This window comes from Kitasatospora sp. NPDC058965, assembly GCF_042741245.1.
Classification (GTDB): domain Bacteria; phylum Actinomycetota; class Actinomycetes; order Streptomycetales; family Streptomycetaceae; genus Kitasatospora.
This window is the reverse complement of the sequence record NZ_JBHYKG010000005.1, coordinates 1-56,261: the sequence shown is the minus strand read 5'-3', so window position 1 is coordinate 56,261 and position 56,261 is coordinate 1. Positions and strand designations below refer to the sequence as shown.

The window sequence follows — 56,261 nt, the reverse complement described above, 5'->3', positions numbered from 1 at the left end:
ACCGACCGCTGGTGGCTGCCCCAGCTCGGCACCGCGGTCGGCCTGCTGCTCTTCATCGGCTACTCCACCTGGCGCGCCTTCGAGGGCGCCCACTACTACGCCCCGCCGTACGTCTCGCCCTTCTACTCGCCCTGCCTGGCCGCGGACTGCATGCCGATGCGCGGCGGGGCGGACTGGGCGCTGGTCGGCGACTGGTGGCGGCTCTCCCCGGCCCTGTTGGTGCTGGTCTTCCCGCTGGGCTTCCGGCTGACCTGCTACTACTACCGCAAGGCCTACTACCGGGCGTTCTGGTCCTCGCCGCCGGCCTGCGCGGTGGCCGAGCCGCACGCCCGGTACACCGGCGAGACCCGGCTCCCGCTGGTGCTGCAGAACCTGCACCGCTACTTCTTCTACCTGGCCGTCCCGGTCGCCGGGGTGCTCAGCTACGACGCCGCGCTGGGCTTCCGCGACGCCGCCGGGCACTGGGGCCACGCCGGGCTGGGCACCCTGGTGCTGGTCGCCAACGTGGCGCTGATCTGGGCCTACACCCTCTCCTGCCACTCCTGCCGGCACGTGCTGGGCGGGCGGCTGCGGCACTTCTCCAAGCACCCGGTGCGCTACCGCGCCTGGCTGCTGGTCGGCCGGCTGAACGCCCGCCACATGCAGCTGGCCTGGGCCTCGCTGCTCTCGGTGGGACTGGCCGACCTGTACGTCTACCTGGTCGCGTCGGGCGCCTTCGCCGACCCGAAGTTCTTCTAGGACACCCCGGACACGGAAAGGCGGTCGAGTGGACGAGTACGACGTCGTGGTGGTCGGTGCCGGCGGGGCCGGGCTGCGGGCCGCGATCGAGGCGCGCGAGCGCGGGCTGCGGGTCGCGGTGATCTGCAAGTCGCTCTTCGGCAAGGCGCACACCGTGATGGCCGAGGGCGGCATCGCGGCCTCGATGGGCAATGTGAACGACGGCGACAACTGGCAGGTGCACTTCCGCGACACCATGCGCGGCGGGAAGTTCCTCAACAACTGGCGGATGGCCGAACTGCACGCCAAGGAGGCGCCGGAGCGGGTCTGGGAGCTGGAGTCGTGGGGCGCGCTGTTCGACCGCACCCCGGACGGCCGGATTTCCCAGCGCAACTTCGGCGGCCACCAGTATCCGCGGCTGGCCCACGTCGGCGACCGCACCGGGCTGGAGCTGATTCGCACCCTGCAGCAGCGGGTGGTGGCGCTGCAGCAGGCCGATTTCCGGCGGACCGGCGATTACGAATCGGACCTGAAAATATTTCAGGAATACACGGTGACGCGGATATTGCTGGAGGGTGCCGGGCCGCTGGACGCCGAGGGCCGGCACGGCGGTCGGGTCGCCGGAATCTTCGGGTACGTCCGGGAGTCCGGCCAGTTCTTCAGCATCGCCGCGCCCGCCGTGGTGCTGGCCACCGGCGGGATCGGCAAGAGCTTCAAGGTGACCTCCAACTCCTGGGAGTACACCGGCGACGGCCACGCACTGGCGCTGCTGGCCGGGGCCCGGCTGCTCAACATGGAATTCGTCCAGTTCCACCCGACCGGCATGGTCTGGCCGCCCTCGGTGAAGGGGATCCTGGTCACCGAGTCGGTGCGCGGCGACGGCGGGGTGCTGCGCAACAGCGACGGCCGCCGGTTCATGTTCGACTACGTGCCCGAGGTGTTCCGCGGCCAGTACGCGCAGACCGAGGCGGAGGCCGACGGCTGGTACGCCGACCCGGAGGCCAACCGCCGCCCGCCCGAGCTGCTGCCCCGCGACGAGGTGGCCCGGGCGATCAACGCCGAGGTCAAGGCCGGCCGCGGCACCCCGCACGGCGGGGTCTTCCTGGACGTCTCCACCCGGCTGCCGGCCGAGCAGATCGTCCGCCGGCTGCCCTCCATGCACCACCAGTTCAAGGAGCTGGCGGACGTGGACATCACCCGCGAGCCGATGGAGGTCGGCCCGACCTGCCACTACGTGATGGGCGGCATCGAGGTGGACCCGGACACCGCCGCCAGCCCCCAGGTGCCCGGGCTGTTCGCGGCCGGCGAGGTGGCCGGCGGGATGCACGGCTCCAACCGGCTGGGCGGCAACTCGCTCTCCGACCTGCTGGTCTTCGGCCGCCGGGCCGGGCGGGCCGCCGCCCAGTACGCGGCCGGCCTGACCGGGCGCCCGGCGGTGGACCCGGCCCAGCTGGAGTCCGCCGCGGCCGAGGCGCTGGCCCCCTTCGACGGCACCGGCGAGCACCCGTACGCGCTGCACCAGGAGCTGCAGCAGACCATGAACGACCTGGTCGGCATCATCCGGCGGGCCGGCGAGATGAAGCAGGCGCTGGACCGGCTGTCGGCGCTGCGGCGGCGGGCCGCCGCGATGGCGGTGGCGGGCCACCGCCAGTTCAACCCCGGCTGGCACCTGGCCCTGGACCTGCGCAACATGCTGCTGGTCTCCGAGTGCGTGGCCCGGGCCGCGCTGCTGCGCCGGGAGAGCCGCGGCGGGCACACCCGGGAGGACTGGCCGGCGATGGACCGGGACTGGCGGCGCTCCACCCTCGTCTGCGGGCTGGACGGGGACGCGGTCACGGTGGACCGGCAGCCCGCCGAGCCCGTCCGGGCCGACCTGCTGGCCCTGTTCGACCGCACCGAGCTGGCGAAGTACTTCACCCCCGAGGAGTTGGCCGACGATGACCGAGAGGCGTGAACTGCGGATCTGGCGCGGCGAGGGCGGCGAGGGCGGCTTCGCCTCGTACCTGGTCGAGGCCGAGGAGGGCGAGGTGGTGCTGGACCTGGTGCACCGGCTGCAGGCCACCCAGGCGCCGGACCTGGCGGTGCGGTGGAACTGCAAGGCGGGCAAGTGCGGCTCGTGCAGCGCGGAGGTCAACGGGCGGCCGCGGCTGCTCTGCATGACCCGGCTCTCCGCGCTGCCCGCCGACCGGCCGGTGGTGCTGACCCCGCTGCGGGCCTTCCCCTCGGTCCGCGACCTGGTCACCGACGTGGGCTTCAACTACGCCAAGGCGCGCGAGGTGCCGGCCTTCGTGCCGCCGCCGGACCTGGCCCCGGGCGAGTACCGGATGCAGCAGCAGGACGTGGCCCGCTCCCAGGAGTTCCGCAAGTGCATCGAGTGCTTCCTGTGCCAGGACACCTGCCACGCGGTGCGCGACCACGAGGAGAACCTGGCCGCCTTCGCCGGGCCGCGGTTCCTGATGCGGATCGCCGAGCTGGACCTGCACCCCCTGGACTCGGCCGCCGGGACCGGGCTGGACCGGGCCCGCTCCGCCCAGGAGGCGCACGGCCTGGGCTACTGCAACATCACCAAGTGCTGCACCGAGGTCTGCCCGGAGCACATCCGGATCACCGACAACGCGCTGATCCCGCTCAAGGAGCGCGCGGCCGACCGCAAGTACGACCCGCTGGTCTGGCTCGGCAGCAGGATCGGCCTGCGGCCCGGGAAGGACTAGGGCCGGGCGGGGCAGCGGTTCGGCGGGCCGGACAGCGGTTCAGACGGTCAGCTCGAACCAGACGATCTTGCCGTGCGGGGTGCGCCTGCTCCCCCAGCGCTCGGCCAGCAGCGAGACGAGTTGGAGGCCGCGGCCGCCCTCGTCCGTCTCCTGGGCCCGGCGCTGGCGGGGCTGGGCGTACCCGTCGTCCCAGACCTCGCAGACCACCGTGGTGTCGCGCAGCAGCCGCAGCCGGATCTCGCCCTTGCCGTGCCGCAGCGCGTTCGTCACCAGCTCGCTGACCAGCAGCTCGGTGGTGTCCACCAGCTCCTCCAGGCCGCGCACCAGCAGCCAGCCGCAGGCCAGCTCGCGGGCCTTGGCCACCGAGGTGGGCTCCGCCGGCAGCCGCCAGTCGCCGACCGCGTCCTCCGGGAAGCCGCGCACCCGGGCCATCAGCAGCGCGATGTCGTCCTCGCCGTGGTGCGGGTCCAGCTCGTTGAGCACCTGGTCGCAGAGCGTCTCCAGCACCGGGCCGCCGTTCTGCAGTGCGGTGCGGAAGGCCCGCAGACCCTCGTCCAACTGGTGCTTGCGGGACTCCACCAGGCCGTCGGTGTACAGGCCCAGCAGCGCGCCGTCCGGCAGCGTCAGCTCGACCTCCTCGAACGGCTCGCCGCCCACGCCCAGCGGCAGGCCCGGCGGCACGTCCAGCATCCGGGCCGGCTCGCCCGGGCTGAGCAGCACCGGGGGCAGGTGGCCGGCGTTGGCGAAGATGCAACGCCTGGTCACCGCGTCGTAGACCGCGTACACGCAGGTGGCGAGGTAGACCTCGACCGCCTCCTGGTCCACCCGCGGTTTGGCCCCGTACCCGGGCCCCGGGTACGGACCGGGGTCGCCGAGCCCGCGCGCGATGTCGTCCAGCGCGCCGAGCACCTCGGCCGGCTCCAGGTCGAGCATCGCCAGGGTGCGCACCGCGGTGCGCAGTTGGCCCATCGCCACCGCGGCGCGCAGGCCGCGCCCCATCACGTCGCCGATCACCAGCGCGGTGCGGTGGCCGGGCAGCGGGATGACGTCGAACCAGTCGCCGCCGACCTCGGTGTTGTTGCTGCTCGGGCGGTACCGGCAGGCGATCTCGAGTCCGCTGGCCTCCGGGTTGCCCGGGGGCAGCAGGCTGCGCTGCAGGATCAGCGCGCGCTCGTGCTCGCGCCGGTAGAGCCGGGCGTTGTCCACGCAGACCGCGGCGCGCGCCGCGATCTCCTCGGCGATCGCCACGTCCCGCGCGTCGAAGGGCTCGCTGCCGATCGCCCGGGAGAGCTGCACCAGCCCGAGCACGGTGTCCCGGGCCACCAGCGGCACCACCAGGGTGGAGCGCAGCAGCGGGTTCGGGCCCGGGTCGGGGATCGCGCTGCGCCCGGTGCGCAGCGCGCGGGCGTGCGGGGAGCGCGGCGGGTAGCAGAGCGTGCCGCCGGCCTCGGCGGCGGCCAGCGGCGCCCCGTAGGCGTGCTCGCCGGTCCCGCCCGGGTCGCCGCCCAGCACCGAGGCGGCGCCGCCGACCACGCTGGAGACGGCCACCCGGCGCAGCTCGCCGCTGCCGTCGTAGGCGGTGCCGGCCAGTGACGGGCCGCTCTCGCCGGAGAGCAGCGCGGAGTACAGGTCGACCGTGGCCAGGTCGCAGAACTGCGGGACCACCACGTCCAGCAGTTCCTTGGCGGTGGTCTCCAGGTCCAGCGTGGAGCCGATGTGCGCGCTGGCCTCGTTCACCAGGGCGAGGTTGCGCCGCACCCCGGCGGCCTCGCGCTCGGCCACGTGCCGGCTGGTCACGTCGTTGACCTGGCCGGCCACGCCGATCGGGCGCTCGCCGGGGCCGCTCAGCCGGTAGAGCGAGATCGCCCAGCGGCGCTCGCCGGGACGGCCCGGCAGCGGGCTGTTGAACCGCAGGTCGACCACCGGGTCGCCGCTGTCCAGCACCTGGCGCAGCGCGGCCCGCAGCCGGTCGGCCTCGGCGGCGGCGAACAGCTCGGCCGGGCCGGCCCCGATCAGCTCGGGCTGGGGCAGCCCGACCGCCTCGGCGAAGGCCTGGTTGACCCGCTGCAGCCGCAGCTCCGGGTCGAAGAGGAAGAACCCGCTCGGGGTCTGCCCGAAGACCGCCTCGGAGGCGGCCAGGTCGGTCTCGATCCGGCGCAGCTTGCCCAGGTCGACGGCCAGGCACAGGGCGCCCGGGGCGCCGTCGCCCGCACCGGTCGGGCCGGCCGGTCCGGTGGCGGGCATCAGGTAGATCTCGGCCAGGCCCTCGCCGCCGTCGCGGTCGCGGTACGGGGCGGTGCCCACCCACTCCTCGCCGGCCAGGGTGCGCTCGACCCGGGCCCGGCCGCGCTGCCAGTGCTCGCGCGGCACGAAGGTGGTCACCGGGTCGGCGCCGACCGCCTCGGCGGCCGGCAGCGCGAAGAAGTCGGCGGCCCGCTCGCTCCACTGGCTGATCCGCCCGTCCGGGCCGATCGCGAAGGTGGCGACCCGGATGAAGGCGTAGATCGACCCGGGGTCGGCGTCACCCCAGCGGTCCGGCCGGGGCACGGGCACGGACGGCGGCCGGATCTCCCGCACCGCAGCCGGTGCACCGGGCTGTCCGGGCACGGCGGCGTGACCGCTGCCAGTCAGCGCTTCCCGCGCCGGCATGCTGTTCAAGGACCGACCCCTCCAACCCGCGACCATCCGGATGTCGAGAAGACCGAGTATTCATCATCCAGGGGCACCCGCACACGCCCCTGACATCACAACATCAAATCGAGCGAAGGTTTTTGTTCCCGGTCCCGCGCCACCAGCCTGCCACGCTCGCGCCCCTGGTCCACTCCCGTGCGCCTGATCGACCCATTGTCATGGAGCAGACATGATCGGACGTGAGCGCGGCTCAAAGAATCAGCGTCCCGCCCGATCAATCCGCCCGGTTCATTCCTGATTCGCTTCCTTCCCCGGCAATTCCTGCTCGAACCAGACCACCTTGCCCATTCCCTCGGCACGCGCCCCCCAGCGCAGTGCCAGCCGGCGGACCAGCTCCAGGCCGCGGCCGCCCTCGTCCGCCGCGGCCGCGTGCCGCTCCCGGGGCGGGTCCGGCAGCGGGTCGGAGATCTCCACCAGCAGGGTCTCGCCGAGGGTCAGCCGGACCCCGATCGGGGCGCTGGCGTACCGCACCGAGTTGGTCACCAGCTCGCTCACCAGCAGCTCGGCGGTGTCGCTGAGCTCCTCCAGCAGCCACTCGGCGAGCGCGCCGCGGACCAGCCGGCGGGCCCGGGAGACGGCGGTGGGCTCGGCCGGCAGCGTCCAGCCCACCGCGCGGGCGCCCTCCTCGCCGCGCCCCAGCCGGGCCAGCAGCAGCGCCACGTCGTCCGGCTCGCGGCCCTGCTCCAGGGTGTCCAGCACCGCCTCGCAGGCGTGCTGGAGGGAGAGGTACGGCTTCTCCAGCACCGCCTGCAGCCGGCCCAGGCCCACGTCCAGGTCCTTGTCCCGGGACTCCACCAGCCCGTCGGTGCACAGCGCCAGCACGCTGCCCTCCGGGACGTCCAGCTCCACCGCCTCGAACGGCACCCCGCCCACCCCGAGCGGGGCGCCCGAGGGCAGCTCCAGCACCCGGCCCGAGCCGCCGGGCAGCGGGCTGCCGGTCCTGGCCGGCCCGGGGGTCGGCGGGTGGACCAGCACCGGCGGGATGTGGCCCGCCTTGGCCATCGTCAGCCGGGCGGTGGCCGGGTCGTAGACGGCGTACACGCAGGTGGCGAAGAGCGCCTCGTCCGGTCCCTGGGCCAGGTCGTCGGCCAGCTCGTGGACGTGCCGCAGCAGCACCCCGGGCGGCAGGTCGAGCGCGGCCAGCACCCGCACCGCGGTGCGCAGCCGGCCCATGGTGGCGGCCGCCCGCAGGCCGTGGCCCATCACGTCGCCCACCACCAGCGCGGTGCGGTCGCCGGGCAGCGGGATCACGTCGAACCAGTCGCCGCCCACCTCGGTGCCGATGCTGCCGGGCACGTAGCGGTAGGCCACCTCCACCCCGGTGGGCTGCGGCACCTGCTGCGGCAGCAGGGTGCGCTGCAGGGTCAGCGCGGCGGTGCGCTCGCGCACGTAGAGCCGCGCGTTGTCCAGCGAGCTGCCGGCCCGGTCGGCGAGCTCCACCGAGAAGGCCAGGTCGTCCCGGTCGAAGGCCTCGCGCCGCCCGGCCCGGCTGAGCACCAGCAGCCCGATGACGATCCCGCGGGCCCGCAGCGGCACCACCAGCATGGAGTGCGTGCCGAGCGCCAGGGCGGCCTGCACCTTGGGGTCGCCCGGGTACGTCGCCTCCTCCAACTCCTCTGCTCCGGAGAGCAGTTCCGGCACACCCGTGCGCAGCACCCGGCCGTAGCAGGACTCCTCGGCGAAGCTGATCCGGGCACCGCGGCGCAGCATGGTCTCCACCTCGTCGCCGTCCTGCACCGCCGCCACCCCGAGTTGGAGCAGCGAGGTGCGCCGGTCGTGCGCGTGCCGGGGCAGGTCGTCGCCGTGCGCCACCGCCTGCAGCAGCACCGCGGCGGCGAAGTCGGCCAGCCTGGGCACCACCGCGCTGGCCAGCTCCTGGGCGATCCGGGAGGCGTCCAGCAGGTCGCCGACCCGGGAGCCGAACTCGTTGAGCAGCGCGAGCCGGCGGCGGGCGTGCTCCACCTTGGCCACCGCCCGGTACCGCTCGGTCACGTCCATCACGGTGCCGGAGATGCCCAGCACCCGGCCGGCCCGGTCGGTGAGCCGGCTGTAGGAGATGGAGCGGTAGCCGGAGCGGGCGCTGGGCGGCGAGGCCAGGGTCACGTCGATCACCGGCTCGCCGGTGGCCAGCACCTGACGCTGGATCACGGTGATCTCGTCGGCCGCCCGGTCGGGCAGCGTCTCGCCGGTGGTGCGGCCGACGTGCTCCTGGGTCTCGACCCCGTTCATGTCGGCCAGGGTCTGGTTGACGGCGGTGTAGCGCAGCTCGGTGTCCAGCACCGCGATGCCCAGCGGCGACTGCTCGAAGAGCGCGTCGCGCACCGCGAGGTCGCGCTCCACCGCCTGCAGGGTGCGCGCCTCGGCCAGCGCGACCAGCAGGAACGGGGTGCCGTCGCCGTCCACCAGCGGCGAGATCCGGGCCTCCACCGGGACCTTGGGGCCGTCCCGGTGGTGCAGCTCGGTCAGGCCCTTCCAGCTGCCGGTGCGCAGCGCCGTCGCGAAGGCCTCCCGGGTGTCGGCCGCCAGGTGCCGGTCGACCACCAGCTCGTCGATCCGCCGGCCCACCAGCACCTCGCTGGGCCAGCCGAGCAGTTCCTCGGCGGCCGGGCTCCACAGCACCACCCGGCCGACCGTGTCCAGCATCGCGATGGCCACCTTGACCACGTCGAAGAGGCTGCCCCGGGCGTGCTCGCCGAGCGGGGCGGCGGCCGGCCCGGCCCCGCTCGGGAACGGCTCGGCGGGGGTGCCCCGCACGGTGCCCCGGGGCACCCCGGCGGCGGGCGGCAGCAGGTCGGGCCCGGGCCCCGGCGGCTCGGCGGTGCGCCCTGCGGCCCGGGGGCGCAGCCGGGCCCGGGCGGCGGCCCCGCCCGCACGGGTGCCCCGGCGCCGTGTGCTGCCGCCACTGCCCGTGTTCGCCACCGACTGGGCCTCCCGTGTCCGCGCCGCCGCCACCTACCGAGCGTGACGGTTCATGCCGAACTGTGACATACCCAGACCAAACCAGCGGTACCCAGGCGTTCGGGTCATCTTTTCCGACCGGCCGACGGGCCGTCAGCTCCCCGCGGCGCCGTCGAGCAGCGCGGCGACGGCCGGCAGCACCTCGCGGTCGTGCTCCAGCCAGTCCACCTCCGAGAGCTCCCCGGGCCCGAGCCAGCGCAGCTCGGAGTGCTCCGCCAGCGGCTGCGGTTCGCCCTCGACCAGCTCGGCGGCCCAGATCCGCAGCACCAGCCCGGGGCGGACCGGCCACTCCCCCGGCAACCGGCTCAGGGCCCGCGCGCGGATCCCGAGCTCCTCGTGCAACTCGCGCTCCAGGGCCTGCTGCTGGGTCTCGCCCGGTTCGGCCTTGCCGCCCGGGAACTCCCACCGCCCGGCCACCTCGGCCGGCGTCGAGCGGCGGGCCGCCAGCACCCGCCCGCGGTGGATGAGCGCGCCGCCGACCACGATCCGGTTCTCCATGCGGCGAGCCTAACGGGAAGCCCGGCAGCGCCCCGCCGGGGCGGACGGCCCCTAGCGGTCCCGCTCGGTCCAGTACAGCTGCTTGTGGCCGCGGGCCTCGAACGTGCGCGCCAGCTCCTCGGCCTCCTCCCGGCCGAGGCCGCGGGCGACCAGGAACCGGTTGCCGTTGTCGTCCTGACGCATCACCCGCCAGGCGGGGGCGGCATCCTCGGTGGTCATGGGTCGCAGGGTAGTCGAGGAGTACGCCCTGCGGGCCCGGCTCGGTGGGGGTCGAGTCGGGTCCGCAGGGTGTGGCCGTCCCCAGAGCCTAGGGACGGCCCGCTACCGGGAGGTACGGACGAGGTTTCGTCGTCGTGACGCGGCGCGCGGCCGGTCAGCGGCGGCGTGCCCGGGTGCCGTGGGCGAAGTGGGCGAGGTGAGTGACGTGCCGGACGACCGGCGCCTGCGGTGCGCCCCTCGCACCGGCTGTTCCCCTGAAGATCCGCACAAGAGCCCCCGTTCCCCCGTTCAGGCCGTCGGCAAGGCGGTGGCACCGGCCCCGGGGCGCAGTGCCCCGGACACCGTGAACCGAACGGGTGCTCCCGGTGCGAACACCTTACGGACGACTACCGCAAGGGTGGACCCGCCACCGCCGCCGCGCAAGGTGCCTGCGGGGTCCTTCCCCCACGGCCCGACCGTACTGTGCCACTTCGGGCCCACGGGTAACGGTGGGTCAGACGCTCTTGGGGGCGCCGTCGCTGCCGCCGGACGGCTGGTCCAGCCAGGAGTCGTCGGTGCTGAGCCCGAGCAGCTTGCGCACCGCCTTCTGCTGGTCGTAGCCGCGGTGCTTGTCCGACTCGGCCAGCGCCCGGGCCAGGTCGTCCGGTCCGGTGGGCTGGGCGGCCCGCTGCAGCGCCGGGAGGCGCAGCTTCAGCTCGGTCAGCTGGGCGTCCACCGCCGGGCCGACCGCCGGGTCCCAGCCGCCCTGCAGCGCGGCCGTCTGGTCCTGCAGCACCTTGACCATGGCGGCCGCCCACTCGCGGTAGCCGGCCGGGTCGTCGGCGACCGCGCCGGTCGGGCGCCGACTGCCCTCCTCGTCGATGGCGTCCATCGCCTTGAGGTAGCGGTACTGGGCGCTGGTGGTGTTGCGCACGTCCAGCCGCATCGAGCCGGTGTGCTGCTTGCCCGGCTCGGTGAGGAAGCAGGTGGTGGTGCGCTCGCCGGAGTCCCAGCCGTCCCGCTCCGGGTAGAAGTAGTGCACCACCATGCCGTCGGGGACCGCCCAGTCGTCCATCGAGTAGTCCCGGGAGTACCGCTCGCAGAGCGGTCCGGCCTGGCGGCGGCGCTCGGCCTCGTCCGGGTAGGCGGAGCCGGTGAGCTGCAGCGAGCCGACCACCTCGCCGTCGTGCGCCCCGCTGCACGGCACCTTGCGCACCAGGTTGCCGGCCCGGTCGAAGCAGTCGCCGGTGAGCAGGTCGCGGGCGGCGACGGTCCCGTCGCCGCCGCTCCCGCCGTTCAGCGAGAAGTCGGAGTTGGCGTGCTTGCCGAGCTGGCCCAGGGTGGCGAAGGCGCCGACGATCGAGAGCACCAGGGCGGCGACCGCCAGGCCGGTGCCGCGCTGGCCGCCGCGCCGGCGGATCTGGTTCAGCGCACCGATCGCCAGGCCCAGCCCGACCGGCCAGAGGAAGCAGGTGAGCGAGGTGACCAGGGCGCCGATGGCCAGGCCGTTGGTGCCGGGCGGCATCGGCGGCGGGGCGGGCCAGGCCGGGTAGCCCGGGTAGCCGCCGGGCGGCTGGGCACCGTAGGGCGGGTAACCGCCGGCCGACTGGGCACCGTAGGGCGGGTAGCCACCGGCCGGCGGGTACGGGGCCGGGTACGGCTGCGGCTGCGGCGGGGCGCCGGGGACGGTCTGGTAGGGCGGGTACGGGGCCGGGGCGGGGGCGGGCTGGCCGTAGGGGTCCTGCGGCGGCTGCGGGGGCTGCGGCGCGGCGTCCTGCGGCGGGTGGACGTCGTGCGGCGGGGCGTCCTGCGGCGGCTGCGGCCGGGCCCGGTCGGGGTGCTCTCCCCCGGCGCCCTCCGGTGCCAGGTCCTGCGGCCCGCCCGCTGGCTGCTCCTGTTCCGCCGTCATTCGGTCCCCCGCGCTTCAGTTCGATGACTGGCGGGACTCTAGTCCACCCCGCAGGCCGCCCCACCTGCGACCCCACCCGTCAACCCCGGGCCAGCACCTCCCCGTGCAGCACCGCGAACCAGCCGTCCGGCTCCACCGTCCAGCGCCGCCAGCCCTCGGCGATCGCGGCCAGCTCCGCCTCGGTGGCGAAGCCCTCGGCCAGGGCGGTGCGGGCCATCCCCGAGGAGGTGGTCCGGTCGGCCCAGGACTCGCCCCACCACAGCCGCTCGCCGGGGGTGGCGAAGGTCCAGCTGGCACTGGACGCGGTCACCTCGGTGAAGCCGGCCGCCCGGGCCCAGGCCAGCAGCCGCCGGCCCGCGTCCGGCTCGCCGCCGTTGGCCCGGGCCGAGCGCCGGTACAGCGCCAGCCAGTCGTCCAGCTCCGGCAGTTCGGGGTACCAGGTCATCGCCCGGTAGTCCGCGTCGCGGGCCGCGACGACACCGCCGGGCGCGCTCACCCGGCGCATCTCGCGCAGTGCGGCCACCGGATCGGCCAGGTGCTGCAGCAGCTGGTGGGCGTGGACCACGTCGAACCCGCCGGACGGGTACGGCAGCGCCAGCACGTCGGCCACCGCGAACTCGATGTTCGTCAGGCCCCGCTCGGCCGCGTGCGCGGCGGCCTGGGCCACCACCTCGGCCGAGCTGTCCACCGCCACCACGCTGCCGGTCGGACCGACCAGTTCGGCCAGGTCGGCGGAGATGGTGCCCGGGCCGCAGCCCACGTCCAGCACCCGCTGACCCGGTGTCAGTGCGGGCAGCAGGTAGCCGGCGGAGTTGGCGGCGGTGCGGCTGCGGTGCGAGCGCAGCACGGCGGCGGTGTGGCCGTGCGTGTAGACGGCCTGCGGGTGCTGATGGTTCGTCATGCCCGGTGAGCCTAGCGGGCGTCTCACCAGTCAAGAAGATCTGTCTTGTTCAGTGAGACGGCGTTAGCATGGGGGCATGGGAAAGACCTATGAACGGATCGACGGCCGGCTGCGTGCGTTCATCGAGGCCCAGCCGCTCTTCTTCACCGCCTCCGCCCCGCTGGCCGGGGACGGCCACGTGAACGTCTCCCCCAAGGGCCGCTCCGGCACCCTCGTGGTGCTGGACGAGCTGACCCTCGCCTACCTGGACTTCGGCGGCAGCACCGCCGAGACCGTCGCCCACCTGCGGGAGAACGGCCGGATCACGCTGATGTGGTGCGCCTTCACCGGCCCGCCGACCGTGGTGCGGGTGCACGGCCGGGGGGAGGCGGTCTTCCGCGACGACCCGCGGTTCGCCGGGCTGCTCGCCCGCTTCCCGGCGGACGCCGACGGGGCCGGACTGCGCTGCGTGGTGCTGGTGCACGCCCAGCGGGTCAGCGACTCCTGCGGCTTCGCCGTGCCCTTCATGGACTACCGGGAGGACCGCTCGCTGCACGCCGACTTCTTCGACCGCAAGACCGACCCGGAGTTCGCCGAGTACTGCGCCGGCAAGCCGTACAACGTCACCAGCGTGGACGGCCTGCCGGCCCTGCCGCTGCCGCTCCCGCCACGGCCGTAGCCTTGGCCGGGTGACCCGACCGCATGTACTGCTGAGCGCCGCGATGTCGATCGACGGCTACCTGGACGACGCCTCGCCCGAACGCCTGCTGCTCTCCAACCCGGCCGACTTCGACCGGGTGGACGAGCTGCGGGCGGGCTGCGACGCGATCCTGGTCGGCTCCACCACGCTGCGCCGGGACAACCCGCGGCTGCTGGTGAACGACCCGGCGCGGCGGGCCGCCCGGGAGGCCGCCGGCCGGCCCGGGTACCCGCTCAAGGTGACGCTCAGCGCGAGCGGCGGGCTCGGGCCCGAGCTGCGGTTCTGGCACACCGGCGGCGCGAAGCTGGTGTACGCCGGGGAGGCGGCCGCGCCCGGGCTGCGGTCCGCGCTCGACGGCCTGGCCGAGGTGGTCGCGCTGGACCTGGGCGCCGGACTCGGACCGCTGCTGGACGACCTGGGCCGGCGCGGGGTGCGGCGGTTGATGGTGGAGGGCGGCGGCTCGGTGCACACCCAGTTCCTGGCCCAGGGACTGGCCGACGAGCTGCAGTTGGCGGTGGCCCCGCTGCTGGTCGGGGACGCCGGCGCGCCCCGGTTCGTCGGTCCCGCCGCCTTCCCCGGGGGCAGCACCCGGCGGCTGCGGCTGCTGGAGGCCCGTACCGTCGGGGACGTCGTCCTGCTGCGCTACGCCCCGAAGGAGTCCGCATGACCCGGGAAACCGACCTGGCCTTCCTGACCCGCGCGATCGAGCTCTCCCGGCAGTGCCCGCCGGCCGCCGGCGCCTTCTCGGTGGGCGCGGTGCTGGTCGGCGCGGACGGCACCGTGCTGGCCGAGGGCCACAGCCGCGAGGGCGATCCGGTGGTGCACGCCGAGGAGTCGGCCCTGGCCAAGCTGCCGGCCGACGACCCGCGGCTGCGCACCGCCACCCTGTACAGCTCGCTGGAGCCGTGCAGCCGGCGCGCCTCCCGGCCCAGGCCGTGCGCCCAGTTGGTGCTGGCGGCCGGCATCCCGCGGGTGGTGGTGGCCTGGCGCGAGCCGGACCTGTTCGTCACCGGCTGCGAGGGGATCGCCCTGCTGCAGGAGGCCGGGGTGGAGGTGGTGGAGCTCCCGGAGCTGGCCGCGGCCGCCCGTGAGGTGAACCGGCACCTTTTTGTATCCTGAAGGAACATAACTGTCCTTCCCCTGGAGCCACCGCATGCCTGCCACCGTGCTGTCCGCCCGCGCCCTGCTGCTCGACATGGACGGGACCCTGGTCAACTCCGACGCGGTGGTCGAGCGCTGCTGGCGCCGCTGGGCCGCGCGCCAGGGGCTGGACGGCGACGCGGTGATGCGGGTGGTGCACGGCCGCCAGGGCCACCTGTCGATGGCGATCCTGCTGCCGGACCGCCCGGTGGAGCAGAACCTGGCGGAGAACCGGGCGATGCTCGCCGAGGAGACCGCGGACACCGAGGGGATCGTCGAGGTCCCGGGCGCCGCCGCCTTCCTGGCCGCCCTGGCCGAGCTGCCGCACGCCCTGGTCACCTCGGCCGACGAGGCGCTGGCCCGGGTCCGGATGGGCGCGGCCGGCCTGCCGTTCCCGGCGCTGGCCGTCACCGCGGAGCAGGTCGGCGCCAGCAAGCCGGACCCGGAGGGCTTCCTGAAGGCCGCCGCCGAGCTGGGCGTCGACCCGGCCGACTGCCTGGTCTTCGAGGACTCCGAGGCCGGCATCGCGGCGGGCCGGGCGGCTGGCATGCGGGTGGTCGGGGTCGGCCCGCGGGCCGCCGCGCACCGGCCCGACGCGCACGTGGCGGACCTGACCGCCATCCGGATCACCCCCGGCGTGGACGGCACCCTGCAGCTGTCCCTCTGACCCACACTGGACCGCATGCCCCCGCTGGTCCGCACCCGCCGCGTCTACGATCCGCCCGAGCCGGCCGACGGCCACCGCGTCCTGGTCGACCGGCTCTGGCCGCGCGGCCTCGCCAAGGAACGCGCCGGCCTCGACGAGTGGGCCAAGGACCTGGCCCCCTCCACCGGGCTGCGCCACTTCCTGCACGACGCCCCCGACACCCGCGCCGCCGAGTTCGCCACCCGCTACCGCGCCGAACTCACCACCCCCGAGGCCCGCACCCACCTGACCGCCCTGCGCGCCCACCCGGTCCTCACCCTGCTCACCGCCGGCCGCGACCCGCACGCCCACCACGTCGCGGTGCTGACGGAGCTGCTGACGCAGGACCAGGGGTAGCGCGGCGGCGGGCGGGACCCGGTCACCCCGGAACGACACCGGTGCCCGGCCTCCCCAGGGAGAGCCGGGCACCGGTGCGCACTCAGTAGTGGTAGCGGGCAGCGAGGATGACGATGGCGGTGTCCGTGACCACCTACACCAGTCGTGGCGGCCCGGCACACCTCCTGGCGGTCCGTCACACGTTGAAGCGGAACTCCACCACGTCGCCGTCCTGCATGACGTAGTCCTTGCCCTCGATGCGGGACTTGCCCTTGGCGCGGGCCTCCGGGATCGAGCCGCAGGCGACCAGGTCGTCGAAGGAGACGATCTCGGCCTTGATGAAGCCGCGCTGGAAGTCGGTGTGGATGACGCCGGCGGCCTCGGGGGCGGTGGCACCCTTCTTGATGGTCCAGGCGCGCACCTCCTTGGGGCCGGCGGTCAGGTAGGTCTGCAGGCCCAGGGTGTCGAAGCCGACCCGGCCCAGGGTGGCCATGCCGGGCTCCTCCTGGCCCATCGACTGGAGCAGTTCGAGCGCCTCGTCGTCGTCCATGCCGATCAGCTCGGACTCGATCTTGGCGTTCAGGAAGATCGCCTCGGCGGGGGCGACCAGCTCGCGCAGCTTGTCCTTGAAGGCGTCGTCGGTCAGCTCGTCCTCGTCCACGTTGAACACGTAGAGGAACGGCTTGGTGGTGAGCAGGTGCAGCTCGCGGACCGAGGAGGCGTCGAAGCCGACCTCGAAGAGGGTCTTGCCGGACTCCAGCACCTTCTGCGCGGCCTCGGCGGCGGCAGCGGCGGCCGCCGACTCCTTCTTCAGCCGGGACTCCTTCTGCAGCCGCGGCAGCACCTTCTCGATGGTCTGCAGGTCGGCCAGGATCAGCTCGGTGTTGATGGTCTCGATGTCGTCCTTGGGCGAGACCTTGCCGTCCACGTGGACCACGTCCGGGTCCTCGAAGGCCCGGATGACCTGGCAGATCGCGTCCGACTCGCGGATGTTGGCGAGGAACTTGTTGCCCAGGCCCTCGCCCTCCGAGGCGCCGCGGACGATGCCCGCGATGTCCACGAAGTCGACGGTGGCGGGCAGGATCCGCTCCGAGCCGAAGATCTTGCCCAGCACCGCGAGGCGCGGGTCCGGGACGCCGACCACGCCGACGTTCGGCTCGATGGTGGCGAACGGGTAGTTGGCCGCCAGGACGTCGTTCTTGGTCAGGGCGTTGAACAGGGTCGACTTGCCGACGTTCGGCAGGCCGACGATTCCGATCGTGAGCGACATGAAGCGAGATCCCGTGGGCTTGGAGGGCGTGGAGCGGCACCGTACGGGCCGACTGCCGATTCTACGGGGCGGCGCGCCCGCCCACTCCAGGCCCGCCCGGCGGGGTGACACGCCGGACACGGACATGTCTTGCGCCGTCATTACCCAAGGTGAGGTTAATCCGACCGTACGTTGAGTCCGTGGAGCAGAGCATCCGTACCCAGCCGCCCGGGCCCCGCCCCCGACCGCCGGCCGGCGGCCCGGGCCGCGAGGCCGCCGTACCGGGGCCCGCCGGGCCCCGCGACGCCGTCGCCGCACGGCCGCCCCGACTGCGCCCGACCGGCGGCGGGCCGGCGCTGGCCGCCCGGCTGCGCCGGCGGCTCGGCGGGGCGGGCGGGGCCGGTGGCAGGCGCCCCGGGCCGCCGACCCGGCTGACCGGGGTGGGCACCGGGGTGCTCTCCGTGGTCGGCACCCTCGGTTTCGCGCTGCTGGACCGGCTGCTGTTCGGCGGGCTCGGGGTGCTGTTCGGCCTGGGCTTCGTCTTCGTCTGCTTCCAGACGGCGGTGCGGGTGCGGCTGGCCGACCTGCCGGCCGCGCCGATCGCCGGGCCGCTCTCCTTCGCGCTGGCGCTGGCGCTGCTCGGACCGGTCGCGATGTCGGGGCTGGTCGGGCACCTGCTGGCGCTGTGCAGCGGGCTGGCCGTGCGGGCCGGCTGGCTGTTCTGCGGCACCGGGCTGGCGGCGGCGATCGTCGGCGCCCGGTTCGTGGCCCAGCGCCGGATCCGCCGCTCCCGGTAGGCCGGATCCGCCGCTCCCGGGGAGGCCGCCGCGGCCCGACCGGCTCCGTGTCGGGCCGGCTCCGTGTCGGGGCTCATCCGTGTCAGGCAGGCTCCCCGGCGGACCGTCCCGGCGTCAGACCGCCTCCGCCGCCGCCATCGCCGCGCCCACGATCCCGGCGTCGTTGCGCAGTTCGGCCGGCACCACCGTGGCCGCCCGCTCCTTGAGCAGCGGCAGGAACTTCTCGTGCTTGCGGCTGACGCCGCCCCCGATGATCAGCAGCTGCGGCCAGAACAGCCGCTCCACCAGGTCCAGGTACTCGTCCAGCCGGACCGCCCACTCCTCCCAGGTCAGCTGGTGCCGCTCGCGCGCCGCCGAGGAGGCCCGCCGCTCCGCGTCCTTGCCGCGCAGCTCCAGGTGGCCCAGCTCGGTGTTGGGCACCAGCGCCCCGTCCACGAACAGCGCGCTGCCGATCCCGGTGCCGAAGGTGAGCACCAGCACCACCCCGCGCCGGTCGCGCCCGGCGCCGAACCGGACCTCGGCCAGCCCGGCCGCGTCCGCGTCGTTGAGCAGCACGCACGGGCGGCCCAGCGCCTCGCTGAACCGCTGCTCGGCAGCCAGGTCGAGCCAGCCCGGGTCCACGTTGGCCGCGGTGCGGGTGTGCCCGGACACCACCACCCCGGGGAAGGTCAGGCCCACCGGGCCCTGGTGGTCGAAGTGGTCCACCACCTCGCCGACCGCGGCGATCACCGCGTCCGGGGCCGACGGCTGCGGGGTGAGCACCTTGTACCGGGGCTCGGCGAGCGCGCCGGCCGCCAGGTCCACCGGGGCGCCCTTGATCCCCGATCCGCCGATGTCCACGCCGAAAACCGCGGTCACGTCGCCACTCCTCGCTCGGTCCCGGCTCTCACGGTAGGGGAGCCGGGCCGCGGCGGCAGCTCGGAAAGCGACGCAGTGTCACCTGATCCCGGCTCAGAGCTTGCCGGCCGCCTCGGCGCGCAGGTCGCGGCGCAGCTCCTTGGGGAGCGAGAAGGTCAGCGTCTCCTCGGCGGTGCGCACGGTCTCCACGTCGCCGAAGCCGCGCTCGGCCAGCCAGGCCAGCACGCCCTGGACCAGGATCTCCGGCACCGAGGCACCGCTGGTCAGGGCGACCGTGGTGACGCCCGCCAGCCAGGCCTCGTCCAGCTCCTCGGCGAAGTCCACCAGGTGGGCCGCCTTGGCGCCGTACTCCAGGCCGACCTCGACCAGGCGCACCGAGTTGGAGGAGTTCTTGGAGCCGACCACGATCAGCAGGTCGGCCTCGGAGGCGATCTGCTTGACCACCACCTGGCGGTTCTGGGTGGCGTAGCAGATGTCGTCGCTGGGCGGCGAGACCAGCAGCGGGAAGCGCTTCTTCAGCTCGCCGACGGTGGCCATGGTCTCGTCGACCGAAAGGGTGGTCTGGGAGAGCCAGACGACCTTGGACTCGTCGCGCACCTGCACGTTGGCCACGTCCTCGGCGCCGTCCACCAGGTGGATCCGGTCCGGGGCCTCGCCCATGGTGCCGATGACCTCCTCGTGGCCCTCGTGGCCCACCAGCAGGATGTCGTAGTCCTCGTCGGCGAACCGGACCGCCTCCTTGTGCACCTTGGTGACGAGGGGGCAGGTGGCGTCGATGGTGGCGAGCTTGCCGGCCTTCGCCTCGTCGTGCACCGAGGGGGCCACGCCGTGCGCCGAGAAGACCACGATCGAGCCCTCGGGCACCTCCTCCGTCTCGTCGACGAAGATCGCGCCCTGCTTCTCCAGGGTCTGCACGACGTACTTGTTGTGGACGATCTGCTTGCGGACGTAGATCGGCGCCCCGTACTGCTCCAGGGCCTTCTCCACGGCGATGACGGCGCGGTCGACGCCCGCGCAGTAGCCCCGGGGGGCGGCGAGCAGGACGCGGCGCTGAGCGGTGGTCGACATGCCCCTATCGTACGGGCGGCCCGCCCACCGGCCGCAGCCGCGCCGGTACCGCGTCATTTCCGGCCCCGACCGGAGCCGGGTGGTCAAATCTGACCCGTGAGCGATCGACCGGTCCCGCCCGCGGCCGCGCCGCCGCGCGGCGGGCTGCGCCGCAGCCTGGGCCTGCGCGACCTGGTGGTCTACGGACTGCTCTTCATCGCCCCGATGGCCCCGGTGGGCGTCTTCGGGGTGCTGGACGCCAGGAGCCGCGGCGCGGTGGCCGCGGTCTACCTGGTGGCCACCGCCGCGATGGGCCTCACCGCCCACTCCTACGCCCAGATGGTGCGCGCGGTGCCGCGGACCGGCTCGGTCTTCGCCTACGCCCGGGCCGGGCTCGGCGAGCGGACCGGCTTCGTGGCCGGCTGGATGGCGATGCTGGACTACCTGCTGATCCCGGCGGTGGCCTACCTCTTCTCCAGGATCGCGCTGCACGCCCTGGTGCCGCAGTTCTCCCGCTGGTCCTTCACCGCGCTCGCGGTGCTGGTCACCACCGCGCTCAACCTGGCCGGGGTGCGCACCGCGGCGGTGGCGGGCTTCGCCGTGCTGGTGCTGGAACTGGCCGTGCTCGCGGTCTTCCTGGTGGCGGCCGTGGTGGTGCTGGCCCGGGACGGGGCGGTCCGGCCGGTGCTCTCGCCGCTGACCGGGACCGGGGGCTTCGACCTGGGTGCGGTGCTCGGCGCGGTGAGCGTGGCGGTCCTCTCCTACCTGGGGTTCGACGCGATCGCCTCCTTCGTCGAGGAGGCCGTCGGCGCCTCGGCGGCGGTGGCCCGGGCGCTGCTGCTCTGCCTGCTGCTGGCCGGCGCCCTGTTCCTCGCCCAGACCTACCTGGCCGCGCTGCTCGAACCGCTCACCCCCGAGCAGCTGGCCGAGCAGCCGGCCCTGCAGGGCGCCGCCTTCTACGACACGGTCGAGGGGTCGATCGGCCACTGGCTGCACACCCTGGTGGCGGCGAGCAAGGCGATCGGGGCCGCCTTCGCGGCGCTGGCCGGGCAGGCGGCGGCGGGGCGGCTGCTCTACGCGATGGGCCGGGAGGGCCGGCTGCCGGCCCGGCTCGGCCTGGTCGACCCGGAGTCGGGCGTCCCGCGCCGCGCGCTGCTGGTGTCGGCACTGGTCACCCTGGCCGCCGCGGTCTGGGCCTCGACCCGGGACGACGGGCTGGACCGGCTCACCTCGGTGGTGGACGTCGGCGCGCTGACCGCCTTCGTGCTGCTGCACGCCTCGGTGATCGGCTGGTACACCGTCAGGAACGGCTCCCGGGACCGGGTCCGGCACCTGCTGCTCCCGCTGCTGGGGATCGCGGTGATCGTCGCGGTGCTGTGGCGGGCCTCCGGCACCGCGCAGCTGGTCGGCGCGGTCTGGCTGGCGCTCGGACTCGCGGTGCTGCTGCTGCGGCGGCCCACCCGTGTCGGCGGCCGGCGCTAGCCTCGTAGCCATGGCCAATCCCAGCTCCCCCGAAACCCCGCTCCCGGTCGGCAAGGTCTCCCAACTGATCGGCGGCTGGGTGGACCGGTTGGGCGCGGTCTGGGTGGAGGGGCAGATCACCCAGCTGAGCCGTCGGCCCGGGATGCAGTTCCTGACCCTGCGTGACGTGGAGCAGGACGTCTCGCTGGGCGTCACCTGCTTCCGCTCGGTGATCGAGCCGCTGGCCGACACCCTGCACGAGGGCTCCCGGGTCCTGGTGCACGCCAAGCCCGAGTGGTACACCGCGCGCGGCACCCTGACGCTGCGGGCCACCGAGATCCGGCTGGTGGGCCTGGGCGAGCTGCTGGCCCGGCTGGAGCAGCTGAAGCGGCGGCTCGGCGGCGAGGGGCTGTTCGCGGCCGAGCACAAGAAGCCGCTGCCCTTCCTGCCGCACTGCGTGGGCCTGGTCACCGGCCGGGCCTCGGCCGCCGAGCGGGACGTGCTGGAGGTGGCCCGGCGGCGCTGGCCGCAGGTCCGCTTCGAGGTGCGCAACGTGCTGGTGCAGGGCCCGCAGGCGGCCGGCCAGGTGGCCCGGGCGGTGCGCGAGCTGGACGAGCACCCCGAGGTGGACGTGATCGTGGTGGCCCGCGGCGGCGGCAGCGTGGAGGACCTGTTGCCGTTCTCCGACGAGGAGCTGTGCCGCACCGTCTTCGCCGCCCGCACCCCGGTGGTCAGCGCGATCGGGCACGAGCCCGACCAGCCGCTGCTGGACTGGGTGGCCGACCTGCGGGCCGCCACCCCGACCGACGCCGCCAAGCGGGTGGTGCCGGACGTCGGCGAGGAGCAGGCCCGGGTGCGCCAGCTGCGCGACGCGGCCCGCCGGCTGGTCGCCGACCTGGTGCGGCGCGAGCAGTCGGGGCTGGCCGGGGTGCGCAGCCGTCCGGTGCTGGCCGCCCCGCACCGGCTGCTGGGCGAGCGCGAGCAGGAGCTGACCGGGCTGCGCGACCGGGCCCGGCGCACCCTCGGGCACCGGTTGGACCGCGCCGAGTCGGACCTGGGCCACACCCTGGCCCGGGTGGTGGCGCTCTCCCCCGCGGCCACCCTGGAGCGCGGGTACGCGGTGCTGCAGCAGCCGGACGGCCGGGTGGTGACCGACCCGGCCCAGCTGGCGGAGGGCGCCGCGCTGCACGCCCGGGTGGCCGGCGGCGGCTTCGAGGTGCGGGTGGACCGGCTGCCGACCCGGGACTGAACCGCGGGTTCTGTCGGGCCCAGCCTCTACGCTGGGCGCATGGCTGACCAGGAGAGCGCGAGCACCGAGAACGAGCTGGGGTACGAGCAGGCCCGGGACGCCCTGATGGAGGTGGTCCGCCAGCTGGAGACCGGCGGCACCTCGCTGGAGGAGTCGCTGGCGCTGTGGGAGCGCGGCGAGCGGCTGGCCAAGGTCTGCCAGCGCCGGCTGGACGGCGCCCGGGCCCGGCTGGACGCCGCCCTGGCGGCCGAGCAGGACGGCGGCCCGGAGGCCACGCAGTAGCCGGTCGTACCCGACGCAGCACGCGATGTGATGACTGTCACATCAATCGCGGGAATGGTTGAAAGTTCACTCAAGTTGGACGAGGAGGTGCGCGGCGTCCGGCCGCCCACCGCCACTGACTCACCAGCCTTGAGGTGCCCACCATGACCAACCCCGCGCTCGCGCTCGACTCCGCCGCCCAGGACCTGCTCTTCCGTGAGGCCCGGACCGCCAACACGTTCACCGACGAGCCGGTCACCGACGAGCAGCTGCAGGCCGTCTACGACCTGGTCAAGTACGCCCCGACCGCGTTCAACCAGCAGGCCCTGCGGGTGGTCCTGGTCCGCTCGGCCGAGGCCCGCGAGCGCCTGGTCGCGCACATGGCCGACGGCAACAAGGCCAAGACCCTGAGCGCCCCGCTGGTCGCCGTGCTGGCCGCCGACAACGAGTTCCACGAGGAGCTGCCGACCCAGTTCCCGGCGTTCCCGCAGGCCAAGGACGTGTTCTTCAGCGAGCGCGCGGTGCGCGAGGGCTCGGCCCGGTTCAACGGCGCGATCCAGGTCGGCTACTTCATCATCGGCGTGCGCGCCGCCGGCCTGGCCGCCGGCCCGATGACCGGCTTCGACGCCGAGGGCATCAACAAGGAGTTCTTCGGCGACGGCGAGCACTCGGTGCTGGCCGTGGTCAACATCGGCAAGCCGGGCGCGGACGCCTGGTACCCGCGCAGCCCGCGGCTGGCCTACGACGAGGTCGTCACCACCGTCTGACCCGTCGCACCGCACGGCAGAGGGCCCGACCCCCTTGGGGGTCGGGCCCTCGCCGCGTCCGGGTCTCAGGGCCGCAGCGCCTGGGCCAGCTGCTCCAGCTCCGCGTAGGAGGCGGAGCCGGCCACCAGCGTGGTGGCGCTGCCGCTGGTCTCGGTCACCGCGCGGTAGCGGTCGCCCTGGTAGCGGTCCCAGGACTGGCCGGCGATGGTCGAGCCGCCGTCCGGGGCGAAGCCGGCCACCACGGTCTTGAGCAGGTCGCCCTTCGGCTCGTCGCTCTGCTCCACCGAGGCGTACTTGCCGTCGGGGGTGACGAAGCCCAGGTGCCAGCCGGCGTGCCCGGTGGCGTCCTTCTGGTAGGTCACCGAGGTGGCCCGCCACTTGTCGGAGAGGCCCTCGGGGGCCAGCACGGGGTACGGCGCCGCGCGCTTGGCCGAGGCCAGCGCCGCGCTGTAGTCGACCACCTTGACCGGGTCCCCGTTGCCGCTGTGCGGGATCGTCAGATACGCCACCAGGGCCACGCCCATGACGGCGACCATCGACAGGACCATGTCCCGGACCGTCTGCCGCCCTCTCATGCCACCTTTGCCTGCCACCCCCACATGGTGACCCATCCCGCCCGGCACACCGACCACCGGGGTCGCCCCGACGCCCGTGCGCCACCCGTCGGCGCAGGTGGGCGGGACCCGCGCCACAGACAGCCCCGCAGCACACAGATACGATCGGGGGACCCTCATTTGCAGCACTCGACCCGACAGTGGTCGAGCGCTCACTGGCCGTCGCGTACAGAGAGGTAACGACGATGACCACGCAGCACCCCTCCCACCTCCCGCGCTCCCTGGAGGTAGCGCCGGAGGCACCGGACCGGAACCTCGCCCTGGAGCTCGTCCGGGTCACCGAGGCAGCGGCCATGGCGGCCGGCCGCTGGGTCGGCCGGGGCGACAAGAACGGCGCCGACGGCGCCGCAGTGAAGGCCATGCGCACCCTCGTCTCCACCGTCTCGATGAACGGCGTCGTCGTCATCGGCGAGGGCGAGAAGGACGAGGCCCCGATGCTCTACAACGGCGAGCGGGTCGGCGACGGCACCGGCGCCGAGTGCGACGTCGCCGTGGACCCGGTGGACGGCACCACGCTGACCGCCAAGGGCATGAACAACGCGGTCGCGGTCCTCGCCGTGGCCGACCGCGGCACCATGTTCGACCCCAGCGCGGTCTTCTACATGGACAAGCTGGTCTGCGGCCCCGAGGCGGCCGACTTCGTGGACATCACCGCCCCGCCGGCGGTGAACATCCGCCGGGTGGCCAAGGCCAAGGGCATGTCCGTCGAGGACGTGACCGTGGTGGTCCTGGACCGCCCGCGCCACAGCGACCTGATCAAGGAGATCCGCGAGGCGGGCGCCCGGATCAAGTACATCTCCGACGGCGACGTGGCCGGCGCCATCATGGCGGCCCGCGAGGGCACCGGCGTGGACCTGCTGATGGGCGTCGGCGGCACCCCCGAGGGCATCATCGCGGCCTGCGCGATGAAGTGCATGGGCGGTGTGATCCAGGGCCGGCTGTGGCCCAAGGACGAGGCCGAGAAGCAGAAGGCGCTCGACGCCGGCCACGACCTCAGCCGGGTGCTCACCACCAACGACCTGGTCAGCGGCGAGAACGTGTTCTTCGTCGCCACCGGCATCACCGACGGCGAGCTGCTGCGCGGCGTGCACTACCGCCAGGCGACCGCCACCACCAGCTCGCTGGTGATGCGCTCGAAGAGCGGCACGATCCGCCAGATCGACTCCACCCACAAGCTCGCCAAGCTGCGGGCCTACAGCGCGATCGACTTCGACCGCGCCAACTGACGGGTCCGGGCGGGGTCGGGCAGCCGGTTCAGCCGGCTATCCGGCCCCGCTCGCGCGGTACCGGGAGCAGGGTCGGCTCGGCCACCCGGCGCCGGCGGCGGGCCAGCACCACCCGGCGCTCGGCCGCGGTCAGCCCGCCCCACACCCCGTACGGCTCCGGCTGGGCGAGCGCGTGCTCGCGGCAGGCGAGCAGTACCGGGCAGCCGGCGCAGACCTGCTTGGCGTGCTCCTCGCGGGCCAACCGGGCCGCGGTCGGCTCCTTGGAGGGGGCGAAGAAGAGGCCGGCCTCGTCCCGGCGGCAGGCCGCCAGGGTGTGCCAGGGGTTCTCCTCCGACGGGTCGAGCGAGCCCACCGGTTGCCCGCCGGCCGGACCGCGCCGGGCGGTGGTGCGGATCACACCGGTGGTGCTGGGCTCGATCGGGTGCAGCACGGCGACTCCTGACACAGCTCGGGAATGGCTCGCGTCACGGCTCGGCTGCCGTCCCGAGTGAGTTCCGACGCCGTTCTGACCGTAGCCGTTCAAAATCGATGTGCCCCAGGAACTACCCCACGCAATCCCGGTTCATGCACACCGTGTTCACCCGGCCACTGCCTGCACTCGTGCCAACCCCGAGTGCCTCGTCGGGAGTTGACGGAACATGAGGTTCCGCGGCGCGGTCGGCCGCCGAACCCGCCGGTCAGGCGCCGATCTGGCGGCGCACCCACTCCTTGAGCTTCTTGCCGCGGCGCGCCTTGGCGTCGCAGCCGCCGAACACCGCCACGCCCTTGACCCGGACCACCGGGGCGTAGGGGTCGGCCGCGGTCTGCTCGCGCACGTCGAAGCCGCCGAAGATGCCCACCCCGCTGCCGACCAGGGTGACGTTCTCCGGCACCCGGATCGACACCCCGCCGCAGAAGGTGGAGACCTCGATCAGCACCTCGGGCGACTCGAAGACCGCGTCGGACAGGTCCAGCGAGATCCCGCCGAACGCGGCCGTGGCCCGGATGTGCGAACCGACCCGCCAGCGGCCCTTGCGGTCCACCCCGCCGAAGATCGCCAGCAGGTTGGACGACTCGTCGCGGGCCGGCGGCAGCGGGGCCTGCGCCGGGCGCGGCGCCTGGGCCGGCGCGGCCGGGTGGCTGGGCAGGTCGCGGGTGAGCGGGGCCAACTCGCCCAGGGTCCTGGCGGAGTAGGCGGCCTCGATCCGGTCGGAGTGCTCCTCGACCGTCAGCCTCCCCTCGGCGTACGCGTCGCGCAGGAGTTCGGCGACCCGCTCGCGGTCGGCGTCCGAGGCCCGCAGGTCGGCCTCGGCGACCCGGGTCGCGGGGGGCTGCGGCTGGTTCACGGGTACGGGCTGGTCCGACGGCGACGGATTCGTGTCCACGGTCACAGCCTAGGGGGTGAGCCCCCGCGGACGGGAGACGAGATCTACTCTGGAACGCGCTTCGCCGACGCAGCACCACAGACCCCGTGAAGGACCTCGCATGGCACCCACGCCCGACTTCGCCTACTCCGACCTCCTGCCGCTCGGGGCCGACCCCACCCCGTACCGCAAGCTGACCTCGGAGGGCGTGAGCACCTTCGAGGCGAACGGCCGGACCTTCCTGCAGGTCGAGCCGGAGGCGCTGCGGCTGCTGACCGCGGAGGCCATGCACGACATCTCGCACTACCTGCGCCCGGCCCACCTGGCCCAGCTGCGCCGGATCCTGGACGACCCCGAGGCCAGCCCGAACGACCGCTTCGTGGCGCTGGACCTGCTGAAGAACGTCAACATCTCGGCCGGCGGCATCCTGCCGATGTGCCAGGACACCGGCACCGCGATCGTGATGGGCAAGCGCGGCCAGCAGGTGCTGACCGCGGGTCAGGACGAGGCGGCGATCGCCCGCGGCGTCTTCGACGCCTACACCAAGCTGAACCTGCGCTACTCCCAGATGGCGCCGGTCACCATGTGGGACGAGAAGAACACCGGCACCAACCTGCCCGCGCAGATCGAGCTGTACGCCACCGACGGGGACGCCTACAAGTTCCTCTTCATGGCCAAGGGCGGCGGCAGCGCCAACAAGTCGTACCTGTACCAGGAGACCAAGGCGATCCTCAACGAGTCGTCGATGCTCTCCTTCCTGGAGCAGAAGATCCGCTCGCTGGGCACCGCGGCCTGCCCGCCGTACCACCTGGCCATCGTGGTCGGCGGCACCAGCGCCGAGTTCGCGCTGAAGACCGCCAAGTACGCCTCCGCGCACTACCTGGACAACCTGCCCACCGGCGGCGACGCGAAGACCGGCCACGGCTTCCGCGACCTGGAGCTGGAGCAGAAGGTCTTCGAGCTGACCCAGAAGATCGGCATCGGCGCCCAGTTCGGCGGCAAGTACTTCTGCCACGACGTGCGGGTGATCCGCCTGCCCCGGCACGGTGCCTCGCTGCCGGTGGCGATGGCGGTCTCCTGCTCCGCCGACCGCCAGGCGCTGGGCAAGATCACGGCCGAGGGCGTCTTCCTGGAGCAGCTGGAGACCGACCCGGCGAAGTACCTGCCGGAGACCACCGACGAGCACCTGGACGACGCGGTGGTCCGGGTCGACCTCAACCGCCCGATGGCCGAGGTCCGCGCGGAGCTGTCGAAGTACCCGGTGAAGACCCGCCTCTCGCTCACCGGCACGCTGGTGGTGGCCCGCGACATCGCGCACGCCAAGATCAAGGAGCGGCTGGACGCCGGCGAGGGCATGCCGCAGTACCTCAAGGACCACCCGGTCTACTACGCCGGCCCGGCCAAGACCCCCGAGGGCTTCGCCTCCGGCTCCTTCGGCCCGACCACGGCCGGCCGGATGGACTCCTACGTGGACCAGTTCCAGGCGGCCGGCGGCTCCCTGGTGATGCTGGCCAAGGGCAACCGCTCCAAGCAGGTCACCCAGGCCTGTGCCAGCCACGGCGGCTTCTACCTCGGCTCGATCGGCGGCCCGGCGGCCCGGCTGGCCCAGGACTGCATCAAGAAGGTCGAGGTGCTGGAGTACCCCGAGCTCGGCATGGAGGCGGTCTGGCGGATCGAGGTCGAGGACTTCCCGGCCTTCATCGTGGTCGACGACAAGGGCAACGACTTCTTCGCCGAGGTCACCGACGGCCCGCTGATCACCAGCATCCGGGTCCGTTCCTGACCCAGCCCCCCAGGTGCCCCGGAACCGTCGGTTCCGGGGCACCGGCGTCCCCGGAAACAGTCGAGCCCCCGGGGTCCGGGGGCTCTGCGCGCGTAGTGTGGCTGGCCAACTACGCGGTGGGTTCAAGCCAAATAAGGGCTGGGGTCACTGGGTGTTGATGACGTCACCGAGCGGGCCGGGAGTGCCGGGAGAGGGCACCGGGCGGGCCGTCTCGGCCGGGGTCGCCACCGCGGGCACCGCCTGCTCGGCCGGGACGTCGGGCTCAATGTGCTGGTCGGCGGCCTGCCCCGTCGCCTGGACCGCGCCGGTCACCAGGCCCTCCAGCTCGTCGGACTGCGCCGGGAGGGCGATCGGAGTCTCGTTGTCGGCCATTGCCGAACCACCTTCCAAGGATTTCGTACCAAGCCGCCCCGGTCGGTCTGGCCGCGGCGTGGGGACAGTATCGTAGGGGTCGTTAAATGTCTTATAAACGGCCCTCCAGGTGCACAATCTGCCCCTTTTGCCCTTCCTGACCTGGCATTACCGCCCGACCATGGAAGGCAGCACTTCGAGGTTCGAAGTACCAGGCCTTCGGGGGACCCCTCTATGGAGCTTCAGGTAACGCCGCACAATGCCGTGCTGCGCTTCCAGGTGCTCGGACCCGTCCAGGCGTGGCGAGACGAGCAGCCGCTCGCGCTCGGATCACCGCAGCAGCAGGCCGTGCTGAGCGCGCTGCTGCTGCACCGCGGGCACCCGGTCACCACCCAGGAACTGGTCGACGGCCTCTGGGGCGAGCGGCCGCCGCAGCAGGCCGTGGCCGCTCTGCGTACGTACGTCTCACGCCTGCGCGCCGTGATCGAGCCAGGCCGCGAATCGCGCTCCCCGGCCCGCCTGTTGATCTCCGTGCAGGACGGGTACGCGCTGCGCATTCCGGACGAATCACTGGATATCTGGAGATTCGATTCACTGATCGCCGAGGCCACCCAGCACCGCCAGGAGAACCAGCCGGAGAAGGCCCATCAACTGCTGAGCTCCGCCCTCGCGCTCTGGGGGGGCCAACCGCTCTCCGGGATTCCGGGGCCGTACGCCGAGGCGCAGCGGCAGAACCTGCTGGAACTGCACATCGCGGCGCGCGAGGAGCGCGCCGCGACCGCGCTGGAGATCGGGCTGCACGCCGAGACGGTCTCGGAACTGAACCACCTCACCACGGAGCACCCGCTGCGCGAGCGGCTGCGCGAACTGCTGATGCTCGCGCTCTACCGCGGCGGCCGGCAGGCCGAGGCGCTCAGCGTCTACGCCGGAACCCGCAAGCTGCTGATCGACGAGCTCGGGGTGGAGCCCGGTGCGGGCCTGGCCGCGATGCACTCGCGAATCCTGTCGGCCGACCCGACCCTGATGGATTCCTTTTCGGAATCGCGAATTCCGAATAATGAGTCCGCGGTGCCCGCCCCGCCCAAGCCGCCGGCCCAGCTGCCCGCCGACGTCTCGGACTTCAGCGGCCGGACCGCACTGATCACGGACCTGCGCGCACTGCTGCGCCGGGCCTCCGGCCAGGCGGTGGTGGTCACCTCGCTCGCCGGGATCGGCGGCGTCGGCAAGACCACCCTGGCGGTGCACGTCGCGCACAGCGTGCGCGCGGAGTTCCCGGACGGCCAGCTCTACGTCGACCTGCGCGGGGTCAGCGCCACCCCCGCCGATCCGGCCGTGGTGCTGGGCGACTTCCTGTTCGCGCTCGGGGTCACCGACGCGCCGGAGTCCTTCGAGCAGCGGGTCGCCATGTACCGCTCGGCGCTGGCCGACCGGCGGATGCTGATCATGCTCGACAACGCCCGCGACGTGGACCAGGTCACCCCGCTGATCCCGGGCGTGGCCGGCTGCGCGGTGCTGGCCACCAGCCGCTCCCGCCTCGCCGGCCTGCCCGGCGCCAGCCTGTTCGACGTCGAGGAGCTGACCCCGGCGGAGGCGCTGCAGCTCTTCGGTGCGATCGCCGGCCGGCACCGGATCGAGGCCGAGCCCGAGGCCGCGATGGCTGTGGTCACCTCGTGCGGCTTCCTGCCGCTCGCGGTCCGGATCGCCGCCGCCCGCCTGGCCAGCCGGCCGCGCTGGAGCGTGGCGGACCTGGCCCGGCGGTTAGCGGACCAGCGGCGCCGGCTGGACGAGCTCCAGCTGGGCAACCTGGCGGTGGAGACCACCCTGGGCCTCGGGTACGGGCAGCTCAGCCCCGACGAGGCCCGCGCCTTCCGCCTGCTCGCCCTGGTCGACTGCCCCGACCTGCCGCTGTCCGCCGTCGCCGCACTGCTCGGCACCTCGGAGGACCGGGCCGAGGACCTGGCCGAGGCACTGGTCGAGGCGAACATGCTGGAGTGCTTCACCCCCGGCCGCTACCGGTACCACGACCTGCTCCGGCTCTTCGCGCAGAAGCAGCGGGAGAAGGTCGCGGACCTGGCGGACACCCAGGCGGCGCTGCTGCGCCTGCTCGCCCTGCTGGTGTCGACCGTGCGCAGTGCCTCGCGACTGCTGGAGCCGGCCGACCAGCTGATCGAACCCATGCAGGTGCTCACCCACCCCGGGGAGCGGCTGGACGGCGAAGACGCCGCGCGGACCTGGCTGCGCAGCGAGCTGGCGCTGATCCTGGGCACCATCGAGCAGTCGATCGACCGCACCCCGGAGCTGCTCCGGCTGGCCATCGACCTGCTGGTGAACCTCAACTCGCTGGTCGAGGAACCGACCCACGCCACCCGGATCCGCCGCACCCTGACGGTCGCGGACGCGGCGGCGACCGAAGCGGGCGACGTCGAGGCACTGGCCCGGGTCCGGTTCGCGCTGGCCTTCTTCGCGTACCTGACCGGGGAGTACCAGACGGCCGAGCAGTTCTTCCGGGACTGCCTGGACCTGATCGGCACCCAGACCCCCGGGCTGCGGGTCGCCGCCGGCAGTGCGCTCGGCACCGTCCTGACGTCCCGCCAGCCGGCCGCCGCGCTCCCGTTCCTCTTCGAGGCCCGGGACCTGGCCATCTCGCTGGCCCGGATGGGCAACGCGGCCCGCATCCAGGGCAACATCGCCCGGGCCCAACTGACGCTCGACGCCTGGGACGACGCCGTCGGGTCCGCCACCGCGGCGGTCGACATGGCCCGCCGGTCGGGCAACATCCGCTGCCTGGCGGACACCCTCTACCAGTTCGGCGTGGTGCTGCGCGCCACCGGCTCCCCCGCCGAAGCGGCGACCCAGCTGCGCGAGGCGCACCAGCTCTACCAGGACCAGCAGCAACGGCTCTGGGAGGGTCTGTCGCAGGCCCGGCTGGCCGGCTGCCTGCTGGCGGACGGTCAGCTGCCCGACGCGGTGACCGCCGCCGCGGAGGCGCTCACCATCGCCCAGGAGATGGACGCCGCCTACTGCCAGGGCCTCGCCCACGCCGCCCTCGGCGAAGCGCTGCTGCGCCTCGGCGAGCCGGACCGCGGGCTGGCCGACCTGCGCCGGGCCCAGGAGATCTTCACCCGGCTCGGTGTGCCCGAGGCCCACGCCGTGCGGAGCCTCATCGTCGGACAGCACACCGAGCCACCCCCCACCACCACCGCGCCGTAGCCACCGGGGTTCCCCCCTGCGGAGCCCCCGTGCCCCGCTCTCCCCCGATCACCCCGGTGTACCCCCCGATTCGGGAAGCGCAGCGATCCCCCCGGAACGGAGGTGGCCCCGCAGCCCCCCGGCTGCGGGATCACCCCTCTGCGCTTCCCCGGCGCTGAGAAGACTCTGGCAGGCCGCGATTGACGTTCGATAAACGTCGGGCCGGGTGGAATGAACGCCTCCGGAGCTGGCCGTTCCGGTCCGTGCGAGGGGGTGCGGGACCGGCGCGCACGGGCGCCGCCCGCCCCGCAGTGCTCCTGCCGGGGCGGCACTGACCAGCCGTATTGATGCCGGCTGCGCGGAGTTGGCCGGAAACAGGCTCCACAGCACCGTGATCGCGCATATTCTCAGAGGCCAGGCGGCGCGCGCGGGCGGGCCGTGCCCCTTACCTGCGGACGGAGTGGGCTCGACAGACGGTGCGGCGCGGGAAAGGTGCTTCTCAATCGTGACGACGGGACAGATATCGGACCCCGCCCGGGGCGGCACCACCGGGCCCGAGCCGAGCTGCCGCAGCGCCGAGCGAGCCCTGCAGGCGCTGGCCTTCGACGCGATCGGCAGCCGCTACGGCCAGGCCTTTCCGGCCAAGTCGGGCCAGCTGGCCGCCGGCCGACTGCTGCTGGACGAGCTGGCGCCGGGCGACCGCGTGCTGGACATCGGCTGCGGCAGCGGCGACCCCACCGTGCACCAACTCGCCACCGGCGGAATGCGGGTGACCGGGGTCGACCTCTCGGACGGGATGCTCGCGCTGGCCCGGCAGCAGCTGCCGCTGCCGGCTGCGCACCAGCCGCGGTTCGACCGGATCGACCTCTTCGACCTGGGCACCGAACGCGCCGCCACCGCCTGGGGACTGCCCGAGCTGGGTCCGGCCGGGGCCGGCACCTTCGCCGCCGCCACCGCGTTCTTCTCGCTGATCCTGCTGCCGCACCGGGAGATCCGGGTGGCGCTGACCCGGATCAGGACCCTGCTGCGCCCCGGCGGTCTCCTGGTGCTGGGGCTGGTCGAGACGGACCTGGACCACTACCCGATGAGCTTCCTCGGCCAGGAGATCCGGATCAGCGGCTTCCTGCGCGAGGACCTCACCGAGGTGCTGGCCCGGGCCGGGTTCACCGTGCAGGCGCTGAACGGCCGCCCGTACGCGCCGGCCTGTACCGCGCTGCCGCCGGAGGAGCAGCTGTTCCTGCACTGCCGCCGGACCCCCTGACCGAACCCTCCGTCCGACCCCGACCAGTAAGAACGGGCTGCCGTGCGCGACCTCCCCCCTCCCCAGGCCGGCCGGCCCGCCGCCGTACCCTCCCAGCGCCACCCGCCGCCGCGCACCCTGCTCGGCACCGGTCGCGCCGCCTCGGTCGAGCTGCGGGTGCGTCAGGCGCTCACCGACCGGCTCGGCTTCCTCAACCGCGCCACCCGGCTGATCAACGCCAGCCTGGACCCGGCCGTCACCGTGCGCAGCCTGGCCAAGGTGCTGGTGCCGGAGCTGGCCGACGCCGCGCTGGTCCACCTGCGGCTGCCGGCGCCCGAGAGCGGGCGCGGCCGCGACCAGCACCCGCCGGTGGAGCTGCGGCTGCACCGCGCCGAGGGCACCCGGCTGGGCACCGCCCGACGCACCGTCGTCGCCCGCCCCGACGGGCCGTTGGACGTGGCGCTGCGCGGGCTGGGCGCGCCGATGGGCCCGGCGGTGCTGGGCACCGAGGACGGCGAGCGGCTGCGGCCGCTGCTCGCCGAGCTGTACGGCGCGCGGGCACTGGCCGGGCTGGCCCGGGGCAGCGCCCTGCTGCTCCTGCCGCTGCCGGGCCGGCCCGAGCGCGGGCGGGAGCGGTCCCGGACCGGCACCGACGACGCCGCGACGGTCGGGCTGCTGGTGCTGGTGCGCCGACCGGTGGCCGGCGAGCCGGCCAGGTTCGACCCGGCCGACACCCAGACCGCCGCCCACCTGGCCACCCTGGCCGGGCTCGCGGTGGACACCGCGCAGCGCTACACCCGCGAGTCGGAGATCGCCGACAGCCTGCAGCGCAGCATGCTGCCCACCCACCTGCCGCAGCCGCACGGCGTGCGGCTGGCGCACCGGTACCTGCCCGGGGAGCGGGCCGCGCAGGTGGGCGGGGACTGGTACGACGCGATCCCGCTGCCGGGCAACCGGGTGGCGCTGGTGGTCGGCGACGTGATGGGGCACTCGCTCACCTCGGCCGCGGTGATGGGCCAGCTGCGCACCAGCGCGCAGACCCTGGCCGCGCTCGACCTGCCGCCGCACGAGGTGCTCTACCACCTGGACGAGCAGGCCCAGCGGCTGGGCCGCGAGGAGCACCTGGCCACCTGCGTCTTCGCGGTGTACGACCCGATCGCCAACCGGATCGTGGTCTCCAACGCCGGGCACATGCCGCCCGCGCTGATCCACCCGGACGGGCGGGCCGAGCTGCTGGAGGACCTGCCGGCCGGGGCGCCGATCGGGGTGGGCGGGGTGGACTTCTCCTCCCGCGAGCTGGACGCACCGCCCGGCTCGGCACTGCTGCTCTTCACCGACGGCCTGGTGGAGCACCCCCGCCGGCCGATCAGCACCGGGTTGGAGCGGCTGCGCAAGCGGCTCTCCGCGGCGCACCAGCACTCCCCCGAACAGCTCTGCCAGGAGGCGCTGCGGATCCTGCCGCCGGAGGACCGGGCGGACGACATCGCGCTGCTGGCGGCGGCCTTCGACGGGATCCCGGCCGAGGACGTGGCGTACTGGTACCTGCAGCCGCGTTCCGAGACCCCGGGGCGGGCCCGGCGCCTGGCCGGGCACGCGCTGCGCCGCTGGGGGCTGGAGTCACTGGCGGAGAACACCGAACTGATGGTCAGTGAGCTGGTCACCAACGCGGTGCGGCACGCCAAGAAGCCGGTCACGCTGCGCCTGGTGCGCACCTCGGTGCTGCGCTGCGAGGTGGGTGACGACAGTCCGGCGCTGCCCCGCCGCCGCCGGGCCCGCCCGGAGGACGAGCACGGCCGCGGCCTGGAACTGGTCGCCAAGTGCGCCGACGGCTGGGGTGCCACCCGGCTGGGCGGCGGCAAGGTCGTCTGGTTCGAGCAGCGCCTGCCGCCGCGGGCCCGGGTCCCGGTCCAGGGCCAGGGCCGGGGGTAGGGCCAGGGGTAGGGCCGGCTAGCGCCTGAGCCTGCGCCAGAGCGGGCGGGGGACGAGGTGGAAGAGGGCGGACAGCGGGCCGAGCTTGCGCGGGACCCAGACCGTGGTGGCCCCGGAGGCCACGGCGGCGGCCACCGCCGCGCCGACCTCGGCGGCGGTGGTGGCCGCCGGCGCGGTCGGCATCCCGGCGGTCATCCGCCCGATCACGAACCCGGGCCGCACCAGCAGCACCCGCACCCCGCTGCCGTGCAGCGCGTCCGCCAGCCCGCGGGCGAACGCGTCCAGCCCGGCCTTGGCCGCCCCGTAGACGAAGTTCGCCTTGCGCGGGCGCACCGCCGCGACCGAGGAGAGCACCACGATCAGCCCGCGGCCCTGGGCCCGCAGGTGCGGCACGGCGGCCAGCAGGGTGGTGACGTGCCCGGTCAGGTTGGTCTCGATCAGCGTCCCGGCCGCCCGCGGGTCGGCGTCCAGGTCGGCCTGCGGCGTGAGCACCCCGGCCGCCGACACCACCAGGTCGATCGGCCCGGCCGCGAACAGGTCGTCCACCAGCCGCTGGTGGCCGTCCAGGTCGGTGGCGTCGTACGGCACGGTGCGCACCGTGTACGGCAGCGCCGCGCCGAGCTCCGCCATCCGCGACTCGTCCCGCCCGGCCAGGATCACCTCCGCGCCGGCCGGTGCGTCCAGCGCCCGGAGGATCTCGTGGCCGATCTCGCTGGCCCCGCCCAGCAGCAGGATCCGCCCGGTCCGCCGCCCCTGCCGGGCTTCCTGACCCACCATCACCGTGAAGTTCACCGACACAGTCCCAGCCTCCGTCCCAGATCCGATCGCATGGTGTCACCCGGGTCGAGCCGGGCCCGCGCGCCGCGCCAGTCGTCCAGCGGACCGTACATCGCCTCGAAGGCGGTGCGGCCGAGCCGCGCGTCCTTGGCCAGGTAGACCCGCCCGCCGGCCTCGGCCACCCGGCGGTCCAGCCGGTCCAGCACGTCGCGCAGCCGGCGCCCGGTGGCCGGCATGTCGACCGCCAGCGACCAGCCGGGCAGCGGGAAGGAGAGCGGGCAGCCGCTGGACCGCCCGAACCGCTTGACGGTGCCCAGGAACGGGGCCGCGTCCACCCGGCGCAGCGCCTCGATGGCCTCCGCGAGCAGCCCGACCGCCGGGTCCGGCACCGCGAACTGGTACTGCAGGAAGCCGCGCGGGCCCAGCGCCCGGTTCCACTCGCGCACCGCGTCCAGCCGGTGGAAGAACTCCGGCAGCTCCTGGACCCCGGTCCGCTCGCGCGGCGCCCGGCGGTACCAGAGCTCGTTGAAGGCCCGGGCGGTCAGCGGGGTGAACGGCCCGACCGGCAGCCGCGGCGCGCGCACCGCGCGGCCGGGTGCGAAGCGCAGCTCGCCGCCCTCGGGGAAGGGGCCGTCCAGGTGGTCGCCCAGGTCGACGATGCCGCGCCCGAGCGCCCGCCCGGCGGCGGTGGTGTCGATCCAGGCCACCGCGTACCGGCTGCGGGCGCCGTCCAGCTCGGCCAGCAGCGCGTCCAGGTCGGCCACCCGGCGGGAGGTGACCCGCAGCCGGGTGCTGGTGATCGGGATCAGCCGGATCGTTGCGGCCAGCACCACCCCGGTCAGGCCCATCCCGCCGACGGTGGCCCGGAACTCCTCCTGGTCCGGCGTCAGCAGGCGCACCCGGCCGGTGCCGTCGAGCAGTTCCACGCTCTCCAGCCAGTCGGCCAGGCTGCCGTCGGTGCGCTGGTTCTTGCCGTGCACGTCGGCCGCCACCGCGCCGCCGACGGTGAGCCGCCCGGTGCCCGGCAGCACCGGCAGCAGCAGCCCGCGCGGCACGGTGCGGGCCAGCACCTCGGTGAACCTGGCCGAGCCGGCCGCCCGCACGGTGCCGCCGAGCGCGTCCAGCCGGATCTCCGGCACGGTGGCGGGGGCCAGCACCACGCCGCCGGCGTTCTGCGCCGCGTCGCCGTAGCTGCACCCGGCGCCCCGGGCCAGCACCCCGCCGGTCGGCGGGTCGGCCAGCAGCTCGCGCAGCGCCGCGTCGGTCAGCGGCCCCAGCACCGCGCTGTGGCTCCCGGTGCTGCGGCCCCAGCCCTGCAGCAGCACACCGGACCTCATGCCGTCCCCGCGACGAAGAGCAGCAGCCAGACCATCTCGCACAGCAGCATCGGCCGGTCCCGGGTGATCAGGTCCTCGACCCGGAGCAGCGTGCCCTGCCCGGTCAGCCAGTCGAAGCGCAGCAGCGCCGCGGCCATCGGCACGGCCGTGAGCAGGTGGCAGAAGACCCCCCACGGCGAGCCGTTCAGCAGCGCCCAGCTCAGGTAGGCGCCGACCATCAGCGCGCTGATCGTGCGCTGGGCCACCCGCAGCCCGACGGGGGTGTACCGGCGCAGGCAGGGCCGGTGGCTGACCGCCGCGCTGCCCAGCGCCGCCAGCTCGGTGTACCGCTTGGCCACCGCCACCAGCAGCGCGCTCAGGCTGCAGACCAGCAGGAACCAGCCCGACGGCTCGACGTCGGCGGCCGCCGCGCCGCCGAGCGCGCGCAGCACGAAGCCGGAGGCCACCATGGTCAGCTCCAGCACCGGCAGGTGCTTGAGGGTGGAGGAGTAGAGGAAGGACAGCGCCAGGTAGCCGGTGACGCAGGCCGCCAGGCCCAGGCTCCCGATCGCGGCCGAGCCGGCCTCGGCCAGCAGCACGCAGCCGCCCGCCAGCAGCAGCGCGTGCCGCTCGGTCAGGTGGCCGGCCGCCACCGGCCGGTACCGCTTGACCGGGTGGCGCCGGTCCCGCTCCACGTCCACCACGTCGTTGACGAAGTAGACCGCGCAGGAGGCCAGGGTGAAGACCGCGAAGGCGACCAGCGCGTAGTCCATACCGACGATCCGGCCCTGGTCGGCGGCGGCCACCGGGGCCGCGAAGACCAGCAGGTTCTTCGGCCACTGCCGCGGGCGGGAGCTGCGCAGCACGGCGGCCGGCCAGTTCCGGGAGACCGCGGCGGTCGGCACCGGTTCCAGCTCGGGGGCCGGCAGCACCGGGGGCTGGGCGGTCACCGGGCGTACACCGCGGTGAAGTCGCGGCTGGTCGGTTCGAAGTACCGGTCGGCCGGGCGCTCCTGGTCCGGCAGCAGCTTGACCGCGTTCGGGTTGACCGGGTCCTTGGTCGGCTCGTAGTAGTTGAAGGACATCCAGGCCGGGTTGATGTCCAGCTGCATCGCCTCCACGCAGCCGGCCTGGTGCAGCAGCTCGGCCAGGGTGCGCACGGACAGCGCCGGACCGTAGGCGTAGATCAGCCGGCCGTCGGGGGTGACCCCGGCGCCGGAGCGCCAGACGAAGAACTTGCCGCCGATGGTCAGGCCCCAGCCGCTCTCGATCGCGTGGTCCACGTCGTCCGGCACCTGGCCGTGGTCCACGATCGGGCGCAGGTTCTGCCGCACCCCGACCACGTCGGGGGCCATCGAGACGCCGTTGTTCCACGCCCCGACGGTGACGTGCCCGTCCTTGTAGAAGACCAGCGAGGCCGAGCCGTCGGTGAGGCTGCCGTGGGTGACCCCGTTGAGGAAGAAGCCGCCGCCCGACTCGCGGACCTTGAACCCGCCGTTGAAGCTGGCCAGCAGTCCGTTCCGGTCCTGCGGCGGGATGTTGGGCGGCACCCCCCAGTTGTCGTCGCCCGGGTCGTCGGTGCCCGGGTGCAGCTGGAACCGGACCAGGCGCTGGTCCATCGAGACCACGCCGGCCAGGTAGGAGGTGTGCTCGTTGTCCGGGCGCAGCATCGCGCTCTGCACGGCCGGCACGCCCTTGGCGTTGCCGATCACCCGCCAGCTGCCCTCCCCCGGCAGCGGGTCGCCGGCCGGGGAGACCAGCGGGGCCGGGGTGATCGGGGCGACCGTCGGCATCTGGGTGTGCTTGCTCTCGTCCGCCCGGGTGCCGGCGCTGGGGCCGGCCACCGGGGGCTGGTTGAGCGCGATGGTGGGGCGGCCGCCGACCTTGGGCGGGTTCATCTTGTACTGGGCCGTCTCCAGCCCGGTGACCAGCGGGCCCAGGTGGTGGTCGCGGGCCCACTCGGCGACCCGGGCCTGCACCGAGTCGTTGCCCGGGGCCAGCAGTGCGGAGCCGAGCGAGTAGCTCAGCCAGACCGCGAAGAGCGCGCAGAGCGCCAGCACCACCCGCACCGAGCGGCGGCGCCAGAGGCGGCGCAGCAGCCGGGGCTTCCGGGCGGCCCGGCCCGGCTCCGCGCCCGGGACGGGACGCTCGCCGGGGGCCTGTTCGTCCGGCCCGGTGTCGGTGTCGGTCTGTGCTGCCACGTCTCTGCCTCTCCCTGGGACTACAGCCGCGTCCAGCTGATCCCGGGCAGGGACGATCGGCGAGGCGGAAAGAGGCCCGCACCGCTTGATCGAGGGCATATCAAAATGCTTGTCAGACAAATGAGTTGACGGTGTCCGGGGCAGGTCGGGAGTTCACCCGGACAGCGGAACTCCAACGGCGGTGTTACTCACCGGTCAATGACGCATCAGATCTCCCCGCCCCCTTTCGCCGACTTCCGGTGCACCGCCACCCGCCCGGGAACACGGCCAGACGTGCGCGAAAGGTTCAGACCAGTCGCGCGCGCCGATCAGGGTTGACATCGGAAGTTGGTCTAGTCCACCGTAGGGAACACGAGTTCGACGCGGTGCAGGTCAAGCCCTCATGCCTTGCCCGATCGGCAAGTTGACCCTTTGTCGCAATCCGCCGTCCTCGTCCCGTTCGCCTGTCATCCCCGTCGTGGTTTCCGAAATCCGACCCTGGAGAGCTTTCGCATGCCGTCAGCCGAGCCGTACCTGTATCGCTCCGCCGCCGATCTGCCCTATTTCAGCGCCGACGCCGACACCTACCTGGTCCGCACCCCGCTGCGGGACCTGGAGAAGACCCGGCCGCTGCGCGTGCTCTCCGAGTCCGACTTCGCGTTCTGGCAGACCTACGGCTACGTGGTGGTCAAGCAGGCCATCACCCCCGCGGCGGCCCGCCGACTGCTCGACTTCGCCTGGGAGTTCCAGGGCCTGGACCCCGCGCGGCCCGACACCTGGTACCAGGAGGTCGAGTACCGCGACGAGCTCGACCGCCACCTGCACATCTACGGCTTCGTCGAGGCGTACCACCACCAGCTGATCTGGGACAGCCGGCAGCACCAGCGGGTCTACGACGCCTTCGTGGACGTCTGGGACTGCGAGGAGCTCTGGGTCACCCTGGACCGCCTCAACCTCAACCCGCCCAACGTCGGGAACCGCTCCCGGTCGCTGATCGAGCCCACCGAGACCGGCTTCGACATCGAGCTGCACTGGGACGTCGACTCCACCCGGCGGGTGCTCCAGCAGCGGGTCCAGGGCATCATCGCGCTCCACGACACCGAGCCGGAGCTCGGCGGATTCCAGTGCTCGCCGGAGCTGTTCCGCCGCTTCGACCAGTGGAAGGCCGGTCAGCCGGCCGACCGCGACCCGATCCGCCCGAACGCCGACCGCGACGAGTTCCCGGTGGTGCGGCCGCAGTTGGGCGCCGGCGACCTGCTGATCTGGGACGGCATGCTGGCCCACGGAGTGGCCCCGAACAGCTCCGCGCAGCAGGTCCGCTCGGTCCAGTACCTGTCGATGATGCCGGCCCTGGAGGAGCACGAGGAGCTGCGCCGCTCCCGGGTGGAGTCCTGGCGCACCCTGTCCACCCCGACCTGGAACGCCACCCTGCTCGGCGACCGGGACAAGCCCGAGGCGTTGCGCTACGGCAGCGCCGAACTGACCGAACTGGGCGAGAAGTTGCTGGGTCTGAAGAGCTGGCGTCCGAGCCCGGCCGAGGAGGCGTAAGTGCGCAGAATCTGCCTGACCCTGCCGACCAACCGCGAGTGCGCCGCGACCGTCGCCGCGATCGGCGCCGAAGCCGCCTGGGCGGCCGCGCACTTCGACGTCGAGGTGCACCTGCTGGTGCTGGACTCGGCCGACGCCGACGCCCGCGCCGGACACGCCGCCGCGCTCGCGGCGCTGCCGCGCACCGAGCGGGTGGTGCCGCACCACCTGGACGAGGACGCGCAGCGCGCCTTCCTCGCCGCCGCGATCGAGCGGGCCGGGCTCGCGAAGCCGGACCACCTGCTGGAGCTGATGCTGCCCGACGGCTGCTCCTACGGCGCCTGCACCAACCGGGCGTTCCTGATCGCCGCCGCGCTCGGCTGCACCTCGGTGCACCGGCGCGACTCGGACAGCGACTACCAGGAGCTGGACGGCGAGCCGGTCTTCCCGATCAAGCACGAGCTGGCCACCCTCGGCCGCCCCGCCGCCGAGGCGGCCGCCGAGGTCACCGAGACCACCCTGGACCCGGCGCTGGCGGACCGCCCGGTCTCCCTGGTGGGTGCCACCTTCATCGGCGAACTCTCGGTCGACATCGGCGAGATCGAGCAGCTCGACCCCGAGGTCTACCACGAGGTGGTGAGCCTGTGGGCGCCCGCCGAGTGGGGGCCGCAGGAGGTGGACATGCTGGTCGCCGAGTCCTTCCGGGGCGGCGGCACCGAGCCCTTCACCGCCGACCGCAGCGTGCTGGACGTCCCGGACATGTGGCGCCTGGACATGTGCAACATCAGCTTCGACCACGAGGTGTACCACCGGGTGCCGCTGCCGCCGGCCAAGGACACCATCGGCAGCGACTACTTCCTGCTGCACGTGGTCTTCGACGCCGCGCTGCCGGGCGTGGTGCACAACCGGCACATCGTCAACTACTACACCGGCGAGCGCCGCACCGACGAGGGCTTCCAGGTCTACCAGGAGCGGTACGCCAAGTTCGTCCTCTCGATGCTCTACCTGCACCACGTCTACGGCCGGATGGCCGAGCTGGGCGGGCAGTTGCTGGACGAGCGGCACCGGGTGCGTCCCGAGCTGCTGGTCGGGGTGGTCCGGGAGAGCCTGGCGCTGGACCGCGCCCCCAACCTGGAGCGACTGGCCCGGCTGGACGCCGCCTACCGCAAGCTGGGCGGCCGGTATGCCGCCTTCGCGGACCGGCTGGCCGAGCGGGCCCCGCGTCTGCTGGACGAGGCGCAGGCGGACACCGAGGACTTCGCGCTGCTCACCGAGGTCTGGGGGCCGCTGGTCGCCGCCGCCCGGGAACTCGGGCTGCCCGATGCTCCCTAGCCCGCGGCTGCGCGCGGCGCTGGCCGCGGCCACCGAGGACGTCCTCGTCTACGACCTGGCCGGGATCGCCGGCCGCTACCGCACCCTGGTCCGCGAACTGCCCGGCGTGGCCGTCCGGTTCGCCATGAAGGCCTGCCCGGTGGACCCGGTGCTGGCCACCCTGGCCGAGGCCGGCGCCGGCTTCGACGCGGCCAGTCCGCAGGAGATCGTCCAGGCCGCCGCCACCGGGGTCCCACTGGAGCTGATCCACTACGGCAACACCATCAAGTCGGACCGGGACATCGCCCGGGCGTACGCCCTCGGGGTGCGCGACTTCGCCACCGACTGCCTGGCCGACGTCGCGGCGATCGCCGAACACGCGCCCGGGGCACGGGTCTTCTGTCGACTGGCCACCAGCGGCGCGGGGGCGCTGTGGGGCCTGAGCCAGAAGTTCGGCTGCTCCCCGGCCGACGCGCTGGAGGTGATGGCCGCCGCCCGGCGGGCCGCACTGGTGCCGGCCGGCCTGTCGGTGCACGTCGGGTCGCAGCAGATGACCGCCGAGGCCTGGCGGGCGGCGCTGGACTCGCTGGCCGAGGTGCTCGTCGCGCTGGCCGGGCGCGGCATCGCGGTCGACCACGTCAACCTCGGCGGCGGCCTGCCGGCCCTGGGCTGCCTGGACAAGCACGGCCGCCCGCTCGAACCGCCGCTGGACAAGATCTTCGCGGTGCTCCGGGAGGGCGTCCAGCGGCTGCGCGAGCTGGCCGGCGGGCGGCTGGACGTGCTGATCGAGCCGGGCCGCTACCTGGTCGCCGACCACGGCGCGATCCGGACCCGGGTGGCCCGGCTGACCAACCGCCGGCTGCTGGACGGCGAGCCGCAGCACTGGCTCTACCTCGGCTGCGGCAAGTTCAACGGCCTGTACGAGATGGACGAGCTGCAGTACCGGCTGGTCTTCCCCACCCACCCGGCCGACGGCCCCACCGTGCCCGCGGTGGTCGCCGGACCCACCTGCGACAGCGACGACGCCTACGCGCACCGCGAGGGCCTGGTCCGGGTGCCCGCCCACGCCGCCTCCGGCGACCCGGTCTGGGTGCTCTCCAGCGGCGCCTACGCCACCAGTTACACGACGCGGGGCTTCAACGGCTTCGGCCCGCTGCCCGAGCTCTGCGTCCCCGCGAGCGAAGAGGACCCCCATGAGCGGTGAACCGCTGATCCGCGTGCTGCAGGAGCGGGACTGGCCCCGGATCCGGGCGCTGGAGGAGCAGGCCTACGCCGAGCTCGGCCTGTCCGAGGGCGAGGCGGCACTGCGCTCCCGGGCCGCCGCCTCGCCGGCCACCAACTTCGTGGTGGTGGACGCCGACCGGGTGGTCGGCTACCTGCTCACCCTGCCCTACCCGGCGGGCCGGTTCCCCGACCTGACCCGGGACGAGCAGCAGGTCCACGACGAGCGGGCCAACCTGCACCTGCACGACATCGTGATCGACCGTCAGTTCCAGGTCCGCGGGCTGCCCGAGCGGCTGCTGGCGGTGATCACCGGCGCGGCCGCCGGGCTGGGCTTCGAGCAGCTCTCCATGGTCTCGCTGCGGCGCTCGCGGCGGCGCTGGCTGCGGATGGGCTTCGTGGAGCAGCCGGAGGTCGTGGTGCCGGCGTACTACGGCGAGGGCGCCGCCTACCTGACCCACCCGTGCCGCGTCCCGGCGGAGTTGACCTCGTGATCCGGGACCCGTTCCGCCGCGCCCAGCTGTCGATCGCCGCGCTCTTCTGCTTCCTCGGCTTCCAGTACGCCAGTTGGGCCTCCCGGCTGCCCGCGCTCAAGGGCCGGATGGACCTGGGCACGGGTCAGCTGGGCCTGTTCCTGATGGTCTGCGGGATCGGTGCGGCCGCCGCCTTCCCGCTGGTCGCGGTGCTGATGCGCCGGTTCGGCTCGCGCCGGCTGGCGCTGGCCGCGGCGCTGCTGCTGACCGCGGTGCTGCTGGGCTTCGCGCTGGTGCGCTCCTACCCGGTGGGCATGGTGCTCGGCGCCCTGGACGGCGTCGGCGCGGCCTGCCTGAACGTGGCGATGAACGCGCAGGGCGCGGCCCTGGAGGCCGCGCACGGGCGCACCACGATGGCCAGGCTGCACGCGACCTTCAGCGGCGGCTCGCTCGGCGGGGCGCTGCTGGCCTCGGGGGTCAACCTGGTCACCTCCTCGCTGCTGGTGCACTTCGCGGTGGCCGCGGCGCTGCTGCTCGGCCTGCTGGCGGTGGCCCGCCCGGCCCTGCTGCCGCAGGACCCGCAGCCCGCGGCGCCGACCGCCGCGAAGCAGCGGCGCGGCTTCGCGCTGCCCACCGGCGCGATGCTCTGGATGGGCCTGGCGATGGCGTTCGGCACCATCGCCGAGGGCGCGATGAACGACTGGTCGGCGCTGTACCTGCGCGACGTGGCGCACGCGGCGGCCGGGTTGATGCCGATGGGCATCGCGGTGGTCTCGCTGATGATGGTGGTGGCCCGGGTCTTCGCCGACGGGTGGCGGGCCCGCTACGGGGACGGCCGGGTGGTCCGGCTCGGCAGCGCGCTGGCCGGCGCGGGGCTGGCGCTCGGGCTGCTGGCCGGCGGGGTGGGGCCGGCGCTGCTCGGCTTCGCCTGCATGGGCCTGGGGATGGCGGCGGTCACCCCGTGCGTCTACGTGGCCGCGGCCGGCCAGGGGCCAGAGGCGCTCTCCCTGGTCGCGGGCATGGGCACCACCGGCCTGCTGGCCGGGCCCGCGCTGATCGGGCTGGTCTCCGGCCTGAGCGGCCTGGCCTGGGGGATGGCGACCATCGCGGCCTGCGCCGGCGTGGTCTCGCTCTGCGCGCTGCGGATCCGGTTCCCGGCACCGGCCGGGGCCTGACGGGGGCTCAGCCGACCAGGCGGACCGGGAGCCCGGCCAGGGCGCCGCGCAGCGCGGCGGCGAACTGGTCGTACTCGGCGGCCCGGGTGGCACTGGGGCGGGTGGCGAGCCCGATCCGGCGTCCGGGCGCCGGATCGGCGAAGTGCACGGCGGCCAGCCGGTCGGTCCGGCCGGCCTCCACCGCCAGCGCGGTCGCCGGCAGCAGCGTCACGCCCAGCCCGCCGGCCACCAGCTGCACCAGGGTGGACAGCCCGGCCGCCCTGGTGCTCCCACCGTCCGCCTGGTCCGCGCCCACCTCCCGGCACAGGTCCAGCGCCTGGTCGCGCAGGCAGTGGCCCTCCTCCAGCAGCAGCACGTCCAGGTCGAGCAGCACCTCGCGCGGCACGTCGGCGCGCCCGGCCAGCTCGTGGTCGGGCGGGGTGACCAGCACGAAGTCCTCGTCGAAGAGCGGGATGTCCCGGGTCGGCGCGCTCCCGCCGGCGGGCAGCGCCAGCAGCAGCAGGTCCAGGCGGCCCGCGGCCAGCCCGTCCAGCAGCGAGGCGGTGCGCTCCTCGTGCACGTGCAGCCGCAGGTCCGGGTAGCGGTCCCGGACCAGCCGCAGCACGGTGGGCAGCAGGTACGGCGCGACGGTGGGGATCACGCCCAGGTGCAGCGGTCCGGTGAACGGGCCGCGGGCCGCCTCCACCTCCTCGGTCAGCTCGTGCAGCGCCCCCAGCACCCGCCGGGCGTGCCCAGCCACCCGCTCCCCCAGCGGTGTGATGATCACCCTGCGGGTTGTACGCTCCACCAACTGGGTGCCGAGCGCCTCCTCCAGCGCGGCCACCGCCCCGGAGAGCGCGGGCTGGCTGGTGCCGATCGCGGCCGCCGCCTCGCGGAAGTGCAGGTGGTCGACGACCGCCAGGAACGCGCGCAGCTGGGCGACGGTGGGGGTGCGGGTCTTGCCGTGGGTACTGATAGCTCTCTCCGATCAGACGGATCGAGTCTAGCTATTTCCGTGATCAGTACCCTCCGTGCCAGGGTGGGACCGCGCCAGGATCCGTCGAATCACAGGCAATCCGGGCAAAAATCCCTCATTTTCCACACCCAGGAGAAGCGAACGTGCTCACGATCGGTGACAAGTTCCCCGAGTTCGACCTGAAGGCCTGCGTCGACCTGGACCCCGCCAAGGCGTTCGCCGACATCGACCACAAGACCTACGAGGGCAAGTGGAAGGTCGTCTTCTTCTGGCCGATGGACTTCACCTTCGTCTGCCCGACCGAGATCGCCGCCTTCGGCAAGCTGAACGAGGAGTTCGCCGACCGCGACGCGCAGGTCCTGGGCGTCTCCGGCGACTCGGAGTTCGTGCACCACGCCTGGCGCAAGGACCACGCCGACCTGCGCGACCTGCCCTTCCCGATGCTGGCCGACATCAAGCACGAGCTGATGCAGGCCTGCGGCGTGGAGGGCGCGGACGGCACCGCCCAGCGCGCGGTCTTCATCGTCGACCCGAACAACGAGATCCAGTTCGTCATGGTGACCGCCGGCTCGGTCGGCCGGAACCCCAAGGAGGTCCTGCGGGTGCTGGACGCCCTGCAGACCGACGAGCTGTGCCCGTGCAACTGGACCAAGGGCGAGGCCACCCTGGACGCCGCCGCCCTGCTGGCCGGCTGACCCATGGCCCTCGACGAACTCAAGTCGCGGCTGCCCGAGTACGCCAAGGACCTCAAGCTCAACCTGTCCGCGGTGATCGGCAACTCCGACCTGCCGCAGCAGCAGCTGTGGGGCACCGTGCTCTCCTGCGCGATGGCCACCGGCAGCCGGGCCGTGCTGTCCGAGCTGGAGCCGCAGGCCCGCGAGCTGCTCTCGGAGCAGGCGTACACCGCCGCCAAGGCCGCTGCCGCGATCATGGCGATGAACAACGTCTACTACCGCACCACGCACCTCCTCTCGGACCACGAGGAGTACGCGAAGCTGCGGACCGGGCTGCGGATGAACATCATCGGCAACCCGGGCGTGGAGAAGCTGGACTTCGAGTTCTGGTGCTTCGCGGTCTCCGCGCTGAACGGCTGCGGCCAGTGCCTGGACTCGCACGAGCAGGTGCTGCGCAAGGCCGGGGTGGACCGGGAGACCGTCCAGGTCGCCATCCGGATCGCCGCCGTGCTGCAGGCCGTCGCCTCGGTGCTGGACGCCGAGGCCGTGCTGGCCGGCTGACGCCGCCCGACCGCCTCACCGCCCGACGGGGCCCCACGTCGCGACGTGGGGCCCCGTCAGCGCGTGCAGCCCCGCCACCGCCTCGGCCCCGAAGACCAGCGCGGCCCGCGGCGCGGTGCGCAGCCGCAGCATCTCGTAGAGCACGTCGGCGAACGGCTGCACCGCCAGCGCCTGCACCACGGACGAGGCCTCGTCCCGCTCCTCCTGGTCGACCAGCCGGGCCAGGTCGCGCAGCATCGAGCGGCACCGGACGTAGGCGTGCGCCCGGCCGCGCTCCAGCACCGGGCGGTCCAGCCCGAAGATCCGGATCGTCTCGCTCCCCTTGGGGGTGCGGGCCCGGTAGGCACCGGTGACCAGCACCAGGTCCAGGTGGTCGGCCGGCTCCTCGCTGGTCGGGTCGATCAGCAGCGGCTCGCCGCCCCGGTCCGTCGGGAACAGGTCGCGCTTCTGGTTGCTGTTGCAGAACGAGCAGGCCCACAGGTGGTTGAGCCAGTCGAAGGCGCGCTGCGGGGCCCGCGCGATCGGCTCGAAGTGGTCGATGCTGGTGCCCTCGCTGTCGCCGCAGTACATGCAGCGGGACAGCCCCGAGGCCATCGCGATCAGGTGGACCATCAGGTCCCGGCGGATGGTGCGCGCGTCCCGCCAGGCCTCCCGGGCGGCGCCGCGGTGCGCGGCGATCCGCTCGGTGCGGGCCACCATCCGGGCGGTCAGCTCCTCGGGCAGCGGCCCGCGCTGCAGCGGGATCACCGCGGGCGCCCGAGCCGGGCCGCCACCTCGTCCACCCGGGCGGTCAGCGAGCTCATCAGCTTCTCCGTCAGCTCCTGGTACTCCGCCAGCTCCGCCTCGTCCGCGTCCCCCGCCAGCACCCGGCCCTCCAGGTCGCCGATCCGCCGCCGGGCGTCCTCGGCCCGCGCCGAGTACGGGGACTCCAGGCCGAACAGCTCGGAGAGCACCGCGTCGTCCCCGCTGCCGTAGACGACCCGGCGGTACAGCTCCTCGCTCACCGGCTGCGGCGGCGCGTCCTCGTCCGGGCCCGCTATCCGGATCAGTCCGCCCGGGTCGGCCGCCTGGCAGATGTAGGGGCTGTGGGTGGAGACGATGAACTGCACCCGGGGGAAGTGCGCCTTGAGCCAGGGCCCGATCCGCTGCTGCCAGCTGACGTGCAGGTGGGCGTCGATCTCGTCGATCAGCACCACTCCGGGCAGCGCGAGCGCGCCGTCGGCCTCCAGCGGCAGCTGGCCGTAGCAGTTCTGGAACTGCCGCACCAGGTCCAGCACCAGGGCGGCCACCGTGCGGTAGCCGTCGCTCAGCTCGCGCAGCGGGAAGGCGGGGCCGTCGCCCCGGTGCACCCACAGGCCGTCGGAGTCCACCCGGGCCACCGCGAAGCCGTCCGGCAGCAGGCCGTCGGAGAGCAGGCCGGTCACCACGTCCAGGGTCTGCTGGGCGCCGGGGCGGCCCTCCAGCCGGCGCACGTGCTGGTCGATCAGCCAGGAGACCCCCTCGGCCAGCGAGGCCTCCTCGTGGAAGAGGGTGGCCAACCGCCCGACCGGGCCGGCCGAGAGCATCAGCCGCTGGCTCTCCCCGGCCGCGCCGAGCAGCCGGCGGAACGGGCCGTAGCCGGCGAAGAACCAGCCGCGCGGGTTCTCCGCCCAGGGGCCGCGCTCGGGGCTGGCCGAGCCGAAGGCCGCGAGCTCCGGGCGCGGGCCGCCGGCCGTCGGGAGGCCGCCGGCCGGCACCTGCGGCAGGGTCCAGCGCAGGCCGACCTTGAGGTCGTACTTGGGAGCCTTGCCGCTGCCGGCCAGCCGGTCCACCGACCAGTCCGGGCGGACGAAGGCCTGCACCCAGCCGGTCCGCTCGCCGGTGCTGAGCCAGCCGGAGAAGTCGCTGACCAGGCTGCGGGCCACCGAGGGCCCGCCCAGGGCCAGCGCGAGGGCGCGCAGCAGGGTGGTCTTGCCGGCGCCGTTGCGCCCGGCCAGTACCGTCCAGCCCGCCTGGGGCAGCTCCAACTGCCGCACCTCGCGGGCCGGGGTGAACCCCCGGATCCCCGAGATGCCCAGCCTGGTCACATACATGACGACAGTTTAGGAGCTGGGGGCGGGCTCCGGGGAGTGGTCGGGCACACCGGACCCGGCCTGCGCGGCGGCTTCCTGGGCGGCCTCCAGCGCCTCGAAGACCTCGTCGGCCGCGGCGTGCCGCTTGCGCAGGTGGCCGACGACCGTGTTGGTCACCGCGATCAGCGGCACCGCCACGATCGCCCCGCCGATCCCGCCGACGATCGAGCCGGCCGCCACCCCGAGCACCACGCCCAGCGGGTGCACCCGCACCGCCCGGCCCAGGATCAGCGGCTGCAGCAGGTGCCCCTCGATCTGCTGCACGGCGACCAGCACCACCAGCACCATCGCCGGGGTGTAGAGGCTGTGACTGGTCACCAGCGCGACCAGCACCGCCAGCGTCCCGGTGACCAGCGCGCCGACCAGCGGCACGAAGGCGCCCAGGAAGATGATCACGGCCAGCGGCATCGCCAGCGGCACCCCGAGCAGCTGGATGCCGATGCCGATGCAGAGCGCGTCGATGAAGGCCACCGCCACGGTGCCGCGCACGTAGGCGGTCAGCGTGGCCCAGGCCTTGGGACCGGCCCCGGCGATGGCGTACCGGGACTGGCTGGGCAGCGCCCGCAGCACCCAGTTCCAGATCTTGGCGCCGTCGTAGAGCATGAAGTAGGTGGTGAAGACCGCCAGCAGCACCCCGGTGATCACCTCGATCACGATGTTCACGGTGGTGAAGCCGAGCGAGGTGAGCTGGTCGGTGTTGGAGCCGATCGCGGTCTGGAGCTGCTTGGTGAACTGGGTCAGCTGCTGCGGCGTCAGGTGCATCGGGCCCTTGACCAGCCAGTCGTGCAGCTGCTGGACACCGGTGGAGGCCTTCGCCGACACGTCCGAGATGTTGGTGCTGACCTGCCAGAAGACGAACCAGCCGACCAGCCCGATGCCGCTCAGTCCGGCCAGGAAGGTGCCGAGCGCGGCCAGCGCCCGGGGCACCCCGTGCCGGCGCAGCCAGGAGACGGTGGGCTCCAGGAAGGCCGAGATCAGCAGGCCGGCCAGGATGGCGAAGGCGACCAGCCGCAGCATGTCGACCACGTAGAAGATCACGTAGAGCGCGGCGCCGAGCAGCAGCAGCCGCCAGGCCGACTCGGCGGCCACCCGCAGCCCCCAGGGCACCGCGTCGGCGGGCGTGGCGGGCCGGCCCGGGTGCGGGTTGCGCGGCCGGGCGCGCGGCAGTTCCACCGCGGGTGCCGGCTCGCGCACCACCACCCGGACCACCTCGCGCGGGGCCGGGATCGACTCCACCGGGTCCACCGGCTCCACCGGCGGCGCCGCGCTCTCCGCGGCCGCCGCCGCGCGGCGGCGGCGGTCCAGGAAACCGGTCAGCCGGGCGGCGCCCAGGGCCACCCTGGCGCCCGCCCCGCCGCGCTGCTCACCCCGTGCCATAAGCCTCTGTCCTCCCGGTCCCCCGCGGCCACGCCGCGGCTCTCAGGGCACGCTACCGGCCCGGGGTACCCGGTGGGAGCACCGGGGCGGAAACGGGGCGAGCCCCCGACCGGGAACGGTCGGGGGCTGCACGCCGGGAAGGCCTAGGGCCTGTCTGACCATTCGCGTCGGATCAGGCCGGGTCGTTCGGTGCGTGCTCTCGGCGTGCGGCAGGAACGCCCTCGTAGCGGAGCTACTTGGGCGTTTCGGCCGTGCGGCGAGAGTGGGTGCCGGGCGGGCCGGACCCGGCGGGAATGGTCAGACAGGCCCTAGTACCAGCTGTGGGCCTGCCAGAACGACCAGGCGCCGCAGGGGCTGCCGTAACGGTCGTTCATGTAGCCCAGGCCCCACTTGATCTGGGTCGCGGGGTTGGTCTTCCAGTCCGCACCGGCCGAGGCCATCTTGGACCCGGGCAGCGCCTGGACCAGACCGTAGGCGCCGGACGGGTTCATGGCCGTGTAGTTCCAGCCGCTCTCGCGGGTCACGATGTTGCTGAAGCACTGGAACTGCGTGTCGTTGCCGATGATCGACTGGGCCAGCGCCTGGACGGAACCCGGGCTGACCGAGACGGGGGGCGCGGCGGCGAGCGCGGATCGGGCCGAGGCCCGGTTGGCGGCCTCCTGCGCGTCGGCGGCGGCCTTCGCCTTGGCGGCGGCATCGGCAGCGGCCTTGTCCGCGTCGGCCTTGGCCTGCGCGTCCGCGGCGGCCTTCACCCGGGCGGCCTCGGCGGCAGCCTTGCGGGCGGCCTCGTCGGCAGCCTGCTTCTGGGCGGTGGCCTGGTGCTCGATGCTGTCGCTGACGACCTGGGCCTGCGAAGCCGACGGGATGTCAGCGAGGAGCGAAGCGCCCGCGACGTCCACCGGCTGCGACGGCTTGGCCTCGCTGCCCGAAGCCACACCCACGACGGCACCGACAGCGGTGACCGCGGTGGCGGAGGCCACGGCAACTCCCCGGACCGAGATCCGAGTCACATGGTTTCCTTCCAGCGTCGCCCCCGCGTGACCGTGGGGACGCAACATGCCCCTGGTCTCTGGCCTCCACCTGCTGCTGGTCACGGGAGACACTGGCCCGGCGTCCGCCCCGGCGAACCGGTGCGGGCGTGAAGATCGGGCGGCGTACGGTCCGTCCATATGGAGTTGACGCCCAACGGAAGGGCCGTACGCGGGGCCTGACAGAACCCACACCATGCCGCAACCCGACGCGGAAGCGCAATTCCCGGTTGCGTGGCGAAGCTCACATCCTCGACCCCCGGCCGGTTCTGACCGTTCGATGGACAACCGGCGGTGCGATGTGCTGACGATCCGCCCGGACGCCGGGAGAACCCAGCGGCCGGGCGGATCGTTCGTCGACCTTCTTTTCCCATGGTCCGATCGGCGGACCGGGGGTCAGGGCTGGAAGTCCTCCAGCATTTCGGTCACCAGGGCGGCGATCGGGGAGCGCTCGGAGCGCGTGAGGGTGATGTGCGCGAAGAGCGGATGCCCCTTCAGCTTCTCCACCACCGCCACCACGCCGTCGTACCGCCCCACCCGGAGGTTGTCCCGCTGCGCCACGTCGTGGGTGAGCACCACCCGCGAGCCCTGCCCGATCCGGGACAGCACGGTGAGCAGCACGTTGCGCTCCAGCGACTGCGCCTCGTCCACGATCACGAAGGCGTCGTGCAGCGAACGGCCCCGGATGTGGGTCAGCGGCAGCACCTCCAGCATCCCGCGGGAGAGCACCTCCTCGATCACCGCCGGCGTGGTCACCGCGCCCAGCGTGTCGAAGACCGCCTGCGCCCAGGGGCTCATCTTCTCCGACTCGCTGCCCGGCAGGTAGCCGAGCTCCTGGCCGCCGACCGCGTACAGCGGCCGGAACACCATCACCTTGCGGTGCTGGCGGCGCTCCAGGACCGCCTCCAGACCGGCGCACAGCGCCAGCGCCGACTTGCCGGTGCCGGCCCGCCCGCCCAGCGAGACGATGCCCACCTCCGGATCGAGCAGCAGGTCCAGTGCGACCCGCTGCTCGGCGCTGCGCCCGCGCAGGCCGAAGGCCTCCCGGTCGCCGCGCACCAGTTTGACCCGTCCGTCCACGGTCACCCGGCCCAGCGCCCGACCGCGCTCGGACCCGAGCACCAGGCCGGTGTGCACCGGCAGGTCCTCGGCCCCGTCGATGGTCACCGCGGCCTCGTGCGGGGCGCCGAACAGCTCGTCCACCTGATCGGCGGCCACCGGCAGTTCGGCCATCCCGGTCCACCCGGAGGTGATCGCCAGCTCGGCCCGGTACTCCTCGGCGAGCAGGCCCACCGCGCTGGCCTTGATCCGCATCGGCAGGTCCTTGGAGACGACGGTGACGTCGTACCCCTCAGCCTGCAGGTTGCGGGCGACCGCGAGGATCCTGGTGTCCGCCTCGCCGCCGCCGACCCGGTAGCCCGCCGGCAGCACCGACGGGTCCGAGTGGTTCAGCTCGACCCGGATCGAGCCGCCGATCTCCCCGACCGGGATGGGCTCGTCGAGTCGCCCGTGGCGGACCCGGTAGTCGTCGAGCAGGCGCAGGGCCTGGCGGGCGAAGTAGCCCAGCTCGGGGTGGTGGCGCTTGGCCTCCAGCTCGGTCACCACGACCACCGGGAGCACGACCTCGTGCTCCTCGAAGCGGGTCATGGCGAGCGGGTCGGCCAGGAGCACGCTGGTGTCAAGGACGTACGTGCGCCGGTCTGGTGTCCGGCGGCTCTTGGTACTGACCACTAGGCCTCCAGGGCGGGTGACCCTGCGTCACCCGCGGCTCACCGGCCCCCGCACCCCCTGTTGGGCAGGGTGCCGGTATGCCTGTTGTATGCCCTGACGGTGCGTGGGGCATGCCCTGGAAATCGAAGTCGTTGATCAGTGCAGATGAATTCTCGGTTACCCCGCCCGCGCGGCGTGAGCCGAGGTCAGCCCCCGTAGCGGCGGTGGCGCTGTTCGTACGCGCGCAGCGCCCGCAGGAAGTCCACCTTGCGGAAGGCCGGCCAGTAGGCCTCGCAGAAGTAGAACTCGCTGTGCGCGCTCTGCCAGAGCAGGAAGCCGGACAGCCGCTGCTCGCCGGAGGTGCGGATCACCAGGTCCGGGTCGGGCTGGCCCTTGGTGTACAGCCGTTCCGCGATGTGCTCGACGTCGAGGATCTCCACCAGCTCCTCGATCGAGGTGCCGCGGTCGGCGTGCTCCTGGAGCAGCGAGCGGACCGCGTCGGCGATCTCGTGCCGGCCGCCGTAGCCCACCGCCACGTTGACGGTGATGCCCTCCAGGTGCTCGGTGGCGGCGGCCGCCTCCTTGAGGATCCCGGCGGTCTTGGCCGGCAGCAGGTCCAGGGTGCCGATCGGGCGGATCTTGTAGCGGCGCAGCGCGGCCAGTCCGGTCACCGCGTCCTCGATGATCCCCAGCAGCGGGACCAGCTCCTCGGCGGGGCGGGAGAGGTTGTCGGTGGAGAGCATCCAGAGGGTGACGACCTCGATGTTGGTCTCGTCGCACCAGCCGAGGAACTCGGCGATCTTGTCGGCGCCGCGCTGGTGGCCGAAGACCGTGGTGCCGCCCGCCGCCTTGGCCCAGCGGCGGTTGCCGTCCATGATCACGCCGACGTGGTGCGGGGTCCGGGCCAGGTGTACCTCGACCCGCTGGCCGTAGAGGCGGTACATGCTGCCGAGCACCGACCGCAGCCCTGGCGTGCGCTCCACGACATCGCGCAGACCCATAGTTCAGCCCCTCCGAGCAGTGACCCCCTGGTCCTCGGCCCTGGCCGCCAAAGGTCCTGGTGCAGGGTACTCCGGGAGCCTCCTCGCTGGGAAAGCCGCAGGTCGCACCGTTCAACCGAGAAGTCGGTCCGGTCGGCCGACGAACGGTCTCGACCCGGACACGGCGAGGTCTCCGGAACCTTAAGGAACCCGTAAGGGGACGAACGGATGCTTGACGGGTGCCATTGGTCTAGTCCAGCTTGTTCGACAACGCAGCTGCCGGGCCTCCCGGCGGCCCTGCGACTCCAGACGTGTTCCACCTGTTCTGCGGTTCTTCCCTCCCCCACACGGGGCCGCCGCGACCCCCACCGCGGCGGCTCCTCTCCTCCCTTACAGGAGAGTTCGTCATGGCCCGTACGGTCGTCCCGTCCTCCCACCGCCGGCCCCGCCGGCGCGCGCTGCCCGTGCTCGCCGCGGGCACCACCGCCCTCGCCCTGGCCGGCACCGGCCTGGCCCTGTTCGCCGGCGGCGCCAGCGCCGCGACCGGCAACCTGACCACCAACGGCGGCTTCGAGAGCGGCCTGACCGGCTGGAGCTGCACCGGCGCCGCCGCTGCCGTCTCCTCCCCGGTGCACAGCGGCACCGGTGCGCTGCAGGCGACCCCGAGTTCCTCGGACACCGCGCAGTGCACCCAGACCATCCCGGTCCTGCCCAACTCCAGCTACACGCTGGCCGCCTGGGTGCAGGGCCCGTACGTCTACCTGGGCGCCACCGGGACCGGCGGCACCGACCCGTCGACCTGGTCGAGCCAGAGCAGCTGGAACCAGCTGAGCACCAGCTTCACCACCGGCGCCAACACCACCAGCGTGACGGTCTACCTGCACGGCTGGTACGGACAGGCGGCGTACTCCGCGGACGACGTGACGCTGATCGGTCCGGGCGGGTCCTCGACCCCGACGCCCACGCCGACCCCGACCCCGACGCCGACGCCGACCCCCACCCCGACGCCGACGCCGACGCCCACCCCGACTCCCACCCCGACGCCCACGCCGACGCCGACCCCCACGCCGACGCCGACGCCCACCCCGAGCCCGACCTCGACCAGCACCCCGCCGGCCACCGGGCTGCCCAAGCACGCCCTCACCGGCTACTGGCAGAACTTCGACAACGGGGCGACCGACCAGAAGCTGGCCGACGTCCAGTCGAACTACGACATCATCGCGGTCTCGTTCGCGGACGCCACCAGCACGCCGGGCGCGATCAGCTTCACCCTGGACCCGACCCTGGCCAAGAACCTCGGCGGCTACACCGACGCCCAGTTCAAGGCCGACATCGCCGCCAAGCACGCGGCCGGCAAGAAGGTCGTGCTCTCGATCGGCGGCCAGAACGGCGCCATCACCGTCGCCGACTCGGCCTCGGCCACCAACTTCGTCAACAGCGCCTCCGCGCTGATCCAGAACTACGGGTTCGACGGGATCGACATCGACCTGGAGAACGGGATCAACTCGACCTACCTGGCGCAGGGCCTGCACTCGCTGGCCGCCAAGGTCGGCAGCAACTTCGTGCTCACCATGGCCCCCCAGACCATGGACATGTACACCACCGGCAGCGCCTACTTCCAGCTGGCGCTGGCCACCAAGGACATCCTGTCCGTGGTCAACACCCAGTTCTACAACTCGGGCAGCATGCCGGGCTGCGACGGCAAGAACTACAACCAGGGCACCGAGGACTTCATCACCTCGCAGGTCTGCACCTACATCCAGGGCGGCCTGTCCCCGGCCCAGGTCGGCATCGGCGTCCCGGCCTCGGCCTCCGCGGCGGGTGGCGGCTACGTCAACTCCACCGTGGTGAACAACGCGCTGGACTGCCTGGCCAACGGCACCAACTGCGGCACCTTCGTCCCGCCGGCCAAGTGGCCGACCATCCGCGGCGCGATGGCCTGGTCCACCAACTGGGACGCGAAGAACGGCAACGACTTCTCCACCAACGTGGGCAACCACCTGCACGGCATGCAGTAACCAGCAGCCACACACCCCGGCGGCCGACCTCTTGAGGGAGGGGCCGGCCGCCCCGGCGGGGCCCGCCGCACCGAGCAGGTG

Annotated in this window: 50 protein-coding genes (1 of these 50 running past the window's edge); 26 read left to right on the top strand and 24 right to left on the bottom strand. The window is 73.6% G+C overall.

The genetic code is table 11. From position 1 onward, the window contains the following. The 3 genes in view from ACFW1A_RS01985 to ACFW1A_RS01975 are tightly spaced (at most 28 nt apart) and all read left to right on the top strand, a layout consistent with a single transcriptional unit that may run on beyond the window. Window positions 1–738, top strand: partial view of a hypothetical protein gene (locus ACFW1A_RS01985; RefSeq protein ID WP_380402455.1) — the 3' portion only. The gene continues 48 nt to the left of window position 1, outside the view; only the last 738 of its 786 coding nucleotides appear in the window; its start codon lies beyond the left edge, outside the window; its stop codon occupies window positions 736–738. Between the two features lie 28 nt (window positions 739–766). Then, on the top strand, window positions 767–2,671 hold the full coding sequence (locus ACFW1A_RS01980) for a fumarate reductase/succinate dehydrogenase flavoprotein subunit (protein ID WP_380402453.1): 1,905 nt from the start codon (window positions 767–769) through the stop codon (window positions 2,669–2,671). Beyond that, window positions 2,655–3,428 (top strand): succinate dehydrogenase/fumarate reductase iron-sulfur subunit, encoded by a 774-nt coding sequence (locus tag ACFW1A_RS01975; protein ID WP_380402450.1) that lies wholly within the window; start codon window positions 2,655–2,657, stop codon window positions 3,426–3,428. Before ACFW1A_RS01980 ends, ACFW1A_RS01975 begins: the two co-directional genes overlap by 17 nt. Before the next feature lie 39 nt (window positions 3,429–3,467). Here the strand turns inward: ACFW1A_RS01975 and ACFW1A_RS01970 are convergent, their stop codons facing one another. From ACFW1A_RS01970 to ACFW1A_RS01945, 6 genes are all read right to left on the bottom strand, one after another. Further along, entirely contained in the window at window positions 3,468–6,077 is a 2,610-nt protein-coding gene (locus ACFW1A_RS01970) for a SpoIIE family protein phosphatase (RefSeq protein WP_380402507.1), read from the bottom strand. A 270-nt stretch (window positions 6,078–6,347) separates the two neighbouring features. Next, the gene (locus ACFW1A_RS01965; RefSeq protein WP_380402447.1) at window positions 6,348–9,038 is read right to left on the bottom strand and encodes a SpoIIE family protein phosphatase; all 2,691 of its coding nucleotides are present in this window, start codon (window positions 9,036–9,038) and stop codon (window positions 6,348–6,350) included. A 132-nt stretch (window positions 9,039–9,170) separates the two neighbouring features. Continuing rightward, complete coding sequence (locus ACFW1A_RS01960; protein WP_380402444.1) at window positions 9,171–9,575, bottom strand: (deoxy)nucleoside triphosphate pyrophosphohydrolase; 405 nt, start codon at window positions 9,573–9,575, stop codon at window positions 9,171–9,173. 51 nt (window positions 9,576–9,626) lie between these two features. Beyond that, window positions 9,627–9,794: an SPOR domain-containing protein gene (locus tag ACFW1A_RS01955; RefSeq protein WP_380402442.1), complete on the bottom strand. Its 168-nt coding sequence runs from the start codon at window positions 9,792–9,794 to the stop codon at window positions 9,627–9,629. Between the two features lie 493 nt (window positions 9,795–10,287). Next, on the bottom strand, window positions 10,288–11,682 hold the full coding sequence (locus ACFW1A_RS01950; RefSeq protein WP_380402439.1) for a DUF4190 domain-containing protein: 1,395 nt from the start codon (window positions 11,680–11,682) through the stop codon (window positions 10,288–10,290). Between the two features lie 79 nt (window positions 11,683–11,761). Continuing rightward, window positions 11,762–12,583 carry a methyltransferase domain-containing protein gene (locus ACFW1A_RS01945; RefSeq protein ID WP_380402436.1) on the bottom strand — a complete coding sequence of 274 codons (822 nt, stop codon included), beginning with the start codon at window positions 12,581–12,583 and terminating at the stop codon, window positions 11,762–11,764. Window positions 12,584–12,659: 76 nt separating this feature from the next. On the opposite strand from ACFW1A_RS01945, the gene ACFW1A_RS01940 reads away from it, so the two are divergent. From ACFW1A_RS01940 to ACFW1A_RS01920, 5 genes are read left to right on the top strand one after another with little or no spacing between them, the layout of a single operon-like run. Then, window positions 12,660–13,241, top strand: coding sequence for a pyridoxamine 5'-phosphate oxidase family protein (locus ACFW1A_RS01940; RefSeq protein ID WP_380402433.1), 582 nt, complete (start codon window positions 12,660–12,662; stop codon window positions 13,239–13,241). A gap of 10 nt (window positions 13,242–13,251) precedes the next feature. Continuing rightward, window positions 13,252–13,929: a RibD family protein gene (locus ACFW1A_RS01935; protein WP_380402430.1), complete on the top strand. Its 678-nt coding sequence runs from the start codon at window positions 13,252–13,254 to the stop codon at window positions 13,927–13,929. Beyond that, on the top strand, window positions 13,926–14,381 hold the full coding sequence (locus tag ACFW1A_RS01930; protein WP_380402427.1) for a deaminase: 456 nt from the start codon (window positions 13,926–13,928) through the stop codon (window positions 14,379–14,381). Before ACFW1A_RS01935 ends, ACFW1A_RS01930 begins: the two co-directional genes overlap by 4 nt. Window positions 14,382–14,415: 34 nt before the next feature. Next, window positions 14,416–15,069 (top strand): HAD-IA family hydrolase, encoded by a 654-nt coding sequence (locus tag ACFW1A_RS01925; RefSeq protein ID WP_380402424.1) that lies wholly within the window; start codon window positions 14,416–14,418, stop codon window positions 15,067–15,069. A gap of 15 nt (window positions 15,070–15,084) precedes the next feature. Then, window positions 15,085–15,444, top strand: coding sequence for a DUF488 domain-containing protein (locus tag ACFW1A_RS01920; RefSeq protein WP_380402421.1), 360 nt, complete (start codon window positions 15,085–15,087; stop codon window positions 15,442–15,444). Window positions 15,445–15,619: 175 nt separating this feature from the next. Here ACFW1A_RS01920 and ychF read toward each other — a convergent pair whose 3' ends face one another. Further along, entirely contained in the window at window positions 15,620–16,693 is a 1,074-nt protein-coding gene (ychF, locus tag ACFW1A_RS01915) for a redox-regulated ATPase YchF (RefSeq protein ID WP_380402418.1), read from the bottom strand. A 179-nt stretch (window positions 16,694–16,872) separates the two neighbouring features. Between ychF and ACFW1A_RS01910 the strand changes: the two genes are divergently transcribed. Continuing rightward, window positions 16,873–17,469 carry a DUF6542 domain-containing protein gene (locus ACFW1A_RS01910; RefSeq protein ID WP_380402415.1) on the top strand — a complete coding sequence of 199 codons (597 nt, stop codon included), beginning with the start codon at window positions 16,873–16,875 and terminating at the stop codon, window positions 17,467–17,469. 114 nt (window positions 17,470–17,583) lie between these two features. Here the strand turns inward: ACFW1A_RS01910 and ppgK are convergent, their stop codons facing one another. Beyond that, entirely contained in the window at window positions 17,584–18,327 is a 744-nt protein-coding gene (gene ppgK, locus ACFW1A_RS01905) for a polyphosphate--glucose phosphotransferase (protein WP_380402412.1), read from the bottom strand. Between the two features lie 93 nt (window positions 18,328–18,420). Then, the gene (locus ACFW1A_RS01900) at window positions 18,421–19,395 is read right to left on the bottom strand and encodes a 4-hydroxy-3-methylbut-2-enyl diphosphate reductase (RefSeq protein ID WP_380402409.1); all 975 of its coding nucleotides are present in this window, start codon (window positions 19,393–19,395) and stop codon (window positions 18,421–18,423) included. A 96-nt stretch (window positions 19,396–19,491) separates the two neighbouring features. Here ACFW1A_RS01900 and ACFW1A_RS01895 point away from each other — a divergent pair, with 96 nt between their 5' ends. The 4 genes from ACFW1A_RS01895 to ACFW1A_RS01880 all read left to right on the top strand — a co-directional run bounded on the left by ACFW1A_RS01895 (window position 19,492) and on the right by ACFW1A_RS01880 (window position 23,112). Next, complete coding sequence (locus ACFW1A_RS01895; protein WP_380402406.1) at window positions 19,492–20,856, top strand: APC family permease; 1,365 nt, start codon at window positions 19,492–19,494, stop codon at window positions 20,854–20,856. Window positions 20,857–20,866: 10 nt separating this feature from the next. After that, window positions 20,867–22,084 carry an exodeoxyribonuclease VII large subunit gene (xseA, locus tag ACFW1A_RS01890; protein WP_380402403.1) on the top strand — a complete coding sequence of 406 codons (1,218 nt, stop codon included), beginning with the start codon at window positions 20,867–20,869 and terminating at the stop codon, window positions 22,082–22,084. 39 nt (window positions 22,085–22,123) lie between these two features. Beyond that, a complete protein-coding gene (locus tag ACFW1A_RS01885) occupies window positions 22,124–22,366 on the top strand; it encodes an exodeoxyribonuclease VII small subunit (protein ID WP_380402400.1) in 243 nt (80 codons plus the stop codon). A 143-nt stretch (window positions 22,367–22,509) separates the two neighbouring features. Next, the gene (locus tag ACFW1A_RS01880) at window positions 22,510–23,112 is read left to right on the top strand and encodes a malonic semialdehyde reductase (protein ID WP_380402397.1); all 603 of its coding nucleotides are present in this window, start codon (window positions 22,510–22,512) and stop codon (window positions 23,110–23,112) included. Between the two features lie 65 nt (window positions 23,113–23,177). Here the strand turns inward: ACFW1A_RS01880 and ACFW1A_RS01875 are convergent, their stop codons facing one another. Beyond that, window positions 23,178–23,687, bottom strand: coding sequence for a DUF4245 domain-containing protein (locus ACFW1A_RS01875; RefSeq protein ID WP_380402394.1), 510 nt, complete (start codon window positions 23,685–23,687; stop codon window positions 23,178–23,180). A 224-nt stretch (window positions 23,688–23,911) separates the two neighbouring features. Between ACFW1A_RS01875 and glpX the strand changes: the two genes are divergently transcribed. Next, entirely contained in the window at window positions 23,912–24,952 is a 1,041-nt protein-coding gene (gene glpX / locus ACFW1A_RS01870; RefSeq protein WP_380402391.1) for a class II fructose-bisphosphatase, read from the top strand. 28 nt (window positions 24,953–24,980) lie between these two features. Here glpX and ACFW1A_RS01865 read toward each other — a convergent pair whose 3' ends face one another. Both ACFW1A_RS01865 and ACFW1A_RS01860 read right to left on the bottom strand, forming a co-directional pair. Continuing rightward, window positions 24,981–25,349: a WhiB family transcriptional regulator gene (locus tag ACFW1A_RS01865; RefSeq protein WP_380402504.1), complete on the bottom strand. Its 369-nt coding sequence runs from the start codon at window positions 25,347–25,349 to the stop codon at window positions 24,981–24,983. Between the two features lie 280 nt (window positions 25,350–25,629). Next, window positions 25,630–26,316 (bottom strand): DUF1707 domain-containing protein, encoded by a 687-nt coding sequence (locus ACFW1A_RS01860; protein WP_380402388.1) that lies wholly within the window; start codon window positions 26,314–26,316, stop codon window positions 25,630–25,632. Window positions 26,317–26,416: 100 nt separating this feature from the next. On the opposite strand from ACFW1A_RS01860, the gene ACFW1A_RS01855 reads away from it, so the two are divergent. After that, complete coding sequence (locus tag ACFW1A_RS01855) at window positions 26,417–28,078, top strand: fumarate hydratase (protein WP_380402385.1); 1,662 nt, start codon at window positions 26,417–26,419, stop codon at window positions 28,076–28,078. Between the two features lie 144 nt (window positions 28,079–28,222). Here the strand turns inward: ACFW1A_RS01855 and ACFW1A_RS01850 are convergent, their stop codons facing one another. Further along, window positions 28,223–28,450, bottom strand: a complete 228-nt coding sequence (locus tag ACFW1A_RS01850; protein WP_380402382.1) for a hypothetical protein — start codon at window positions 28,448–28,450, stop codon at window positions 28,223–28,225. Between the two features lie 213 nt (window positions 28,451–28,663). On the opposite strand from ACFW1A_RS01850, the gene ACFW1A_RS01845 reads away from it, so the two are divergent. From ACFW1A_RS01845 to ACFW1A_RS01835, 3 genes are all read left to right on the top strand, one after another. After that, complete coding sequence (locus tag ACFW1A_RS01845; RefSeq protein ID WP_380402379.1) at window positions 28,664–31,639, top strand: BTAD domain-containing putative transcriptional regulator; 2,976 nt, start codon at window positions 28,664–28,666, stop codon at window positions 31,637–31,639. 484 nt (window positions 31,640–32,123) lie between these two features. Beyond that, a complete protein-coding gene (locus ACFW1A_RS01840) occupies window positions 32,124–32,879 on the top strand; it encodes a class I SAM-dependent methyltransferase (RefSeq protein ID WP_380402376.1) in 756 nt (251 codons plus the stop codon). Between the two features lie 42 nt (window positions 32,880–32,921). Next, the gene (locus ACFW1A_RS01835) at window positions 32,922–34,787 is read left to right on the top strand and encodes a SpoIIE family protein phosphatase (RefSeq protein ID WP_380402373.1); all 1,866 of its coding nucleotides are present in this window, start codon (window positions 32,922–32,924) and stop codon (window positions 34,785–34,787) included. A gap of 18 nt (window positions 34,788–34,805) precedes the next feature. Here the strand turns inward: ACFW1A_RS01835 and ACFW1A_RS01830 are convergent, their stop codons facing one another. The 4 genes from ACFW1A_RS01830 to ACFW1A_RS01815 are packed head-to-tail and all read right to left on the bottom strand — an operon-like array spanning window position 34,806 to window position 39,080. Beyond that, window positions 34,806–35,585 (bottom strand): SDR family NAD(P)-dependent oxidoreductase, encoded by a 780-nt coding sequence (locus tag ACFW1A_RS01830; protein ID WP_380402370.1) that lies wholly within the window; start codon window positions 35,583–35,585, stop codon window positions 34,806–34,808. After that, complete coding sequence (locus tag ACFW1A_RS01825) at window positions 35,576–36,901, bottom strand: FAD-dependent oxidoreductase (RefSeq protein WP_380402367.1); 1,326 nt, start codon at window positions 36,899–36,901, stop codon at window positions 35,576–35,578. The genes ACFW1A_RS01830 and ACFW1A_RS01825 overlap by 10 nt, the downstream gene beginning before the upstream one ends. Next, on the bottom strand, window positions 36,898–37,830 hold the full coding sequence (locus ACFW1A_RS01820; protein ID WP_380402364.1) for a decaprenyl-phosphate phosphoribosyltransferase: 933 nt from the start codon (window positions 37,828–37,830) through the stop codon (window positions 36,898–36,900). Before ACFW1A_RS01820 ends, ACFW1A_RS01825 begins: the two co-directional genes overlap by 4 nt. Then, on the bottom strand, window positions 37,827–39,080 hold the full coding sequence (locus ACFW1A_RS01815; RefSeq protein ID WP_380402362.1) for a hypothetical protein: 1,254 nt from the start codon (window positions 39,078–39,080) through the stop codon (window positions 37,827–37,829). The genes ACFW1A_RS01820 and ACFW1A_RS01815 overlap by 4 nt, the downstream gene beginning before the upstream one ends. 492 nt (window positions 39,081–39,572) lie before the next feature. Here ACFW1A_RS01815 and ACFW1A_RS01810 point away from each other — a divergent pair, with 492 nt between their 5' ends. Genes ACFW1A_RS01810 through ACFW1A_RS01790 form a run of 5 tightly spaced genes read left to right on the top strand, consistent with a single transcriptional unit; the run spans window position 39,573 to window position 44,766 of the window. Next, window positions 39,573–40,607 carry a phytanoyl-CoA dioxygenase family protein gene (locus tag ACFW1A_RS01810; RefSeq protein ID WP_380402359.1) on the top strand — a complete coding sequence of 345 codons (1,035 nt, stop codon included), beginning with the start codon at window positions 39,573–39,575 and terminating at the stop codon, window positions 40,605–40,607. Then, window positions 40,608–41,918 (top strand): DUF6271 family protein, encoded by a 1,311-nt coding sequence (locus tag ACFW1A_RS01805; RefSeq protein WP_380402357.1) that lies wholly within the window; start codon window positions 40,608–40,610, stop codon window positions 41,916–41,918. After that, a complete protein-coding gene (locus ACFW1A_RS01800; protein ID WP_380402354.1) occupies window positions 41,908–43,101 on the top strand; it encodes a type III PLP-dependent enzyme in 1,194 nt (397 codons plus the stop codon). Before ACFW1A_RS01805 ends, ACFW1A_RS01800 begins: the two co-directional genes overlap by 11 nt. Next, window positions 43,091–43,612 carry a GNAT family N-acetyltransferase gene (locus ACFW1A_RS01795; protein WP_380402351.1) on the top strand — a complete coding sequence of 174 codons (522 nt, stop codon included), beginning with the start codon at window positions 43,091–43,093 and terminating at the stop codon, window positions 43,610–43,612. The genes ACFW1A_RS01800 and ACFW1A_RS01795 overlap by 11 nt, the downstream gene beginning before the upstream one ends. Then, a complete protein-coding gene (locus ACFW1A_RS01790) occupies window positions 43,609–44,766 on the top strand; it encodes an MFS transporter (RefSeq protein WP_380402348.1) in 1,158 nt (385 codons plus the stop codon). The genes ACFW1A_RS01795 and ACFW1A_RS01790 overlap by 4 nt, the downstream gene beginning before the upstream one ends. A 7-nt stretch (window positions 44,767–44,773) precedes the next feature. On the opposite strand, the gene ACFW1A_RS01785 is transcribed toward ACFW1A_RS01790, so the two are convergent. Then, window positions 44,774–45,721 carry a LysR substrate-binding domain-containing protein gene (locus tag ACFW1A_RS01785; protein WP_380402501.1) on the bottom strand — a complete coding sequence of 316 codons (948 nt, stop codon included), beginning with the start codon at window positions 45,719–45,721 and terminating at the stop codon, window positions 44,774–44,776. Window positions 45,722–45,864: 143 nt separating this feature from the next. On the opposite strand from ACFW1A_RS01785, the gene ACFW1A_RS01780 reads away from it, so the two are divergent. Next, complete coding sequence (locus ACFW1A_RS01780) at window positions 45,865–46,416, top strand: peroxiredoxin (RefSeq protein WP_380402345.1); 552 nt, start codon at window positions 45,865–45,867, stop codon at window positions 46,414–46,416. Window positions 46,417–46,419: 3 nt separating this feature from the next. Continuing rightward, window positions 46,420–46,956 carry a carboxymuconolactone decarboxylase family protein gene (locus ACFW1A_RS01775; RefSeq protein WP_380402342.1) on the top strand — a complete coding sequence of 179 codons (537 nt, stop codon included), beginning with the start codon at window positions 46,420–46,422 and terminating at the stop codon, window positions 46,954–46,956. A gap of 15 nt (window positions 46,957–46,971) precedes the next feature. On the opposite strand, the gene ACFW1A_RS01770 is transcribed toward ACFW1A_RS01775, so the two are convergent. From ACFW1A_RS01770 to ACFW1A_RS01745, 6 genes are all read right to left on the bottom strand, one after another. Beyond that, window positions 46,972–47,703: an HNH endonuclease gene (locus tag ACFW1A_RS01770; protein WP_380402339.1), complete on the bottom strand. Its 732-nt coding sequence runs from the start codon at window positions 47,701–47,703 to the stop codon at window positions 46,972–46,974. Further along, complete coding sequence (locus tag ACFW1A_RS01765) at window positions 47,700–49,028, bottom strand: AAA family ATPase (protein WP_380402334.1); 1,329 nt, start codon at window positions 49,026–49,028, stop codon at window positions 47,700–47,702. The genes ACFW1A_RS01770 and ACFW1A_RS01765 overlap by 4 nt, the downstream gene beginning before the upstream one ends. Before the next feature lie 9 nt (window positions 49,029–49,037). Next, window positions 49,038–50,444 (bottom strand): AI-2E family transporter, encoded by a 1,407-nt coding sequence (locus ACFW1A_RS01760; protein WP_380402330.1) that lies wholly within the window; start codon window positions 50,442–50,444, stop codon window positions 49,038–49,040. 308 nt (window positions 50,445–50,752) lie between these two features. After that, the gene (locus tag ACFW1A_RS01755) at window positions 50,753–51,454 is read right to left on the bottom strand and encodes a transglycosylase SLT domain-containing protein (RefSeq protein WP_380402327.1); all 702 of its coding nucleotides are present in this window, start codon (window positions 51,452–51,454) and stop codon (window positions 50,753–50,755) included. 414 nt (window positions 51,455–51,868) lie between these two features. Then, on the bottom strand, window positions 51,869–53,203 hold the full coding sequence (locus tag ACFW1A_RS01750) for a PhoH family protein (RefSeq protein WP_380402324.1): 1,335 nt from the start codon (window positions 53,201–53,203) through the stop codon (window positions 51,869–51,871). A 185-nt stretch (window positions 53,204–53,388) separates the two neighbouring features. Further along, window positions 53,389–54,183 carry an isoprenyl transferase gene (locus ACFW1A_RS01745; RefSeq protein WP_380402321.1) on the bottom strand — a complete coding sequence of 265 codons (795 nt, stop codon included), beginning with the start codon at window positions 54,181–54,183 and terminating at the stop codon, window positions 53,389–53,391. Between the two features lie 386 nt (window positions 54,184–54,569). Between ACFW1A_RS01745 and ACFW1A_RS01740 the strand changes: the two genes are divergently transcribed. Then, window positions 54,570–56,180 (top strand): chitinase, encoded by a 1,611-nt coding sequence (locus ACFW1A_RS01740; protein ID WP_380402318.1) that lies wholly within the window; start codon window positions 54,570–54,572, stop codon window positions 56,178–56,180. Window positions 56,181–56,261: the final 81 nt, after the last annotated feature.

Coding starts and splice junctions, on each gene's coding strand:
- ACFW1A_RS01800 (WP_380402354.1), top strand. CDS start 41,908: ATGCTCCCTAGCCCGCGGCTGCGCGCGGCGCTGGCCGCGGCCACCGAG.
- ACFW1A_RS01950 (WP_380402439.1), bottom strand. CDS start 11,682: ATGACGGCGGAACAGGAGCAGCCAGCGGGCGGGCCGCAGGACCTGGCA.
- ACFW1A_RS01955 (WP_380402442.1), bottom strand. CDS start 9,794: ATGACCACCGAGGATGCCGCCCCCGCCTGGCGGGTGATGCGTCAGGAC.
- ACFW1A_RS01975 (WP_380402450.1), top strand. CDS start 2,655: ATGACCGAGAGGCGTGAACTGCGGATCTGGCGCGGCGAGGGCGGCGAG.
- ACFW1A_RS01925 (WP_380402424.1), top strand. CDS start 14,416: ATGCCTGCCACCGTGCTGTCCGCCCGCGCCCTGCTGCTCGACATGGAC.
- ACFW1A_RS01900 (WP_380402409.1), bottom strand. CDS start 19,395: ATGTCGACCACCGCTCAGCGCCGCGTCCTGCTCGCCGCCCCCCGGGGC.
- ACFW1A_RS01945 (WP_380402436.1), bottom strand. CDS start 12,583: ATGACGAACCATCAGCACCCGCAGGCCGTCTACACGCACGGCCACACC.
- ACFW1A_RS01795 (WP_380402351.1), top strand. CDS start 43,091: ATGAGCGGTGAACCGCTGATCCGCGTGCTGCAGGAGCGGGACTGGCCC.
- ACFW1A_RS01775 (WP_380402342.1), top strand. CDS start 46,420: ATGGCCCTCGACGAACTCAAGTCGCGGCTGCCCGAGTACGCCAAGGAC.
- ACFW1A_RS01920 (WP_380402421.1), top strand. CDS start 15,085: ATGCCCCCGCTGGTCCGCACCCGCCGCGTCTACGATCCGCCCGAGCCG.
- ychF (WP_380402418.1), bottom strand. CDS start 16,693: ATGTCGCTCACGATCGGAATCGTCGGCCTGCCGAACGTCGGCAAGTCG.
- ACFW1A_RS01940 (WP_380402433.1), top strand. CDS start 12,660: ATGGGAAAGACCTATGAACGGATCGACGGCCGGCTGCGTGCGTTCATC.
- ACFW1A_RS01960 (WP_380402444.1), bottom strand. CDS start 9,575: ATGGAGAACCGGATCGTGGTCGGCGGCGCGCTCATCCACCGCGGGCGG.
- ACFW1A_RS01845 (WP_380402379.1), top strand. CDS start 28,664: ATGGAGCTTCAGGTAACGCCGCACAATGCCGTGCTGCGCTTCCAGGTG.
- ACFW1A_RS01745 (WP_380402321.1), bottom strand. CDS start 54,183: ATGGGTCTGCGCGATGTCGTGGAGCGCACGCCAGGGCTGCGGTCGGTG.
- ACFW1A_RS01760 (WP_380402330.1), bottom strand. CDS start 50,444: ATGGCACGGGGTGAGCAGCGCGGCGGGGCGGGCGCCAGGGTGGCCCTG.
- ACFW1A_RS01740 (WP_380402318.1), top strand. CDS start 54,570: ATGGCCCGTACGGTCGTCCCGTCCTCCCACCGCCGGCCCCGCCGGCGC.
- ACFW1A_RS01825 (WP_380402367.1), bottom strand. CDS start 36,901: ATGAGGTCCGGTGTGCTGCTGCAGGGCTGGGGCCGCAGCACCGGGAGC.
- ACFW1A_RS01970 (WP_380402507.1), bottom strand. CDS start 6,077: ATGCCGGCGCGGGAAGCGCTGACTGGCAGCGGTCACGCCGCCGTGCCC.
- ACFW1A_RS01765 (WP_380402334.1), bottom strand. CDS start 49,028: ATGTATGTGACCAGGCTGGGCATCTCGGGGATCCGGGGGTTCACCCCG.
- ACFW1A_RS01810 (WP_380402359.1), top strand. CDS start 39,573: ATGCCGTCAGCCGAGCCGTACCTGTATCGCTCCGCCGCCGATCTGCCC.
- xseA (WP_380402403.1), top strand. CDS start 20,867: ATGGCCAATCCCAGCTCCCCCGAAACCCCGCTCCCGGTCGGCAAGGTC.
- ACFW1A_RS01930 (WP_380402427.1), top strand. CDS start 13,926: ATGACCCGGGAAACCGACCTGGCCTTCCTGACCCGCGCGATCGAGCTC.
- ACFW1A_RS01850 (WP_380402382.1), bottom strand. CDS start 28,450: ATGGCCGACAACGAGACTCCGATCGCCCTCCCGGCGCAGTCCGACGAG.
- ACFW1A_RS01885 (WP_380402400.1), top strand. CDS start 22,124: ATGGCTGACCAGGAGAGCGCGAGCACCGAGAACGAGCTGGGGTACGAG.
- ACFW1A_RS01880 (WP_380402397.1), top strand. CDS start 22,510: ATGACCAACCCCGCGCTCGCGCTCGACTCCGCCGCCCAGGACCTGCTC.
- ACFW1A_RS01855 (WP_380402385.1), top strand. CDS start 26,417: ATGGCACCCACGCCCGACTTCGCCTACTCCGACCTCCTGCCGCTCGGG.
- ACFW1A_RS01875 (WP_380402394.1), bottom strand. CDS start 23,687: ATGAGAGGGCGGCAGACGGTCCGGGACATGGTCCTGTCGATGGTCGCC.
- glpX (WP_380402391.1), top strand. CDS start 23,912: ATGACCACGCAGCACCCCTCCCACCTCCCGCGCTCCCTGGAGGTAGCG.